This window comes from Microbacterium sp., assembly GCF_044508325.1.
Classification (GTDB): domain Bacteria; phylum Actinomycetota; class Actinomycetes; order Actinomycetales; family Microbacteriaceae; genus Microbacterium.
Map to the genome: position 1 here is coordinate 1 of NZ_JBIQHX010000017.1, position 45,220 is coordinate 45,220.

Sequence of the window (45,220 nt, forward strand, 5' to 3'; positions counted from 1 at the left end):
GTGGTCTGCATCTGGATCTTCATCTGGATCCTCATCGACATCTTCCGCGACCACACGCTGAACGGCTGGGCGAAGACGGGCTGGGTGATCGTGCTCGTGATCCTGCCCCTGCTGGGTGCGCTCATCTACCTGATCACGCGCGGCGGATCGATGGCGGCCCGCCAGACGGAGCGGGTGAAGGAGTCGCAGCAGGCCAGTGCGGAGTACATCCGCGCGGTGGCCGGCTCGGCATCCCCCGCCGAGGAGATCGCGCGGGCGCAGGAGTTGCTCGCCGCGGGCGCCATCACGCAGACCGAGTTCGACGCGATCAAGGCCAAGGCCCTCGCCTGAGCGGAAGGACGCACGATGGATGACCTGGAGTACGGTCCGGTCGAACTCGTCCTCGCGGGCTTCCGAGGCGACAAGCCCAGCGCCGGAGTGCTGGATGCCCTGGCCGAACTCGCCGAGGCAGGCACCATCCGGGTGATCGACCTCGTGCACGTGACCCGCGACGCTGACGGCCGGGTCGCCTTCTTCGAGGTGGACGAGAGCGGCATCGACATCGGCGTGATCGACCTCGTCGCCGGCGGACTGGCCTCGCACGAGGACGTGACCGAGCTCGGCTCGCGCCTTCCGGTCGGTGCGGCGGCGGTGCTGCTGGTCGTCGAGCACCTGTGGGCGAAGCGCCTGGCGTCGCGCCTGGTCGAGGCGGAGGGATTCGTCGTCGATTCCGTCCGCATCCCCGCTCCGGTGGTCAACCTGGTCGCCGCGGCGGCCGCAGAGGCCACGGCACAGGCAGGAGGCAGCTGACATGCTGCGCAGATTCGGCCGCCCGGGCCTTCTCGGGATGGCGGCGCGCACAGCCGTCGTCGCCGGCACCGCCACGGCTGTGAGCGGAAGCGTTCAACGCCACCAGTACGAACGAGCACAAGCCGAGCAGGCGGAACACCAGTACGAGGTGCAGCAGGAGGCTGCGGCCATGGCCGCGGCCGCACCCGCCGCCGCACCACCCCCGCCCGCGCCCGCTGCCTCGACCGACCTCGTCGCTCAGCTGCAGCGGCTCGCCGACCTGAAGTCCCAGGGCGTGCTCAGCGAGGCGGAGTTCGAGACCGCGAAGGCCAAGCTGCTCGGCTGAGCCGGGCACAGCATTGAGGAGATGTCGTGAACGACGCCCGCACCGTCATCGGTACCCCGCTCCCGCCGGCACGGTCTCTGCCGTTCCCGCCGAAGCCGTCCGGCAGCTATGCGGGCCGGACGCTCGCCGAGTCCACCTACTCGCCGCTGCCGCCCGAGCGTCACCTCCACGACGATGCGCCCAATGTGCTCATCATCCTCATCGACGACGCCGGGCCGGCGCTTCCGGTGCCGCTCGGGGGCAAGGTGAACACGCCCACGCTCGACCGCATCCGCAAGGCCGGCATCGGCTACAACCGCTTCCACACCACGGCCATGTGCTCGCCGACGCGGGCGTCGCTGCTCACCGGGCGCAACCACCATCGGGTCGGCGCCGGTCAGATCGCCGAGCTCGCCAACGACTGGGACGGCTACTCCGGCCACATCCCCAAAAGCAGCGCCACCATCGCCGAGGTGCTGCGCAATTACGGTTACTCGACGGCCGCGTGGGGCAAATGGCACAACACTCCCGCCGAGGAGACGACCAAGGCCGGCCCGTACGACAACTGGCCCACCGGGAACGGCTTCGAGTACTTCTACGGGTTCCTCGCCGGCGAGGCGTCGCAGTACGAGCCCAATCTCGTGCGCAACACCACGAGCGTTCTGCCCCCGAAGTCTCCGGAGGAGGGCTATCACCTCAGCGAGGACATCGCCGACGACGCGATCGCGTGGCTGCGCGATCACAAGGCGCTCTCGCCCGACAAGCCCTTCTTCATGTACTGGGCGACGGGAGCGATCCACGGCCCGCACCACGTACACAAGGAGTGGGCCGACAAGTACAAGGGCGTCTTCGACGACGGCTGGGACGCCTACCGCGAGGACGCGCACGCCGGCGCCAAGGCCGCAGGCTGGATCCCCGATGACGCCGTGCTCACGCCCCGGCCCGAGTCGCTGCAGGGCTGGGACGACGTCCCCGACCACCAGAAGCCGTTCCAGGCGCGCTTGATGGAGGTGTGCGCCGGCTTCGGCGAGCACGCCGACGTGCAGGCCGGCCGGGTCATCGACGAGCTCGAGCGGCTCGGGTACACCGACGACACGATCGTCATCTACATCTGGGGCGACAACGGCTCGTCGGGCGAGGGCCAGAACGGCACGATCAGCGAGCTGCTGGCCCAGAACATGATCCCGACGACGATCGACCAGCACATCGCGGCGCTGGAGGAGCTCGGGGGCCTTGATGCGCTGGGCACGCCTGCCACCGACAACCAGTACCACGCAGCCTGGGCGTGGGCCGGATCCTCGCCCTACCAGGGCATGAAGCTCATGGCCTCGCACCTCGGGGGCACACGCAACCCGATGTTCATCCAGTGGCCCGGGCGCATCGCGCATGACCCGGTGCCCCGGACCCAGTTCCACCACGTGATCGATGTGGCGCCCACGATCTACGAGATCCTGGGCATCTCGCACCCCGACACGGTCAACGGAATCCCGCAGGACCCGATCGACGGCACGAGCTTCGCCTACTCGATCGACGACAGCACCGCCGAGGGCCGCCACCGGGTCCAGTACTTCGAGGTGATGGCGAGCAGGGCCGTCTACGAGGACGGCTGGATCGCGTCCACGACGGGTCCGCGCCTGCCCTGGGTGCCGGGCCTTCCGCCGGGCATCCAGACGTGGACCCCGGACGAGGACCGGTGGGAGCTCTACAACCTCGACGAGGACTGGAGCCAATCCCACGACCTCGCCGACCAGCACCCCGGCAAGCTCGCCGCGTTGAAGGAGCTGTTCGCGATCGAGGCGGCCAAGAACAAGGTCCTCCCGATCGGCGGCGGTCTGTGGGTCGCGCCCCTCCACCCCGAACTGCGGATCGCCCCGCCGTACACGGAGTGGGAGTTCACCGGCGACACGTTCCGCGTGCCCGAGTTCTGCGCGCCCGCGCTCGGCAACAAGCCCAATGTGGTCACCATGGACGTCAACGTCGGCGACCGCGCCAACGGCGTCCTGTACAAGCTCGGCGGCGCAGGCGGAGGTCTCACCACGTACGTCGCCGACGGGGTGCTCACGTACGAGTACAACCTCTTCCTCGTGCAGCGCACCACCATCGCCGCCCCCGCGCCGCTGGCCGCCGGCGACCACGCGATCGAGATCGAGACGGCGTACGTCGAGCCCCGGCCCGGCGGCCCGCTGCGCATCACGCTGCGCGTCGACGGCACCGAGGTCGCATCCGGCCAGGTGCCCGTCAGCGCCCCGCTGCTGTTCTCGGCGAACGACTGCCTCGACATCGGGCGCGCCTACGGCGGCGCGGTGTCGCGCGCCTACGCGGACCGAATGCCCTTCGCGTTCGACGGGCGGATCGATCGCGTGCACATCGCCTATGCGACACCGCAGGAGGCCTGAGCGCAGGTCAGCTCCACAGCGCGACGTGGAACTTGTTGCCGCGTCGCGAAAGACCGCGTGATCCGCTCGCCGAGACCATCGCGGTGGTCGCCCGTGCGGTCGTGACGAACCGCTGCAGCAGTCGCGCCGACGCGGGGGCCCGGCCGCCGTCCAGCGTTGTCGCCGACCACAGGCCCGACAGCGGCGTGCCCTCCACGGGCAGCCGCACCAGATCGGCGGAATCGCTGCCCCGCTCCCGCAGCCGGGGCGCGACGATGTGCTCGTAGGCGAGCATGATCCCCTCCCCGCCCGCGACAGCCGAGACGGCATCCGTCTCGCTGGTCAGCTCGATCACCGTCGGCAGCTCGGTGATCCGGCCGAACCACCGCCCCTCCTCGGTGAGGTGCTCGAAACCGCCCGGCCCGCAGAACCAGGGCGTGGAGCGCAGCTGCCGCAGCGTGAGTTCCTCGCCCGACCTCGCGAGCGGGTGATCGGGTGCGGCCACCATGATCCGCCGGTACTTGAAGAACGGCACCACGTCGAACCCGGGGCTTGCCGCAAGCGCGGGCCTCGCGCCGAGGGCGATGTCGTAGGCCCGCTCCCGCAGCAGCGTGGCGATGTCGTCGGCGGCCTCGACGATGACGGCCACCGAGTCGGACGGCACCCACCTGGCGAACGCGTCGAAGAGCCGGCCCGCCGCGCTCTCGGCGAAGGCCGCGGTCGCCAGCACGCGCAGCTCGCGATCGTCCGCGCCGGCGTGCGCGACGTCCCGGCGGATCGCCTGGGTGCGCCCCACGATCTCCTCTGCGTGGTCGGCGAGCACCCGGCCGCCGGGAGTGAGGGTGATCCCCGAGCCGGTGCGGAAGAACAGCTGATCGCCCAGCTCGTCGCGGAGCGCACCGACGACCGCCGACACCGCGGGCACGCTCACGCTCAGGGACCTCGCCGCCGCCGTCACCGACCCGAGACGGGCGATCTGGGCGAAGGTCCGCAGCTGAGTGAGGGTCAACGCCATCGTCTTAACCTTTCACTTAACTCAAGGTTGACACCCCCGTGGCCTCGGGGCAAGGTCACAGGCACAGCCCCCCTCGATGTCGCGGGGTGTGCTCGAACGGTGTGTTCACAGGTGCGTTCTAAGGAGAGCCGCCATGCAGATCCCGGCGCCATTCGACTATGCGAGAGCGACGAGCATCGATGATGCCGTCGCGCTGCTGACGCGGTACGGGGAGGATGCCCGCGTCATCGCGGGCGGACACAGCCTGCTGCCGATGATGAAGCTCCGGCTCGCGAGACCGGAGTGGCTCATCGACATCAACGGCGTCACCGACCTGGCCTACATCAGACGCGAAGGCGATGTCCTGCGCGTCGGCGCACTCACCCGACATCGCGAGCTGCTCGAGTCCGACGAGGTCGCCCAGCTGTTCCCGATCATCGTGGACGCCGAGAAGGTCGTCGCCGACCCCGTGGTGCGCAACCGGGGCACGATCGGCGGGTCGCTGTGCCAGGCCGACCCCGCGGAGGACCTCTCCACGGTGTGCACGGTGCTCGACGCGCAGGCGGTCGTGCGCGGACCGGACGGCGAGCGCGTCATCGGCATGGACGAGTTCCACGTCGGCCCCTACGAGACGGCGCTCGATTTCAACGAGGTCCTCGTCGAGGTGCGCCTGCCGATCCGCGCCCGCACCTCGAACGCGTACGAGAAGGTCGAGCGGCGCATCGGCGACTGGGCCGTGGCCGCCGCAGGGGCGGCCGTGACCCTCGCGCCGGACGGCACCATCGAGGATGTCGCGATCGGGGCGACCGCCGTCGGCCGCTCGGATCGCCTGGCCGAGGCGGAAGGCCTGCTGCGCGGCCAGACCGTGACCGAGGCGCTGCTGGAGCACGTCGCCAAGACCGTCTCGGACGCGGTCGACCCGGTGGGAGACCAGCGCGGCTCCGAGGCGTACAAGCGGCATCTGGCAGGCGAGCTGACACAGCGGGTGGTGCGCCGGGCGATCGCCCGCGTGCAGGGACAGGAGGGATGACATGCACGTCACGATGACGGTCAACGGCGAAGAGGTCGAGCGCGACATCGAACCGCGCGTGCTGCTGGTGCATTTCCTGCGCGACGACCTCGGCCTCACCGGCACCCACTGGGGCTGCGACACGTCCAACTGCGGCGCCTGCGTCGTGCAGATCGACGGCGAGCCGGTGAAGTCGTGCACGACGCTGGCGGTGATGGCGGACGGATGCCACGTGCGCACCGTGGAGGGGCTGGCCGAGAACGGCAGCCTCGACCCGGTGCAGCAGGGCTTCATGGAGGAGCACGGCCTGCAGTGCGGGTTCTGCACCCCGGGCATGATGCTCACCGCCCGGGCCCTGCTGGATGAGAACCCGGACCCGAGCGAGACCGAGATCCGCGAGGCGATCTCGGGGCAGCTCTGCCGATGCACCGGCTACGCGACGATCGTGCGCGCGGTGCGGTGGGCGGCGGAGCACCCGGCCGGCGCCGCCGCCGAGGCGGCACCCGAAGGCGAGAAGGAGGCGGCAGAGCTATGACTCTCGTCGATGATGCCCGCACCGGGCACGAGCGCGGACCGGACCGCGCCCACAACCCCGCGGCGGACGATCCGTCGCGCCCGATCGGCTTCGGCCGCATCCAGCGCAAGGAGGACCCGCGCTTCATCCGCGGCCAGGGCAACTACCTCGATGACATCGTGCTGCCCGGCATGCTGCACGCCGCGATCCTGCGCGCCCCCGTCGCGCATGCGCGACTGGTCTCGATCGACACGAGCGAGGCGCTGGCCCGGCCCGGCGTGCGGGCCGTGCTCACCGGAAAGGACCTCGAGCCGCTCAACCTCGCGTGGATCCCGACCCTGTCGTACGACGTGCAGTCGGTGCTGGTCACCGACAAGGTGCGCTTCCAGGGCCAGGAGGTCGCGTTCGTCATCGCCGACGACCGGTACGCCGCGCGTGACGCGCTCGAGTCGATCAACGTCGAGTACGAGATGCTCCCGCCGGTGATCGACGCCCGGCGCGCGCTCGATCCCGACGCCGCGCTGGTGCGCGACGACATCGAGGGGCGCACCGACAACCACGTCACCGACTGGGAGTGCGGCGACAAAGAGGCCACCGACGCGGTCTTCGCGAAGGCGGACGTCGTCGTCAAGCAGGAGGTCGTCTACCCGCGCGCCCACCCGGCGCCGATGGAGACCTGCGGCGCGATCGCCGACTTCAACCCGGTCTCGGGCGACCTGACGCTGTACGAGACGTCGCAGGCCCCGCACGCGCACCGCACCGTGGTGGCGATGGTCTCAGGCATCCCCGAGCACAAGATCCACGTCATCTCGCCCGACATCGGCGGCGGCTTCGGCAACAAGGTCGGCATCTACCCGGGCTACGTGCTCGCGATCGTGGGCTCGATCGTGACCGGCAAGCCGGTGAAGTGGATGGAGGACCGCTCCGAGAACCTCATGTCGACCTCGTTCGCGCGCGACTACATCATGGAGGGCGAGATCGCCGCGACCCGCGACGGCAAGCTCCTCGGCATCCGGGCGAACGTGCTCTCCGACCTCGGTGCCTTCAACGGCACCGCGCAGCCGACGAAGTACCCGGCCGGGTTCTTCAACCTGTTCCCCGGCAGCTACACGTGGGAGGCGGTGTACGGCAAGGTCACCTCGGTCTACACGAACAAGGCGCCCGGCGGCGTCGCCTACGCCTGCTCGTTCCGCGTCACCGAGGCGGTGTACCTGGTCGAGCGGATGATCGATCGGCTCGCGATCGAGCTGGACATGGATCCGGCCGAGCTGCGGCTGCGCAACTTCATCCCGCCGGAGGCCTTCCCGTACGACAACAAGGCCGGCTTCGAGTACGACTCGGGCCAGTACGAGCTGACGATGCGGCACGCGATGGAGCTCGTCGGGTACGACGAGCTGCGCCGAGAGCAGGCCGAGAAGCGCGCCCGCGGCGAGCTCATGGGCATCGGCATCTCGTTCTTCACGGAGGGCGTGGGGGCGGGTCCGCGCAAGCACATGGACATCCTCGGCCTGGGCATGGCCGACGGTGCCGAGCTCCGCATCCACCCCACCGGAAAGGCCGTGGTGCGCCTGTCCGTGCAGTCGCAGGGCCAGGCGCACGAGACGACCTTCGCGCAGATCGTCTCCGAGGAGATCGGGATCCCGCCCGAGGACATCGAGGTCGTGCACGGCTACACCGACCAGACCCCGTTCGGGCTGGGCACCTACGGCAGCCGGTCGACCCCGGTCAGCGGGGCGGCGGTGGCGATGGTGACCCGCAAGGTGCGCGACAAGGCGCGCCTGATCGCGGCCGCCATGCTCGAGACGCGCCCCGAGGACCTCGAGTGGGAGAAGGGCCGCTGGTTCGTCAAGGGCGACCCGTCGGCGGGCAAGACGATCCAGGAGATCGCGCTGGCCGCCCACGGCACGATGACCCTCCCCGAGGGTGTCGACGGCAACCTCGACGCCGAGGTCACCTACGACCCGCCGAACCTCACCTACCCCTACGGCGCCTACTTCTGCGTCACCGACGTCGACAAGGGCACCGGCAAGGTGACCGTGCGGCGCTTCCTCGCCGTCGACGACTGCGGCACGCGGATCAACCCGATGGTCATCGAGGGGCAGATCCACGGCGGCCTGACCGACGGGGTCGGCATGGCGCTGATGCAGATCATCGAGTTCGACGAGGACGGCAACTGCCTGGGCGGATCGTTCATGGATTACCTGCTGCCCACAGCGATGGAGGTGCCCGACTGGGAGACCGGGCACACGGTCACCGAGTCGCCGCACCACCCGATCGGCGCGAAGGGCATCGGCGAGTCGGCGACGGTGGGCTCGCCGCCGGCGATCGTCAACTCGATCATCGACGCCCTGCGTCCGCTGGGCGTCACCGCGATCGACATGCCGTGCACGCCGTCGCGGGTGTGGGAGGCGATGCAGGGGAACGCGCGACCGCCGATCTGATGCCGCCCGGCGGTGGGATGATGGAGGGAGAGGGCACAGCGATGGTCGACCCGACGGTGGCGAACAGGCAGCGCGAACTCGAAGAGCAGCGGCAGGGGTTCGTGCGCGCCACAGTGGTGCGCACGCAGCGGCCCACCAGCGCGCGCGCGGGCGACGTCGCGGTCGTCGACGCCACCGGAGCCATCACCGGCTTCGTCGGCGGCACGTGTGTGGAGGCATCCGTGCGCGAGATGAGCCTTGCCGCCCTCGAATCCGGCGAGCCGGTGCTGCTGCAGGTGCGCCCCGGCGATGTCGGCCGCGTCGAGCACGAGGGTGCGATCGAGGTGCACAACCCGTGCCTTTCCGGAGGCTCGATCGACGTGTTCCTCGAGCCGGTCGTCCCCGCCGCCCGCGTCGTGGTCGCCGGCGACGCCCCCGTCGCGCAGGCCCTCGCGCGCATCGGCGCCGAGCTCGGCTACGACATGCAGCTGGTCGACGGCGAGGCCTGGCATCCCGACGACTCGGTCGCCGCCCTGATCGCGGCCGGCCACGGTCACGGCGAGGAGCCGGCGCTCGAGCGCGCCCTGGAGGCGGGCGTGCCGTACGTGGGACTCATCGCGAGCGACAAGCGCGGCGCCGCCGTGGTCGCCTCCCTGAACGTGGACGACGAGCTGCGGCAGCGCGTGCACACGCCCGCCGGCATCAAGCTCGGCGGCACGTCGCCCGCCGAGATCGCGCTGGGCGTGCTCGCCGAGCTCGTGCAGGTGCGAGCGGGCGCGCGGGCCGTGCAGGAGGAGAAGGATGCCGCGGCCGGCCGCGATCTGCCCGAGGAGCCGCGCACGGCGATCGACCCGGTCTGCCACATGACGGTCGTGGCGGCCGAGCCGACCCTGCACGTCGAGCACGACGGCCGGACCGTCTGGTTCTGCGCGCCCGGGTGCCGGACCCGGTTCCTGAAGGAGCCCGAGCGCTATGCCGCCTGAGCCGCGTTTCGCGGCCCTCGTGCTGGCCGCCGGAGGGTCGACCCGCTTGGGCCGGCCCAAGCAGCTCCTGCCCTATCGGGACGGCGTGCTCCTGGACGCGGTGCTGGGGCTTGCCCGCGGCTTCCCCTTCCCCCAGCGGATCCTCGCCCTCGGCGGCTCGGCCGACGAGGTCCAGCAGGCCGTCGACACGACCGGGTTCGACGTCGTCGTCAACGACGAGTACACCACCGGCTGCTCGTCCTCGATCGCGGCCGCCCTGCCCACGGTGCGCGCCGACCTGGACGGCTTCGTGCTGCTGCTCGGCGATCAGCCCGAGGTGCGCCCCGAGGCCATCGCGGCGCTCCTGGCCGGCCGCGGCACCGCTCCGATCGCGGTGACGCGCTATGACGACGGCATCGGCCATCCGTTCGCGCTGTCCCGCTCCACGTTCCCGGCGCTGGCGGGCCTGCACGGCGATCGGGGCGTGTGGAAGCTCATCGACCGGCTGGGATCGGCGGTCGCACGGGTGAGCGTGAGCGGGACGGTGCCGCGTGACGTCGACACCGAGGCGGACTATCGCGCGCTCCTGGCCGGAGCGGCGGAGTCGGCGTGAGCGCGGCCGCCGTCGACGCCATCGCCCCCGACGTCGACGCCGTCGCCGCGGGGCTGGACGACCAGGACTACCTGGCCGACGAAGGGCTGCTGACCGCGCTGTTCCTCGCGGTCCGGCTGCGACGGCCGCTGCTCCTGGAGGGCGAGGCGGGCGTCGGCAAGACCGAGGCCGCCAAGGCGCTCGCCGCGTGGCTGGACGTGCCGCTGCACCGGCTGCAGTGCTACGAGGGCATCGACGCCGGCGAGGCCCTCTACGAGTGGAACTACCAGCGGCAGCTGCTCGCGATCCGGCTCGCCGAGGCCGGTGGCAGGGCCATCGGCGACGACGACCTGTTCACCCGCGAGTTCCTGCTCCCCCGGCCGATCCTGCAGGCGATCGACCATCCGGGGCCGCGGCCGGCGGTGCTGCTGCTGGATGAGATCGATCGCGCCGACGCCGAGTTCGAGGCGTTCACCTTCGAAGCCCTCGCCGAGGCATCCGTCACCATTCCCGAGTTGGGCACGATCCGCGCCGCCGAGCGGCCGATCGTGATCCTGACCTCGAACCGCACGCGCGACCTGCATGACGCGCTGACCAGGCGCTGCCTCTATCACTGGATCGACTTCCCGCCTCCGCAGCGGGTGCTCGAGATCGTCCGCAGGAGAGTGCCGGGCACCTCCGAGCCGCTCGTGCTGCACGCCGTCGACGCGGTCGGACGGCTGCGCACGCTCGACCTCGCCAAGCCCCCTGGCGTGGCCGAGCTCATCGACTGGGTCGCCGCGCTCGCGGCCCTGGGAATCGGCCGCATCGACCCGGAGACGGCGGCGCTGACCTGGGGTGCTGTGATCAAGAACCGCGACGATCTGGACGCCGTCGAGGCGCGCGGGGCCGAGTGGCTGGTGGGTGCGGATGCCTGATCCCGTCGCCCGCGCGTTCGCCCTCGATCCCGCGGCCCTCGCCGTGGGGTTCTCGGCGGCGCTGCGGCGCGCCGGCCTCGCCGTCACGCCCGAGCGCACGGCGTGGTTCGCCGAGTCCCTGCACCTGGTCCCGCCGCGCACGCGCACCTCGCTGTACTGGTCGAGCCGGGCGTCGCTGGTCTCGTCACAGCCCCAGCTGGACCGTTTCGATGCGGTCTTCGACGCGGTCTTCGGGGGTGCGGCCGACATCGCCGACCACCGGGGCGACCCGAACGATCCCGACGACACCTCGCTGCGACGGCGCACCTCCCCCGACCTCTCGCAGTCCGGGCGCACCGGCGTCGCCGCGCCGAGCGGTCCGCTGCCGCCGGCGGCGGCGGGCCCCGGCCGGTCGCAGCCCGACGAGGACGCCACCGACGCGCTGCTGCTGGCGGCCAGCCCCGAGGAGCGGCTGCACCGCACCGCGTTCGACGCGCTCACGCCCGACGAGATCGCGCGCATCCGGCGGCTGGTGGCTGCCCTCGTGCTGCGGACGCCGCTGCGGCCGGGGCGCCGTTCGCGGGCGTCGGCGCGGGCGGGCGACCGCCTCGATCTGCGGCGCACCGTGCGGGCCGCCTCCCGCACCGGCGGCCACCCCGCCCGCCTCGTCCACGCCGCGCGCCGCCCCCGACCCAGGCCCATCGTGCTGCTGTGCGACATCTCGGCATCGATGGAGCCGTACACCCGCGTGTTCGTGTCGTTCCTGCAGGCGGCGGTCGCAGGCGGCAACGCCGAGGCGTTCGTCTTCGCCACCCGCCTCACCCGCCTCACCCGGCACCTGACCGGCCGCGACCCCGACCGTGCGCTGGAACAGGCGGCGAGCGCGGCGCAGGACTGGGCCGGCGGCACCCGGCTGGCCGACGGCATCCGCGCGTTCATCGATCAGCACGGGCGGCGCGGGCTCGCCCGCGGGGCCGTCGTCGTGATCCTCTCCGACGGCTGGGCGCAGGACGACCCCGACGAGATCGCCCGCGAGATGTCACGGCTGACGCGCCTTGCTCACCGCATCGTGTGGGTCAATCCGCGGCGGGCCGCTCCCGCCTTCGCTCCCCTTGTCGGCGGCATGGCCGCGGCTCTGCCGTACTGCGACGCGTTCGTGAGCGGCCACAGCTACACCGAGCTCGAGAACCTCGTCCGCACGATCGCGGACGACACCCCACCCCAAAGGAGGACCCCCTGATGGATCTGGAAAGCAGCTTCACCGTCGAGGCGCCGATCGACGAGGTCTGGGCCACGCTCATGGACGTCGAGCGCGTCGCCGGTGCCGTTCCCGGCGCGGAACTGACCGAGAAGGTCTCGGACACGGTCTACCAGGGCGTCGTCAAGGTCAAGGTCGGTCCGCTCTCGATGCAGTACCGCGGCCAGGTCGAGCTCGTCTCCCGCGACGACGCCGCCCACGTCGCGGTGTACCAGGGCAAGGGCCAGGAGAAGGCGGGCCAGGGCACCGCCGAAGGCACCGCCACCCTCACCCTCACCAGCGACGGCACGACGACCACCGGCACGGTGGCGGGCAGCATGGTGCTCTCGGGCAAGGCCGCGGCCATGGGCAAGGGCATCATCCAGAAGGTCGCGCAGCAGATCATGGGCATCTTCGCCAAGAACCTGCAGTCGATGCTGTCCGGCGGCGACGCCGCCGAGGGCGAGTCGGCCGACGGGTCGGTGAAGGGCCTCTCCCTGGTCGCCGGCGCGATCGGGTCGATGTTCCACCGCGAGAAGAAGGATGCGGATGCCGCGGCCTCGTCCGCGGACGAACGCACCGCCGACGGGTAGCCATGCGCGACATCCTCGACACGCTGCTGCGGGAGTGGCGGGCAGGCAGCACGGTGGGTCTGGGCACCGTGGTGCGCACCTTCAAGTCTGCGCCGCAGGATCCCGGTGCGGCGATGCTGGTCACCGCCGCCGGCGAGGCAGCCGGCTCGGTGTCCGGCGGGTGCGTCGAAGGCGCGGTGTACGCGCTCGCCGAGGACTCGATCGCCGGAGCACCGCCGACGCTGGAGCGCTACGGCATCAGCGACGATGACGCGTTCGCGGTGGGACTGACCTGCGGCGGCATCCTCGACGTCTTCGTGGAGGCGGTGTCACAGGAGTCGTTCCCCGACCTCGACGAGGTCGCAGCCGACATCGAGGCGGGGCGGCCGGTCGCCGTCGCGACGGTGATCGAGCATGTCGACCCGGCACGCGTGGGAAGGCGCCTGGTCGTCCGGCCGGACCGGGTCACCGGGTCGCTCGGCGGCGAGCTCGCCGACGAGCGGGTGGGCGACGACGCGCGGGGCCTGCTCGCCGGCGGCCTGACCACCACCCTCGTGCGCGGACCCGACGGCGAGCGCATGGGCGACGGCATGCGGGTGTTCGTGAACAGCTTCGCCCCCGCACCGCGCATGATCGTCTTCGGGGCGATCGACTTCGCCTCGGCCCTCGCGACCCTGGGCCGCTTCCTCGGCTACCGGGTCACCGTCTGCGACGCCCGCGAGGTCTTCGCCACCCGCGCCCGGTTCCCCGATGTCGACGACCTCGTCGTGGAGTGGCCCGACCGCTACCTGAGCGGCCAGATCGAACAGGGCCTGATCGACGAGCGCACGGTGCTGTGCGTGCTCACCCACGATCCGAAGTTCGACGTGCCGGTGCTCACCGCCGCCCTGCGCGGCCCGCGCGTCGCGTACATCGGGGCGATGGGCTCGCGCCGCACGCACCACGACCGGATGCGCCGGCTGCGTGAGGCGGGTGTCACCGACGACGAGCTCGCCCGCGTGCACAGTCCCATCGGCCTCGACCTGGGCGCGCGCACGCCGGAAGAGACCGCGGTGTCGATCGGTGCCCAGCTGATCGCATTGCGCTGGGGCGGCACCGGCGACGACCTCTCCGCACGCGAGGGCCCGATCCATGGCACGGCGCAGCCGCCGCCCGACGCGATCCCCCTGGTCGGCGAGCCCGACCGTTAGCGCCTGCGGAACATGCCCGCGAACACGGCGAACAGCAGCGGCACGCCCGACAGGATCATCATCGCGGTGCCGGGCACCGGGTCGGACGCGCGCAGCATGATCCCGCCGATCAGCATGCCGGCGAAGATCACCGCCGAGATGACACGCCGCGCCAGCAGCTCCAGCCGGGTGAGGCGGCGCTCGAGCTCGGGCGTGGCGACCTCGGCCGTGCCGGCGTTGAACCGCGTGAGGGCCGTGTCGAGGTTCCCCGGCAGCGTGAGCAGCATCCGCCCGTAGGAGAGGGCCTGCGTGGCGAGATCGCGCACCACGTGCCCGCCCTCCTCGCGCATCAGGCGGGCGGCGTAGGGCTCGACGGCGCTCCAGATGTTGAACTGCGGGTCGAGGGCGCTGCACAGGCCCGACATGAGCGAGACGGCGCGGATGACGAGCAGGAAGTTCTCCGGCAGCTGGAACGGCAGCGAGCGCACGACCTCCCCGAACTCGTCGGCGAACTCGCGGAACTCGCGCGGGTCGACCTCGCGCAGCTGCGCGAAGCCCATGCCGCCGAACCGCGCGAACAGCGCCGTGAGAGCGCGTTCGAGCTCGTCGACGTCCGCGGACGGCAGCAGCATCCCCACATCGCGGATCGCCTCGACCAGACCGTGCCCGTCACGCGCGGCGACCGCGATGAGCAGGCGCCGCAGCCCGCGGCGCAGCGTGTCGGGGATCTCGCCCATCATGCCGAAATCGACGAACGTCAGCCGCCACGCCGGGCCGCCGGCAGCCGCCTCCTCCGGGGTCGCCGGCGTGATGAAGAGGTTGCCCGGGTGCGGGTCGGCGTGGAAGAACCCGGCGCCGAACAGCTGGTCGAACATGACCTCCGCGAAGGTCGTCGCCACCTCGGACGGGTCGATTCCGGCGGCACGCAGCGCGGCGACGTCGTTGATCTTGATCGCGGTGACATCGGACAGTGTCAGCACGCGTCGGGTGGTGCGCTCCCACGCGACCTCCGGCACGAGCACCCGCCGGTCGTGGCCGAACTGCTCCGCGAAGCGCTCGGCGCTCATCGCCTCGTGGATGTAGTCGATCTCGGCCCGGCTCGTGTGCGCGAACTCCTCGACCAGTGCGGGGGCGTCGACGTGGTCGGCGACGAAGCGGAACCGGGTGAGCCAGCCGGCCACGCGGCGCAGGGCCGCGAGGTCGACGTCGACGACCGCCTCGATCCCCGGCCGCTGCACCTTCACGATGACGTCGGCGAATCCGGTGTCGGCGGCGAGCTCCGGCTCCAGCCGCGCACGGTGCGCCTGACCGAGGGAGGCCGCGGCCACCGTCGTCCCGCCGAACGCGGCATACGCGCGGTCGAGCGGCATCCCGAGCTCTTCCTCGGCCAGCACCCGGATCTCCGGGAACGGCGCGGCCGGCACCTCGTCCTGCAGTCCGGCCAGCTCTTCGGTGATCTCGGGCGGCAGGACATCCAGGCGCGAGGAGAGGAACTGCCCGACCTTGATCATGAGCCCGCCCAGAGAGACGGCGAGCGCACGGAAGCGCCGCGCGGTGCGGGTGAGCCGCTGCGTGCGGCCGCGGTCGGCCAGGCGCGCCAGTCCGATACGCGGGAGGACGAGCTCGAACCACCACGACTGCGCGATGAGCGCCGCGGCGAACCGCAGAATGCGGCGATAGCGGGCGCGCGTGCCGCCGGGGCGCGAGGCGGACGGCGGCACGGCGCCGGACTGCGACAAGCTCAGCCCTCGGCGAGGATGGCGTAGAGCTTGCGCCGGGCGTCTTCGAGGACGGCGACCGCGTCGGCGATCTGCTCGGGCGTGCCCGAGCGCCCGACCTGCGCCGCCGCCTGGGCGAGCTCGATGCCCGCCTTCGGCAGGGCGGTGTGACTGTGCTCGCGCGGCCTGCTCGCCTCCCACGGGGCGGACCGGTCGGCGGATGCCTCCGCCTCGGCCCGGCCGGCTTCGGTCAGCGAGTACGTCTTGCGGCCACCGGCCTCCTCCGCCTCGATCAGCCCCTCGTCGGCCAGCAGCTGCAGGGTCGGGTACACCGAGCCTGCGCTCGGCTTCCAGGCGCCCCCGCTGCGCTGCTCGATCTCGCTGATGATCTGGTAGCCGTGCATCGGACGCTCGGCCAGCAGCGCCAGCACGGCGGCGCGCACATCGCCGCGCGCCATCCGCGGGGTCATCTTCTGCTCGAATGTCGAGCGCAGCTGATCGAACGCGTCCCAGATGCTCTGGGCGGTGCCGCCCAGGCCGAAGCCGGTCGTTCCGAAACCTCCGGTGAATGAATCGCCCATGATGGCCTCCCGATGTCTGGCTGAACGATATGTCAACGATATATCGTTCAGGCTGGGCCCGATAGGGTCAGCGGCTGGGGATCTCCAGGGGAAGCTCGCGCTCGGCATCCCACTGCTCGGTCCAGCCGAGCCGGTCGAACAGGGCGTCGAGGACCATCGCGGTGAACCCCCACACGAGGTGCTCGCCCGACGCGTGCGCGACGAGGAAGCCGGGGCCGCGGAACTCCTCCCCGTCGCGGCGGATCACCGTCACGCCCCGATTGCCCGGGTCGAGCAGGTCGGCGACGGGGGCACGGAACACATCCGCGGACTCGGCCTCGTCGACGACGCCGACCGGCGACGGGTTCCTCCACCAGGCGAGCACAGGCGTCACCTCGTGCTCGGAGTACGCGAGCGGGATCGGATCGAGCGTGCCGAGCACCTCGACGCCGGCGGGATCGAGCCCGGTCTCCTCCTGGGCCTCGCGGAGGGCCGCGCCGACAGGTCCGTCGTCATCGGGGTCGACGCGCCCGCCCGGAAAGGCGACCTGGCCGGGGTGCGAGCGCAGCGTGTCGGCGCGTGCGAGCAGGAGCACATCGAGGTCGCGCGACACGGCGGATGCCTGTGCCTCACTGGGCAGCGAGTCGAGCACGCCGAACAGGATGAGAACCGCGGCCGGACGCGGGTCGACCGGCACCGGAAGCCGCCGGATGCGCTCGAGCTCACGCTCTCGTCCCGCGCCCGCGGCCAGCGCCGCCAGCTGTGCGCGGGCGCTGAGCGGGCTGGGCTCGGGGGTCGTCGGTCGGGTGCGCATCATCTCAGGCTAGCCCGCAGGGCGGCGTCAGGCTCAGGATGCCGGGTCGTCCCTGGAACTCGCGCCTCACCCGAAGGTGAGCAGCAGCGGCACCGCCAGTCCGACGATCCACAACGTGAGGAAGGCGATGCCGATGCCGAGGTACAGCCACACGCGCCGGCGCGGCGCATCGCCCCACATCGAGTGGCGGGCGTGGGCGCGCTGCGCGCGCGAGACGACGCGGCGGATCTCGGGGTCGTCGATGTCGAGCTCACCCGCCTGCGCGCGACTCACGATGCGCTCCGCCTCCTCCGGCGAGAGCTCGGTGTGATCGTCGTTCGGCATGACCCTCCGGCGACCGTGGCCGCCGGTTCGAGTCTAGATCGCGTCGGGGCGCCGGGATCCGGCATCCCCGGCCCACGCGCGCGCGATCGGCACGGGACTGCCCAGCACGTTCTGGGCCGCCCGGTGGCCTGACAGCATCGCCGCGGGGACGGTCGCGGGGTCGTCGGTCCAGGTCGCCTCACCGGCCAGGTGCAGCACGCCGCCGACCGGCGTCGCGAGGTCGTCGTGGTCGGCGGTCGTCGAGCCGACCGTCATGTACGCGTACGAGCCGCGGGCGAAGGGGTCGACCTGCCAGCGCGTGACCTGCACGGCGACGGGCGCCCCGACCCGGTCGCCGTAGAGCCGGCGCAGCTGCGCGAGCGCCGACGCGGCGATGCGCTCGTCGCTCCAGTTGCGCGTCGCGACGGCAGCAGGCCCCGCGGCGAAGGTCAGCAGCGTCGGCACGCCGTCGACGCCGGTGAGGTCGTACCACGAATGCCACCAGTCCCCCTCGGGCCCCTGCTGGCGGATCGCATAGACATCCTCATCCCAGAATCTCGCCGGAAAGCGCAGGAAGACCTTCTCGAACGCGTTCATGGTCAGGCGGCTGAGGGCTCCCGCCACCGGATCCGGCAGCGGCGGCTCGATGACGAACTCCGCCGACCGGAGCACCCCGACCGGCACCGTCACCACGACGGCGGCGGCAGCGATATCCCCGTGCGCCGTCGACACCTCCACTCCGCCGGAGCCCCACCGCACGCGCGAGACGACGTGCTCGAGACGGACGTCGAGACCCTCCGCGAGGGCGGCCGGCAGCCGGTCGTATCCCTCGGGGAACACCACCTCGTCACCGTCGACCGTGTCGTCGTCGAGCCCGTGCGCGGCGAGATCCTCGATCCACGCGCCGTACTGCTCCTCGGTGCGATGCTGGAGGAACTCGCGCACGCGCTGCCTCCGCTCGGCATCCCAGTCCTGCAGGGCGAGCGCCCGCTCGGTGACGTCGCGGTACGAATCGCGCGGCCCGGATGCGGCGACCACGTCGAGCAGCGTCCGGTCGAGGGTGTGGATGTCGTCGGCGAACCGCCGCGCCGCGGCATCCGTCATCCGCCCACCGGCCGGATCGAAGTACGCGATCGGGCGGCTGTCGGGCTGGTAGCTGCCCACCGTGTGCTCGAGGGTCGGCATGCCGAAGGCGGCAGCGGCGGCGGCGACGGGACTGTCATCGACACCGTGGATCCAGGATGCGCCCAGGTCGGTGACGAACCCGCCGGTGCGGTCGGTCACCACCCGGCCGCCGAGGCGATCGCGCGCCTCGAGGACGACGACACGCTGACCTTCGGAGGCGAGCAGGCGTGCTGCGGTGAGCCCGGCGACACCCGCGCCGACCACGATGGTGTCGTGCTGCATGAGCCCGCACGCTACGGCATGTCGGTGTTGGCGTCCAGCCACGCGACCGTCTTGTCGAGCGCCGTCTGCGCTTCGGGAAGATCGAGGTGGAACTGATACTCGTGCGGCAGCTGCGGCTCGTGCGGAGCGGGCCAGAAAAGGGTCGTGACGTCGACGCCGAGAGACTCCAGCCGCTGCGCCATGGGGATGGACTGCAGCCAGGTGAGCGCATCGCCGTTTCCGCCGCTGATGTACGTGGGCGGGAAGTCGGCGGTCACGAAGTCGATCGTCGACATCGTCGCCCCCGACGCCGTCTCGGACCAGTCCTTCTCGCCGGTGTACGCCCACAGCGCGACCTTGAACCCCCACGCGGCCAGACCCTGCAGCTCGGCCATCGCGCGCAGGTCGTACACGCCGCAGTTGAGGAGGGCACCGGCCAGCTGGTCGGCATCCAGAGCAGGGCGGATGCCCAGGAGGTGGGCGTACTGCGGGTTCGTGATGAGCGTGGCCATCTGGCTGGCGAGCTGCCCGCCGGCCGAGTCCCCGGCGATGACGATCTGCGTCGTGTCGACGCTGAACTCGGCGGCATGGGCGTCGAGGTACGCCAGTGCGTCGTTGAGCTGATGCACGGCCGTGGGGTAGGTCTCCTCGGGACCCAGGCCGTACCCGACGCCGATCGTCGTGTACCCGTGCGCGGCGAGGATGCGCAGGTACGGCTCGACGTCCCCGGTCGAACCGGAGATCCACGCGCCGCCGTGGATCCAGACGACCGTGGGACGCCGCTCCCCCTCCGCCGCCTGCGTGAACACGTCGAGCGTGGTGACGCCGCTGTCGTCGCCGTAGGCCACGTCGCGCACCTCGCGCAGCTGCGGGTCGTCCGGAACATGCGGCTGCATCTCGGCCACCGTCGCGTCACCGCCCTGGGTGAACACGGCGCGGATCAGCATCGCCGACGGCCACGGCGTGATCCACCCGATCGCCGTGACCACCAGGACGACGCCGACCACCGCCGCCGCGGTGACCCAGATCCAACGATGCCTGCGATGGGCGCGCCGCGGCGCCTCCGTCTCCCCCGCCATACCGCCCTCTCCGTCGCCCTCAGTCTGGCAGGTTCGGGAAGAAGGTTCTCCCGCGATGTCGATTCCGCTCGCCGCGGTTCATGCCCGCGCCGGCATGCCCGCTCCCTCGAGGACGCCGCGGACCGCACGGGCGCCGGCGGCCGGCCAGCCGGCCCACGCCTTTTCGAGCAGCGCCTCGGCCAGCGACAGGATTCCGAGCGCGGCCTCTTCTGCAGGCCGGGCGAGGAAGGCATCGAGCGCGGCCGCAGCCTCCGGCTCGACGTGCTCGAAACGCCGCCACACATCGAACGGGTCGGGCCGCGCCCGGCCGGGGTGCCGCACCTGGACGATCAGGTCGATGAGGCTCGCCGCAGCCTCTGACCGGATCACGTTCGCGCCGCTGAGCCGCTCGCCGCGGCGCAGGCGTCCGACGCCCACCACGAGCTGCACGAGCAGCACCGCGGCCGTCGCCGGGGCGTCCGAGACCGACCGCGGCCGGGTCAACGCGCGAGCCTGCCCGACGGCGTCGACGACGCCGCCCGCGTCGTATGCGATGTGCGCCGCAGCGATCGGGAACGCCGCCAGGCCCGCGAGATCGGTGACTGCGTACTCGATCACCCGACCGTCGGAGAACAGCGCCTTGAACCCGTCGTGCCATTCCCTGCCGACGGCGACGAGCGACTGGGCGTCGGGAATCCAGGCGGTCGTGCCGCGCAGTTCTTCGACCGCCTCCGGGTGCGCGATCACGGCGATGTCGTGATCGGACCACGCGTCGATCCGCGCCCGATCGGCGCCCGATCCGAGCAGCAGCACCCCGAGGACGCGGTCGTCGCCGCGCGCCCACGCGATCAGCCGATGCGTGTAGACGTCGAACGCCGCCTGGTGCTTGTCGCTCATCCCCGGAACACTTCCATGAGGTCGCCGGCGGCACCGCCGCGCAGGTACACGGGGATGCGCTCCAGGGGGGCGGGCGCCGCGATCGTCGTGCCTCCGGTGTGCAGGTCGCCGGTCCAGGCATCCGTCCACTCCCCCTCGGGCAGGTGCACGGTCCGCTCGGTCGCGCCCGCCTCGAGCACAGGAGCGACGAGGATGTCGTCGCCCAGCAGCCACTGCGCCGGCGCCGACCATGCCGCCGGGTCGTCCGGCCACTCGAAGAACAGCGGGCGCATGAGCGGGCGGTCTGTCGCGATGGCGATCGCTGCGGAGTGGGCAAGGTACGGCACCAGCCGCTCGCGCAGGTGCGTGAATCGGCGCACGAGCGGGATGACGCGCTCATCCCCCGTGCGCTCGGCGATGTTCCACGGCGTGCGGTCGCGCGACGGCCGGCGGTGGTGGTTGAACTCCGAGTGGTACTGCATGATCGGAACGAAGGTGGATGCCTGGACGGCCCGCATGTAGAGCTCGGAGCCGGGGATCTCCCCCGAAAACCCGGCGATGTCCCAGCCCCAGTAGACGATCCCCGACGCGGCTGCGGTCAGCCCGGCGTTGATCGACCATCGGAACGCGTCCCAGGTGGAGTTCTCGTCGCCCGCCCAGAACGCCCCATGCGCCTGCGAGCCGGTGAACCCGGCACGGCTGAACGTGACCGGGGGTCTTCCCGCCGATTGCAGGAGAGCGCCGTACGCAGCGGCATAGGCCACCGGGAACGTGTTGTTCTTCTCGTCGCCGCGGCGCCCGTCGAGGTAGACGAGCTCCGAGCCCCAAGCGTGTTCGCCGCCGTCGGTCTTGAAGCCGTCGATGCCGAGCTCCTCCACGAGGTATCGGCGTTTGTCGGTCCACCATCGTGCGGCGCGTTCGTCGGTGAGATCGGGCATGAGCGCCAGCGGGAACCACCAGCCTCGGTTGCGATACGGACGCGTGCCCCCGCGCGGATCGGGCTCGCGGATGAGCACACCCTCACGGATCGCCGCCTGTGCGTCGGCGGCCGCCTGGGCGCGCGGATGTGGCCGCATCTTGATGAGCGGGACCTGCCATAGGTGCAGCCGCACACCGCGTCGGTGCAGCTCGTCGACCATGCCCTTCGGATCCGGCCACGCGCCGTCGGGTGGGAAGGTGAAGTCGGCGAGCCGGTGCGGCGCACCGTCGTCGGTGACGAGGTACTGCGCATCGCGGAATGCCGTGAACGTCGACTCGTCGCTCCACGCCTCGATCACCACCGACCCTATGGGGATGTCGTGCTGCGCGTGCAGGTCGACCTGGCGCATGACCTCGGCCTGCGTGTTCCACTCGTTGCCGCTCGCCCAGAGCCGGAAAACCCACGAGGGCAGCTCCGTCGCCCGCCCCGCACGGTCGAGGAACGCGCCGAGGACCTCGGTGGGCGTGCCGTCGAACAGCCGCAGCGCGACGGCCCCGTCCGCGCCGGTCTCCGCCTCGATGACGAGGAGGTCGGCGGCCCCGGCGCCGATGTCGAACCACACCCGTCGCGAGGTGTCGACATGCAGGCCCCAGCCCGTTCCGCCGATCACATGCGCGAAGGGCATCGGCATGTACGTCTTGCGCTCGGCGCCCTGACTCTTGTACTGCTCGAACACGACGGCGTCGAGTTCGGTCCCGCGCTGGTCGAGCGCGTCGAACCGCTCCCCGAAGCCGGTCACGTGCTCCCCCGCGGCCAACGGCAGCGCGAATCGGGTGCGCCACGCCCGGTGGCCGTCGTGCAGGACCTCGATCGAACCGGGGATGACCCTGGCCCGCCCGAACTCGGTGAGCGCGGCGGCATCCGATCGCCACCGCGCCGCGCGGAACCTGAACCAGCGCGTGCGCTCGATGCGCCCCGATTCACGCACCGCGGTGAACCGGTAGCGATACTCGCCGCCGAAGCGCACCGGCGGTGAAGTCGCCTGCCAGCCGCCGGCAACCCGCGCCAGCCGGGCCGCGGCCGAGGCCAGATGCCCGCCATCGGTGACCCTGCCGCGCGAGGTCGCGGCGACCCGTGCGAGCTCGAGCTCGTGCGTCTGGCCGTCGCCCTCGTCGGGATGCCACTGCAGCGTGCACCTGACCGCCGTGACGCCGGCGTCAGCCCGCGCTCCCAGCGTCACCGTCTCGCCGGCGATGGGCACGACAGGGAACCGCTGCTCCGTGTCGACGGAATACGGATGCCCGGAACCGGCGGGTCGGTGGCGGATCATCGGGTGTCCTCCTCGATGCGCGTGGGATCGATGCGGCCGAGAGCGACTCCCAGCCGCAGGAACATGGCGTGGCTCCACAGCAGCGGCGTGGCGGCGGGCCCCCAGCGGTCGATCCACGTCTGCCGCATGCCGGGCGCGATCAGGTGCGCGGGGACCTGTTCGGGCAGGTCGAGGTCGGCCGTCGCTGTCGCCGCAGCCCAGTCGAACAGCTCGCCCGCACGCACCGCATCGCCGGACGCCAGGTGCGCGAGCCCCAGGAAGCAGGTCAGCAGCGGCCACTGCCCACCGCCGAAGAACGTGTCGCCGAGGTAGCGGTGCATGCCGCCCTCGACGGTCAGGTGCGCCTCGAGCACGTCAAGTGTGCGTCGGCCGACATCGGAGCGGGCGTCGATGAACCCCAACGGAGCGATCACGGCGGCGAGGCTCCCGTCGACAGCCGTGCTGCCCAGCCACTTGATCAGGTGGCCGTCGGCGATCCCCCGTCCGCCGACCAGCCGGCGGATCGCGGTGGTCTCGGCGGCGATCCGCTCCGCGAGCGGGTCGGCGACGAGACCGGATCGCACCACCGCCTCGAGCCCGGTCGCAATGCACGCGAGTGTCGACACGTGGATGTGCTGAGCGTGCTCCTCCCACCAGTCGTAGCAGGGGCGCTCCCACGACGCGAGCAGATACTCGGCGGTCAGGCCGACGGCTTCGCGATATGCGGCCCCGTCGAGCCGATGCCGCTCGAGGTGCTCGGCGAGCGCCCACAGCCAGGTGCCGTATCCGTCCAGCTGGAAGTCCCACCATTCGTCCGCACCGTCGTCACCCGCGAAAGTGAAGCGGGCGGGCAGCATGTGCGCGGCGGCAGGCATCCGTCCCTGCGCGGTCTCGGCGACGATCCAGCGGATCTTTTCGGCACGACGGGTGATCACCTCGGCGCACCAGCCGAAGAAGCGCGACGCGGACTCGGCGCGACCGGCGATCGAGGCGGCGTCCGCGATGAACGAGCCGTCGCGCAGCCAGCTGTATCCGACATAGGCCGAGAACGTCGGGCTCGCCGGGTAAGCGCCGGTCGGTGTCTGCAGTCCGGTGATGAGATCGATGCTGCGGGCGGCGAGCCGATCGATCACACGGTCACGGGTGGATTGGGTCACGGTCTTCCTTCGATGTCCGGGCGGAGTGGCGCCGGGCGGGGCACACTGCCCCGCCCGGCGTCGGGCTCACTGCAGAAGTGCGTTCACCTCGGCTGCGAGCGCCGGGATGGCCTCGGCGGTGGTTGCCCGCCCGGCGGCGATCTCGCCGAGCGCGTTCCCGACGGCATCCTGGATCTGCGTGGCGTTCGCGCCCAGATCCGGCGCGATCGCGATGCTCTCGAGTGCATCGAACACGGCCTGCCGGTTCGCTGGCGGCGTCAGCTCGAGATACGGCTCGAGGAGCGCCTCGTCGCTGATCGGCGGCAGCTCCCAGCCGGCGGCGAGACGCACCTCGACCATCTCCTTGGAGCTGCTGAGGAACTCGGCCCACTTCTGCGCCGCCTCCTTGTGCTCGGAGTTGCCCGACACGACGACCGCGTTCGAGAAGACGGCGCTCGCCTTCTGCGTGTCACCGGGCTCGACGGCGATGTCCCACTCGAACGGCAGGTCCCCGACGAGACTGATCATCCAGATGCCCGTGTGCCACATGGCGAGCTTTCCGTCCTTGAACAGGTTCGTGTCGAAGTCGGGTGTGCCCGCCCCGTCCGCCGCGGTCGGCATGACGGTGCCGGACTTGCCCGCCAGCCAGTCGGCCGCCGCCGTGCCGGCATCCGAGTCGAAGCCGGCGGTGCCGTCCGCAGCGAGGAACGATCCTCCTGCCTGCTGCACCGCCTTGTAGTACTCGTAGTAGCTGATCGGCTGGTAGTCGCCCCAGACCCCGGCGCCCTTGTCGGTGAGCTTCTCGGCGGCAGCCATCTCGTCCGCCCAGGTCCAGTCCGCAGTCGGGTACTCGACGCCGGCCTGATCGAACAGGTCCTTGTTGTAGAACAGGACGACGTCCGAGAAGGACGTCGGAAGCCCGTACTGGCTCCCGTCGGCCTTGTACACGTCGAGCACCGAAGTGCGGTACTTCGCGGCATCCACCCCGCTGAGCTCGGCGAGCACGCCGCTGGCCTGGATGTTGGCGAAGCTGCCCGCGTCGACATCGAACACGTCGGCCTCGGTGCCGGCGGCGAGATCGGTCTGAAGCTTCGTGAAGTAGTCGGCGTACGCGGAGGTGCGCACCTCGACCGTGATATCGGGGTTCTGGTCCTCGAAAGCGTCGACGATCTGCTGCAGGTTCTCCTCGTTGCCGCCGTTCGCGATGAAGTTCTCGTACGTGATGGTGACGGGCCCTGCGGTCTGATCACCGCCTCCGCCGTCCCCGGACGAGCAGCCGGTCAGCGCGAGCGCTGCGACAGCGGCGAACGACGCGCCGGCGATGAGCTTCTTGTTCATGCGAGTGTTCTCCTTGGTGTGTTCATGTGTGTTGCGGAATATGCAGTCGGGTCTACTTCAGGCCCGTCCCAGCGACGCCCTGAACGATGTATTTCTGGGCGAAGACGTAGAGCGCGAACATCGGCAGGATGCTGATCACCGATCCGGCCATCAGCACGTCCCACTGCGTCGAGTACTGGCCCTGCAGGCTTGACAGGGCCACCGGCAGCGTCTGCATGAGCGGATCGCGCAGGATGATCAGCGGCCACAGGAAGCTGTTCCAGGTGTTGAGGAAGGCGAACACCGCGAGAGTGGCCAGCGCTGGACGGACCAGCGGCAGCATGATCTGGAAGAAGATGCGGAAGTGCCCGGCGCCATCGATCGTGGCCGCCTGATCGAGCTCATCGGGCACGGTGCTCATCGCCTGGCGAAGCAGGAAGACACCGAAGGCCGAGGCGATGGTCGGCAGGATCGCTCCCGCGTACGTGTTGATGAGACCGAGCGCCTTCATCTCGGCGAACAGCGGGACGATGAGCACCTGGAAGGGGATCATCATCGTCGCCAGGTACAGCACGAACACCGCACCGCGGCCGCGGAACGGCATGCGGGCGAAGACGTACGCTGCCATGCTGCTCGTGACCAGCTGCAGCAGGGTGCTGATCACCGAGATGATCAGCGAGTTCACGATGACACGGCCGAACGGCACGCGCTCGAACAGCTCAAGATAAGGCGAGAGCGACGGATCGTCGGGGATCAGCTGCGGAGTCGTGGTGAGGGTCGCCCCTGGAGTGACGGAGGTCACGACCGTCCAGATGAAGGGGAAGACCATGATCAGCGCCCCCGCAAGGAGCAGGACGAACAGGAGCACGCGCCCCCAGGTGCGCCGGTCAGTCATAGTTCACCCACCGGCGCTGACCGTAGAACTGGATCAGGGTGACGACGAGGATCACGACGAACAGCAGCCACGACAGCGCCGACGCCGTGCCCGCCTGCCCATAGCGGAAGGTCAGGTCGTACACCTGCTGCACGACCACCTGGGTGGAGTTGTTGGGCCCGCCGCCGGTCATCACGTACACCTGGTCGAACACCTGGAATCCGTTGATCAGCGAGAGCACGATGACGAAGAACGTGGATGGCGACAGCAGCGGCAGCGTGATTCCGAACAGGCGGCGCCACCACCCGGCGCCGTCGAGCGACGCGGCCTCGTACAGGTCGGGATTGATGGACTGCAGCCCGGCGAGCAGGATCACCATGACGAACCCGAGGTCCTTCCACGCCGAGGCGAGGATGATCGACGGCATGGCCCACGCAGGGTCGGCCCACCAGCCCGGACCGTCGATCCCGAACCAGGCGAGGACGGTGTTCACGACGCCGTTGCTGGGACTGAGCAGCCATCGCCACACGAGGGCGACCACGACCCAGCTGGTGATGACCGGCAGGAAGTACGCGCCGCGCAGCATGGCGCGTCCGCGCAGCCGAGCGTTGAGCGCGAGCGCAAGCGCCAGCCCGCCGACGTAGACGAGCGGCAGGTAGCCGACGAGGTAGTACACCGTGTGCACGAACGCGGCACCGGTCTGCGGATCCGTGAGCAGGTGCGCGTAGTTGTCGAGTCCGACCCATTCCATCGGCCCGATCAGGTTCCAGGAGTGGAGACTTGTCCACGCGGCCGACACCATCGGACCGATGACGAAGGCGAGCAGCGGGATCAGACTGGGCAGCAGGAACACGGCGATCGTCAGCGCGTAGCGCACCCGCCTGCCCCGTGGCGGACGACGCCGGGCAGGGCCTGGTGGTGCGGTCGCGGTGACCGTGCTCGCCGAAGCCGGGGCGAGGGTGCTCACGGCTTCCCCTCGGCGGTCGCCACGAGACGTTCGCGCACCAGCCGCCCTTGGTCCCCGGCGATCCCCTGTGCGTCGAACGGCGTGGCCAGTACGAGCGCGGCGGCACCCTGCGCCCAGCGGTCGTCGTCCCATCGCTCCACGACGACAGCCGTACCGCGCTTTCCTGGAACCAGCGAGCTGCGCAGCGCGCGGTCGAAGGACCCGGACCAGTGCGCCCACGCCTCCACGCCCTCGCCCGAGAGCACGACGATCTCGGGGTCGAGCAGATTGACCGCCCCGGCCAGCGCTCGCCCCAGCGTGTGACCGGCGTGGGCGAAGATCTCCTGCGCCTCCGCGTTCCCGGCATCGGCGAGCGCCCGCAGCTCGTCGATGCCCTCGTCCTCGCCGACCAGGCGGATCGAACGGGCATCGTTGACGAGGGCGCCCTGGCCGATGATCGCCTCGAGGCATCCACGATTGCCGCACTGGCAGAGCGGGCCGTCCTCGCGGACCGGCACGTGACCGAGGTCCCCGGCTCCCCCGGCGCGACCGCGTACGAGATCGCCGTCGGCGACGAGACCGGCGCCGACGCCGTTGCCGACCGTGACGACGAGGATGTTGCGGTACTCGCGTCCCTGCCCGAACAGCTGCTCGGCGACGCTGAGCGCGTTCACGTTGTTCTCCACCACCACGGGCAGCTCGAGCGCGCGTTGGAGCAGTTCGCCGAGAGGAATGTGATTCCAGCCCAGCTGGGTCGAGTCGACCACGCCGACCCCTCGATTCGCCACGGTGCCCGGCAGCCCGACTCCGACGCCGATGACGCGCGTGGTGTCGCCCTCGGCGATGAACGCGCGGACGAGCCCGATCAGGTCGGAGACCGCAAGCGGGGAGACTGCGTCGAAGGGCTTCATCAGCGACCGGGCGACCACGCCGTCGATGCCGACCTCGACGAACGCGACATGATCCGGGGCGATCTTCACCCCGATGGCTGTGATCCCGCGCGATACGAGACCGAGCATGCGCGCGGGCCGTCCGCCGCTGCTGGTCTCGTTCAGTTCCTCGAGCAGCCCGTCGGCGAGCAGGCCCTTCGTGAGCTGGGTGATGAGCGCGGGCGAGACGCCGAGAGCGCGCGCGAGATCGGCGCGGGACGCGGGTCCCTGCGCACCGAGGTGGGCGAGGATCGCCGTCCGGTTGACGTCGGCCTGGTTCCGGTTCTGGGCCACCGCACTCACCTCCTCGTGACTTTATTCAGGCGTGAATTAACGGTAAAAGTAAGACGGATCGGATGTCAAGACCCGATCTCAGACCGCACGGAGACTTCCTCTCCCGCGATGTCGATTCCGCTCGCCGCCGTTCGACGCGATAGTGAGAGGGGACGAAAGGTCCCCGCCGAAACAGGGAGTATCGAGATGAAGCACATGCTGATCATGCGGGCCACGCAGGAAGCAGTCGACGCGTATAACGAGGTCGACTTCAACGAGATCCTGACCGCGATGGGCAAGTACAACGAGTCGCTGCTGAAGGCGGGCGTCATGGTCGGAGGCGACGGCCTCGCCCCCGAGCCCGGGTACATCGTGGACTTCTCGGGCGAGACGCCCATCGTCAGCGACGGGCCCTACGGTGAGGTGCACGAGCTGTTCAACGGGTTCTGGATCCTGGAGACCGCGACTGCCGAGGAGGCGCTGGAGTGGGCCAAGCGCTGCCCGCTGGGCCCGGGCAACAAGCTCGAGGTGCGTCGCGTCACCGACGAGAGCGACTTCGCCGACTTCGCCGACAACGAGTACGTGCAGAAGACGAAGGAGTGGCGCGCCGAGCGCGGCGACGAGTGAGCGCACCCATGGACGACACCCGGCGCGCGGTCGAGGCCGTCTGGCGCATCGAAGGCGTGCGGATCGTCGCATCCGTCGCCAAGATGACCGGCGACCTCGGCCTCGCCGAGGACGTCGCCCAGGAGGCCGTGCTCGAAGCCCTCGGATCTTGGCCGCAGGCCGGCATCCCCCGCAATCCCGGCGCGTGGCTGACCGCCGTCGCGAAGCGGCGCGCCATCGACGCGTGGCGCCGCCGCGAGAAGCTCGACGACCGCTACGCCGAGATCGCGCACACGCTCGACGAGGCATCCGACGACGAATGGCAGCCGATCGACGACGACGTCCTGCGCCTGATCTTCACGGCCTGCCATCCTGTGCTCTCGCGCGAATCGCAGGTCGCCCTCACTCTGAGGGTCGTCGCCGGCCTGTCGACCGAGGAGATCGCACGCATGCTGCTGACCAGCGTGCCCACGGTGCAGGCCCGGATCACGCGGGCCAAGAAGTCGCTGGCGGCGGCGAAGGTGCCGTACGAGAGCCCCGACCCGAACGAGTGGATGCCGCGGCTGGCCGCCGTGCTCGGGGTGGTGTACCTCGTGTTCACCGAGGGCTACGCCGCCACCGCCGGCGAGCGCTGGGTCCGACCCGACCTCGCCGACGAGGCGCTTCGGCTCGGCCGCATGGTCGCAGGCCTGCTGCCTCGAGAGCCCGAACCGCTCGGGCTCGTCGCGCTCATGGAGTTCCAGCGGTCGCGGTTCGCGGCACGCGAGTCGCACGACGGGCCCGTGCTGCTGGCCGATCAGGACCGCTCGCGCTGGGATCGCGGGCAGATCCTGCGCGGCATCCGCACGCTCGAGAAGGCGGATGCCGCAGCCGCCGCGCGGCGGACCGGCCGAGGCCCCTATGCCCTGCAGGCGGCGATCGCACAGTGCCACGCGGTGGCACCGAGCGTGGACGAGACGGACTGGCCGCGCATCGTCGTGCTCTACGAGGTGCTGGGGCGTGTCGCCCCGAGCCCGGTCGTCGAGCTGAACCGCGCCGTGGCGGTGTCGATGGCGAGCGGGCCGGCAGCGGCGCTGCCCCTCGTCGACGCCCTGGAGGAATCCGGGGCCCTGCGGGGATCGCACCTCGTGCCCAGCGTGCGCGGCGAGCTGCTGGGCCGGCTGGGCCGCCTCGAGGAGGCCCGGTCAGAGCTGCTGACGGCCGCGGCGCTCACCGTCAACGAGGCGCAGCAGCGGGTGCTGCGCGACAAGGCCGCGGCGCTGGGGTGAAAGGGCGCCTGCATCCAAAGACTCGGCGGCGCGCGGATCAGGTGCAGGCGAGAAGGATGCGCTCCAGAGCAGACCGATCTGCCCTATTGATTCCGAGTCTCCATTCGGAGACGACTGCGACGAATTTCTCCGCATACATGCAGCGTGCGGACTCGGCGGGCGGCAGCCACTCACTGGGCCCCGAGTCGCTCTTGGCCTGATTCACTCGGCCGATGGAAGCGAGCAGATTCGCTGGGTCGTTGGCGAATGCCATCCGGTCCTCGAAGGTCCATTTCTCGGCGCCCTGACGCCACGCCCACGCGAGCGGAACAATGTGGTCGATCTGCACTTCTGCAGACGTGCTCGCTCCCGACTGGAAATCCACGGTCTCTCCTGTGTACGGATCCAAGAGTCTGCCCGCCAGCACTTTGCAGCCATTCGTCCCGTCCTTCAGGACCACCTCGCTCAGATCGCGCCGCAGGATGTCGTTTCGCGTGTCGCATCCGTTGCGATCCTGATCGAACCACGCCTGACCGAACTGCTCCCGGTAGTACTGCGCGATCGATTTGCCGGGAGAATCAGGAATCTGGGCCAGCAATGCGAGCGCATCGGCGTTCACACCCGGTGCCTCGTCGCTCGGAGACAGCGTCGGTGAAGCAGAGGGCGACAAACCACTCGAGTCGTCGGTGGGCGAGGGAGTCGCTTCGATGCCGGCGGACGCGTGGCCCGGTGCGGGAATTGCACCCAGGGCAGCTACGAGCGGAACCGCGACGACCGCGCTCAGAGAGAGCGCGATCGCCCCGAACAGCACCCAGATACCGGCCGGCAGCTTGCTCGCTCGTCCGCGCCCGTAGAGGTCACCACCTGCCATGACCCACCATCACAGCGGGTGAGGATGACGAAACGGAGTGTCGATATCGACGTCACCGTCGCGGGACAGCGGATAGCGCTCGATGAACATGCGAAACCCCACCCCATATTCGTCGGTTCGCTGAAGAACGTAGGACTCCTGGCGATCCGCCCCGTCGAACTCCTGGATGTGCAACAAGTACTGCACTTGCGCCCAAGCGGCCATCCCTTCGTAGACTGCGAGACGATGGTGGGCACCGTAACGCTGCTCGATCCGCCCCACATTCCAGTTCAAGTACTGCCAGATGTGCGCCAGTTCGTGCGCCGTGGTGCTGATCGCCGCGAGTCGCGGTGATCCGTTCTCAATGAACAGCGAATATCCCTGGGCGTGCTGCTCGGCGAATCCAAGTGCCCGAGCATCCACTCCCGGCGTGGGCTGGAACGTTTCGCGCGATCTGCGTGCGATCTCCTTGGCGTTGACCATGCGAACCATCAGAGCGGCGTTGATCGAAATCTGGAAGGCGGCTTCGAAGTTCCGCTTCACCTCCGCGAACATCAGCTCGAAGTCCTCCCCCGTGCGAAGGACACTGCGCGTGCATCGCATGCAGCGCTCACGGCCATCCGCAAGCCGGTCGAACTCACCGCCCATCAGCTTCGCGAAGCAGAAATCGCAGTAGTTGGCGTTCAGCGGTTCGAACTCGAAAGCACGGGTGCGGTGGGCGTCGACGGCACCGCGGGCGCGCTCGAGGTAGCCGTTGCCGAACCCGTTCGCCTTCAGGTACTCGATCGAGCCCGCGATGTCGACGGCCGCGGCAGCCGGCGATCCGCCGAACGCGAGATAGTCACGTTTGTTCATCGGCACGTTCCTGTTCAGATGCATCGTCGCCGTCGCTGCCGACCACAACCGGTCCGCCGGCACCGTCGAATTCGACCTCCGTGTCGTCGATCACGATATCGGGCACACCTGGCGGTGTTTCCGCCGCCACCTCCCCGGCGACCTGTGAATAGTCGATGCTCACTCCGGTGGTGACCATGTCCGGGGGCACCGGCGTCGACCGCGGAGGCTCGACGCGATGGGACGGTTCCGCGCCCACGCCGTACGCCCGGCGCGACGACGGCAGGATGGCGGTCAAGCGCCGCCAGACGCGGCGCCACCAGGGCATCCTCGGCGGCGGTCTGACCTCCGGCGATGGCGCCACGTCCTGCTGTGCGATGATGAGCGCTCGCCGCTCGACATCCTCCGGCGAATCGTCCGGAAAGACGGGAACCGCTTCCGAGTTGGTACCGGCAGCAGGCGCGGGAGTGGGGGTCTCATGCCATACGAGATAGTCGGTGATGATCTCCAGGAGGCGCCGCCAGTTACGATGCACCGCGACAAGCAGCCCCAGATCGATCAAGCTGTCCTCGACGATGTAGATCGCATCATCATCACCCTCGTCGTCCATCACCTCGAGGCCCGGAAGGAGGTCGCCGAACGCATCCCCGTCGTCGCTGGTGAGCGCCGTCACGTAGCGATGAGCGTGGGGGAAGATCGTCACGAACAGTTCGTTGAGCAGGACCGCCAGCGTCCGCCGCACAGATGCGGGTACCCCCGGCATGCGAACCCGCAGGAGTTCCTTGTTCGCATACCTGCGCGACGGGATTCCAGCGACTTCGCTGCGTCGTGCTCCCGCGAGATCGGAACGTGATGGCAACTCGAGGTAGCCGACCGTGTCGACCTCGATCGTCGCGTAGCAACGCGTGAAGGAGATGTCGTCCACGATGATCTCGGCACCTGTACGTTCCACCCTCCGAATGTCCCCGACCCGGAAGTTTCGCAGCAGACGATAGACGCGGCGCGCCCGGATGTGCTCCGCCGCTCGACGGAGTACGACGCCCCCGTTCTGCTGCTCGTCGCCCACACTCTGCACTTCGTAGTATCGACCGGCGTAGGTGACGAACTGCCCGGGCAGGTACATCTGATGGACGAGTCCGTAGAGTGCGGAACCGATGTAGTTGCGATCCTCCACCTCGTCCTCGACGAAAAAGTACGCCGCTCGGAGCGACTCCACGATCGGATCGAGTGGTCCACCGTCTTCGAGACGGAAGAAACGCTCGAGCGGTTCGTCATCACCGTCAACCGACTCACCTGGAGCGAGTTCGCACGTGATGACTGCGTCCGCCACGCCCGTGTGACGGGCGATCAGACGGCGCAGGGTGGCGTGCGCGGGCGAGATCTCTTCATCGTCGAGCCGGTCCGGCGCGGGTGGGATGACCGGCGGCAACGGCTGGCCGATGAGCGCGAATTCGCGGGCGAGCGCCGGCTCGCTGACCCCGAAGGTGAGCAGCATGAGGATCAGCCGCAGGATGAGGTTGCGCTCCGTGCGGGCGCGGTCGGCGGCGAACGAGGGAACCGCCTTCGGATCTGCCGCGAATATCGAAGCATTGGCGACCATGTAGTCGCGAAGCAGGTAGTCCTCGCTGATCAGATTGACGAATCCCTGCTTCTCAGCGCGCGTTGCGTAGAGGCGAATGCTCTCGTACACGTTGCAGATCTCGTCCTCGACGATGAGGAAGCGGTTGTCCGCGGGCGCAAGATCCCACGGGTTGGACCTCGCGCGGATCGCGTCGGAGAGTGCGTGCTGGGAGAGATCCAGGTCGGCGAAGGCGTTGACCTGGGCATAGTACTGGCCGGCGATCCACGCCATGTCGTGGACGGGAAACGCGCCGGAGCCGATCCATTCGACTTCCGAGATCTGGTACTTGAGTGCGACAGCCCCGATCTCCGTCCCCATTCCGAGGTAGCGCGAGATGGTCGGCAGCACCGCGGCGTGCATGTCCGGCCCGTCCGCTCGCCACACCACTCGCGTGGTGACGCCACGCGGCACGGCTGCGGCCACGACATCGGTGAGGTCTACCTTGAGCTGGTGTGCCAACGCGTCGACCAGTCCATCGTGATTGCGATCGAATGCGGCGAACACGGGACTCTCGCGGCCGCCCAGTCGACTCTGCAGCAGACCCAGCCCCAGCTGACCGGTCGCGAGGATTCGTGAAGGCTCCCCGAGGATGACGTAGTGGACATCACCGAGGAATTCGTCGTTCGCGCGAAACAGCTCGAGGTTGTGGATGTCAGCGAACCGGAGCACTCCGATGTCGAGATCCGCGCGAGGCTGTTGATCAAGCAGCTCGACGCGCCACAGGTCCGGTACGCCGGTGATGCTTTCCAGCCCGCCCTCGATCCACCGGACGAGGTCGGCTGCGATCTCATCACGCCCACAGACGATGAGGCACTTCCGATAGTGGAGGAGGTGGTAGTAGGCGGGGAACACGAGATATGGGGTGAGGTCGCCGTAGAACGGGTTGTTCACCAGCGTGCTGCGACCGCGCATGATGTCTGCTGCCGCGTCGATGAGATTGGAATCGAGCGTCGTTCCGGACGCCTTGAGCCGGCTGAAGTAGGCGGCGGCGAGCTGGTCGACGTCACTCGCCGACCGCGAGAGGGCGTCGAGACGGTCGAACGTGCGCACCGCGTCGGACGACGAGAAGTCGAGGCCGTCATCGATGACGCGGCCCGCGAACGTGTCCTTCAGCACCTCCCGCAGCGCGGCGTAGTCAACGACCCGTTCCGCGCGATCGCGTTCCCCTAGGACATCGTGGCGGAATTCCTCCTCGGTCACTCCGTCGACGGCGAAGTAGATCTCGCCGACGACGAGCGCCGCCAGCGCCGGGAAGGCGACGGCGGCGAACGCCGGAGCCGCCGGGAACGTGCCGGCCAGCGCTGTCAACACGACGGCAAGCACGATGGAGGACCAGTAGAACACTCGCAGGTACACCCGCAGCATCGCGTTGCGACGATGCACGAACCACATGCCGTAGTCAGCGTCGTAACGGTAGAGGCCGTCGACGAGCGTGCTGCCGAGGAAATTCTGGCCCTCGAATGCGCGGCTGAAGAGGCTTCGGAGCAGCAGCTTGAGCAGGACGAAGATGAGCACCGCGGCGGTGTTCTCGATGGTGTACTGCCACCGCGTGTCGTACACCATGGGAAGAACCTGGAAAAAGGCGCGCAACACGTCCTCGATCCAGGTGTTCAGCAGGTAGAGCACGACGAGCGCACCAACCGCGTAAATCGCAGCGATGATCGGCATCGGGTACTGCTGCACGCGACGCGACCTCGGCATGTTGGCGGCCAGCACGAACAGCAGCGCGATGACCATCGGCACCGCCGAGAGCAGCTGCTGAAGGAATGTGAGGATCATCGGAACGTACCGCCGGCGGCCGGAGTCTCGAAGAGGCGCACGCGCTCGATGTGAAGCCTCCGCACGAAATCGTAGGGAGCCCGCACGAACTCTCCAGACTCATTCACCGCGGCGCGGCGGTCGCCGATCGGCAGCTGGAAGAACGAGTCGACGTCCCTCGGGTCATCGACATCGAGTGAGGCGACGGCTGCGGGCGCGCGACGAACGTTCACGGGCTGACCCAGCGACATGATGATCGCGCGTTCCGCTTCGATCATCCGCTCAGCCCGGTTGCGGATCGCCGTGTAGCGTCGCAGCTGCTCACGGTCACGCTCATTCAGGCGCCCGGACCCGATCAGCACGGATCGTGCGTACATATAGGTCGCCAAGTGCGAGAGATACTCCCCGAAGACGCTGGCGCTGCCATTGACGTCCACGACGAACGCCCGCATGACGGAGTTCGTCTCCCGGAGGAGCCGGATGAGCGTGCGCCGCATGAGCAGGAGCGTGACGGTGCCGACCGCCGCGAGGACGAGGACGACCGCCGCCACCAAGAAGACGCTCCAGAGCAGGGAGTTCGTGCTCTGGCGCGCCGCCTGCATCAGGTACGGCACGAACGTTGCCGACCACACCGCGAGCACCACCAGTGAGGCGAGTCCGATCGTCCCGATCCGCATCCGCTGAGCGATGTATCCCGCCACACGACGCCGTTGATCGCCGAGCAGTGTGGCCAATCGCTCCCGATCGAGGATTCCGGTTGTCGCGGGGAGCGTCAGCGTGCTCACCCGCTTGACGAGCTCCTCCTCGATCTCCTCGCGGTCGATATCGCTGAGGACATGGTCTGTGCCGAGGTAGCCACGGTAGGTCGTACGTGCGTCATAGACGGCGCGCGCGAGGACGCGACGTGGCTTCCGGACGAACTGACTGGCACTCACCTGCAGGTCGTCGAACTCCTCCGACCAGGCAGCCTGCTCCGAACGCGGCAGGTCGGCCGCAAGCCCGTAGCCGCTCGTGCGGACCGAGAGCTCGCCACCGCCCAGCCGGTCGAACCTGACGTGTACGTTCTCCTCCCGCAGCAGATCCTTGACGTCGATCTCCGGAGGGCGTTCAGGACGACGGATGCGTGAGTCGAGGTGTTCACGCAGCGCCGTCAGATTGCTCATGTGCCCGCTGAGCAGGTCACCGAGGCCGACGTTGGAGAATTCGACGCCCAGTCGGTACACCCGGTCAGCCTGGAGTGTGCTCGCCGGCAGCGTGTTGACAGCGATGGTGAGGACCGATATCCAGAACCGCAGTTCGTCCTGCCGGTACCCCGAGTTCTGCGGATTCAGAAGGTCGTACACCAGGAACCGCGTCGCTGCAGGATAGTCGTTGCGCGGGACGAACCGGGAGGTGTTCTGCTCCGACTCCATCCGCCACGCGCGACGCAGTTCGCTCTGCGCGTCAGCGGCCACCGGGGCCCTGGTGGAGATGAAGAGCACCTCCGACGGATGAACCTCCTTCATTCGGTATCGTTCGGACAGTTCGCGGTGTGTCCGCACCGCCTCCTCGTCGTACTCGACCTCCTCATACTGCACGCGTACGTCTGAGTGCACCGTCGTCAACTCACGCAGCTTCGACGCCACCGCGCGGGCCGCGGCATCCTCCTCCCGCTCTCCCGGCGCCAGCTCGAGCGCTGACCAGTCCGGCGCCCACGTCTGTTCAGCCCGTCCCGACTCCAGAAGCTGACTGGCGGACACGCGATATCGGATCACTGGTCGAAACGCCTGCGCGGTGAGTGATGGATATCCCAGCAGCTGATGCGCGATGCGGACCAGGGAGAAAGGCGAGTCCGTCAGCGACAGCGCGATGTCGTCGTTTCCACGGAAGTCGAACGGATTCTCAGGGTCGCGCATGGCGTCGACCTCACCGGCGGCATGGTCGACGACGATCGCACGCCACGCCGGCTTGCCCTGGATGACCCGCCGCAGGTCCGGGAGCGCCTTGTCCACCGTCACCGCCTTCGGCGATTCATTCCACTCACAGAATGCGATCTCACCCGAATCCACGAACGGCTCGAAGAAGGTCTTGCACTTCTCGAAGATCGACTTGGCCGCTCGGCTCAGGATGATGACGGTGAACACGCCGTTGCCGCCCTCACGCGTTCTTGATGAGGTCTTCGATCAACGGTCGCACCTCGGCCGCGGCCTCGCGCAGATGCAGTTCGTCGAAAAGGTCGGCGAGCGGCCGGATAACCGGTCGGATCTTACGAGCGACCTGCTTGTCGTCACGCTCCCGCAGCGCCGGAACGTGCAGGGAGAAGGTCCGGAACTGATCGAGCAGAACTCGCTCGATCACGGGGAGAACGTCGCCTTCATCCTCGAAGGCCTCGACCTCCTCCCGCACTCTGGCGAGGAAGTCTGCGGTCATGTCGTACACCTGCAGTTCCGAATAGAGGTCCTTCGGAACCGTCAAGGCGTAGAAGGCGACGATGTCGAACAGCGTCAACCGCTGTCCCTTCATCGCAGGGACGACGAGTTCCAGTTCTGCCAGCTCGATGCCTCGGGTCAAGGACTTGGCCAGTTCGGACTGCTCGAACGATGCCGCCCGGACTTCCTCCATGACCGTCCGCGTGTGACGGTCGACCGCTTCGGTGATCTCCGAGACGGCAACCGGATTGATCGTCAGCGCATCGAGCACCTCCCAGAAGTGATCGCACGGGGTGCCGTTCGAGACGACGAAGTCCTGGTCGACCTTGCTGTCCGAGTTGTACTGGTAGACGCGGTGGTCGGAGTAGACCGTGGTCCAGAAGATCCTCTTGTACGCCAGACCCAGTAGCAGCGCGTCATGGATCCCGCGCAGCTGTACGGCCTGATATCCCTCATCGAGGTCGGGCAGCTGCGAGATCCAGTGCCAGCGGCGGTCGATATGGGGAGTGATGACCTTCGTCTCATCCACAGAAGGCTTGATGCCCGAGACGAGCTCGTAGTACGCCGCGAAGTACTGGCCGGCGGGGCGCCGCTCAGTCGGGTGGTTCCGCGCCGATGAGTACTTCGACAGATCGCGAGCACGGATCCCGTACATCGCGTTGTAGAAGAGGATCTCCTGGCGGCTGATCTCCTCGTCCTTCTCGCCGCCGTAGTTGCCAAGCTGTTCGGCGATGAGACTCTTCCGCTTGGGATCGGCGTCGCCCTCGAGATGGGGATTATACGCGCAGGATTCAATCGGATGCCGCTCTTCCCCGAGAGGCTGCTCGAGGAAGGGGGCGGCGAGCTTCTTCGCCTTATCTATCTCGCCACGCACGTAGTGCGCCACTCTGTCCGCCTCGTAGTTCTTCTCCCGGATCGTGTACTCACGCTCAAGCGCTTCGATGACGTCGATGTCGATCTGGGCGCCGTAGCGCTCCACCACCTGCTTCTTGAAGTACCCCAGGATCGTGTTGTTGTAGAGATCTTGGAAGTAGTTCCCGTCCTTGCCCTCCGCGAGCATGTAGTACTCGCGGACCTTGGTATAGATGGACTCGGCAAGGTCGGAGTCGACGGTCATCACTCCGCCGGTGTAGGGCATCGATTCGTAGAGGCTGTCCAGACATGTCGAGTCGGCGAGCACATACCGCGTCGTCGAGCCGGTGAGATCGTCGAACTTCGTGCGAAGCATCTCGATGTCGGTTTGGAGCCGCTTCAGATTTCCGCTGAGCCTCTCGAAGAAGGTCTCGAATGCTGAGTTCAGCCCGCTCACGTAGAGGATCGCCTCCTCGAGCACCTTGGCGTACACCGTCTGATAGCGCAGGTCAGCGACCTTCTTGATGTACTGCTGGTACTGCTCGGCAAGCTGCTGCAGCTCCGGTCCGGGCTTGTTGCGCATCTTCTCGCTGAGTCGCTTCCTGCGCTGCAGCAGGTCTGCTGGTGTCTCGACATCCTCTGTGCCCGGATCGTCGAACGCGCTCTCCTCGAACTTCGCGAAGTACTGCGTCGTACTCGCCAACTGGGTCTCGACAAGCTGCTTCTGCTGCTGCAGGCCCTTCAGGGTGTTGTAGAGGAAATACCGCGCCGAGACGGGATGAACGAATCGCTGCGAGACCTTCTCGCGAAGATAGGTCTCCAGTTGATGCTGGTCGCGCTGCTTGGTGTTTCCGCTGGACTCCGATTGGAACATCGTGTAGCCCATCAGGCCGGCGACTTCTTCCGTGTCGCGCTCGATGATGTCGTGGTAGCGTTTCAGCTCCCAGTAGGTCGCGACGTACTCGTCGGCGTCCGCCGTCTCCTGCAGGGTCGAGACCTTGGCCAGGGCGGAGCGCGACATCGAGTCGTGGTTCGGCTGTGCCGCATTCGCCTGCACATATCTCTGCAGCGCGTCGAGGTACTCACCCCAGCGGTTGCCGACCACCGAGATGCCCTCCTCGTCATAGGCGAGACACTGACTCTGGATCGCCTTGGCGAACGGAGCCCGGATGTCGGCGTTGGCGTTGACCGCGCCGATGAACTCCGCGGGCATATCAAGGTCCTTGACGGCGTAGCCCTGCTCGCGCTGCTTCGCGAGTGCTTCTTGACGATCCTTGAACTGGTCGTCGAACTGCAGCCACTGCCGCGAGAGCGCGAGTTGGGCCCACCGCAGCCCGACAACGTCGCGCACGTGCATCCACGGGTACACGAGGCGCGAGGAGCCCGCGCCGGCGTACCGGTTGCGTCCGTCATTCTTGATGACTTCACGAAGGACGTTGTCTTCGCGGGAGTTCGACTTCTTCGCCATCGGGCCGATGGACAACGTGTAGATGCATGTCGCGGCGTGGTCCAGGTACGTGGCGAACGAATCGAGGCTTCCTCCGGAGGAGTTCTTCGCATCGAAGAGGAAGCAGAAATCGTATGGCATGGCCTCGATGGATTCGACGCCGTCGGAGCCGACCCGCGGGAATTCGAACTTGAGATTGCGGTATTGAGGGGGCAGGGTGTCGTCGCCCTTCATCAGGAAGGCATCCAACTCACGGATGGCCGCATACGCGTTCACCTGGAGGTTCTGCTGTTCTTCGGTCGCCTTGATCACCGAGTAGAAGACGTCCGGCTGGATGAAGAATCCTCGGGTTATCGCCTTAGCCTTCGGGTACTTGGTGCGCAGGTAGTTGGCGAGATACATCGCAACCGAGAGGATGAGCCCGGACCCGGTGCCCCCGGCGAGAGAGCTGGTGATGATGACCCGCAGCGCCTGCTCCTCCTGATCCTTGTCGATCCGGAACAGCTGCTCGATGGCTTGATGCAGCCCGTCCAGGTTTCCCCCCTTCAGCGTCGTGTCGAAGGCGAGTCGGGAGATGGCCCGCACCTGCGCCGCGCCTTCCGTGAGCGTCTTGCGGTTGAGCATCTGATTCACGGGGAACCAATTGTCACGGGCGTTGGTGTTCACGTTGAGGTACTCACCGACAGTGTTCCGCGTCGAGGTCTGGACCGTGAATATCTCCGGACTCTGTTGCCGGATGCGCCCGAGGTCGTTGATATCGGTGTCGAACACGACGAACGCAATTCGCTCGGATTGTGAACTGCCGCTCTCGCGCACCTTTGCGGAGACGTTCTCGACGATCTTGGACCCGGTGCCACCGAGGCCAAGGATCAAAGTGGGTGCGATGGGCATCTCTTGCGTCCTCTCAGAAGGGGTCTGCCGCTACACATTGAGGTAGCTCTCGTATCGGATCTGCTGCGCGACGGTTGCAGTGACATTGCTCGACGGGCCGAGGACCGGCATCCGGCTGGTCTCTTCGTTCAAGTCGGTGCTGTTGACCGCGACGTTCCTACGCTCCGCGACCTGTTTCCAGTTGGTCAGCTGCATTCTTCCGCCGCGCTGGGCCTTCAGCCTCATCGCTCGAAAGCCGGCGACCCCGGCGGGGACGTAGATGTATGTCGCTTTGTCAGCGACGAAAGGCATCCACTTGCGAAGCGGCTGGACCGCGAACTTCCCGCGACCCTCTTCGGCCCGGGCGCTCACGGACATCGGCACGCCGGTGACAGTGGGCCGGCGTTTGATACGAGGCGAGAAGCGCGGCTTCACGACGTAACCGACGATGAGGATCGCGAGCAGGATGAGAAGCAGCATCCACCAGCCCGTCCGCGCGAACCAACGCGCAAGTCGCTCCCAGAACGGCAGGTCATCGACGATCACTGTGCTTCCTTCGGCGGCCGACTCGTAAAGCTGTTCGTCGTAGACATGCGATGCGGTCAGCGTGAACGTGACCTCGCCGGTGCTCGCCTCGAAGATGTCCCCTCCCGGTGCCTGCGGGACCAGATAGAGGAGTCCGGGCTCGTCGGCGAGCACCACCTCGAAGTCAAGGTCGGCGTCGGTTGTCACCGTGAAACTGTCAGTGTCGATATGGGCCCATTCGTCGGCATTGAACTGCTCCGCACCCCCCGGCGAGGCGAGCGCGTAGTCCACTCGGATCGCGCCGTCCGGCGCCGTGTACTCGTTGAGCTCGCTGGCGTTGAAGGTGGTGCTCTCGACCGTGAGGGTCGTGGGCCGTGCCGCTTGCAGCACGGTCAGATCGATGGTGGACTCCGCGGTGCTCTCCCCCAGGTACCGAGCGCTCACGTCCAACTGCACCGCACCGCGGGCCAGATCGATCTCGTCTCCCGATGCGAACGCGTCGGCGATCACCTCCCCGTCACGGACCACCTTCGCCGAGTACTCCACGTCGCCGAGGAGCGCGGAGTGGATCAGCTCGCAGTTGTCGTCCATGAAGCCGTACTGGACGGTGTAGGTGCCGGCGATGATCTTCGAGGCATCCACGCGCCGATCATCGATGTCTCTGAGCACCACCCCGAAATTCACGTCGGGCTTGTAGTACACCTCGATCGTCTCGGCACCGGCGATGTCGAAGACGCCGGTGCCCGCCGGGACATCGTCAAAGGTGGCGAGCACGCCCTCGAGATCCTTGTTCGGCTCTGCCTTGATCGCTCCACTGTCCCAGCGCACGTCGGCGTTCTCGGCCCAGGAGACGGCGACTGTTGACCGCGGCTCCAGAGACCTGCCGTCGATCGACAGCTCGCCGATGGTCACGTCCTTCCCCTGCGCGAAGACCATGACCTGGCTCAGATCCAGGTCCGCGGTCATCCTTCCGTCAGATGTCTCAGGGAGCACATCTCGATCGAAGATCAGGTTGGAGAATTGGGTCATCTTGCCGAGCAGATCCGATGATGCCGACGCCTTCTCAAAGAACACGCCACGGTCCGGCTCGCTGCGCAGGGTCGGGGCGCTGTCTCCGATGGCAAGGAACGCGACACGCAGCGTCGTCTCGCCCGATGAGCCATCCTCCGCGAAGCGACGGAGATCGTTCTGCACGGCTCCATCGTCTTGTCCCTCAAACGATCCGTCGCTGAGCACCACCAACCACTTGTCCGGCGCACTCGAAGCCACAAGATCCCGATATGCCTGGGTGACCGGCGCATATGGCGTTCCGCCTCCCTGCATCTGCATGGCATGAATCCGTGCCACCCGCGAACTTGTCGGTTCAGATCCTGAAAGAGTTTCGGCGGGGCCACTGGTCGCGCCGGTAGCGAAGTCGCTCATGCGGTATACGTTCAGCGTGTCGGCTGTGTCCAACATCGCCGCGAAGACCTCAAGCGAGTACTTGGCTTGCGACCAGCGGTCCAGCGGCGGGCCGTTCGCGGAGCCGGCGAACATCGACCCGGAGTCGTCGAGCACGAGGTTTATCTCGCGCGGCGCGGGCGGCGCAGGCGTCACCGTGGATCCGCAAACAGGATCGGCTGATGCCTCCGTCACCTCGGTTCCCATGGCGGCGCTGGGCGAGGCCACGGCCGCCGCGCCGGCGACCAGGATGGTGCTCAAGAACAGGCTGACGATCCGGGCGGCCGAGTGAGCCGCTGAGCGCGCAACTGCACTCATGCAAACATCACTGCGCTCATGCACTCATCCCGTTCAACGCATCCCCCAGCGAGCACGTGGCGCCGGTCGATCGGGACTTCGCGTACCACAGTGAACGCATCATCAACATAGGACACACGGGCAACATTGACAACGTGCCTCCCGATCAATGGCCAACGATCACGGGACGATGCGGGCCCCGTTGCCGACATCACGACAGACTGGGCTCATGTGGATCGGGTGGATCGCGTTCGACCTGCTGCTGGGCGATGTGCACTCGCTCAAGGAGAAGCGCCGCATCCTGCGTCCGCTGATCGCCGATCTGAGCCGCCGCACCGAGGCTGCCGCCGCCGAGGTGGGGGCCCACGACCTGCACCGGCGCGCCGAGATCGGGGTCGCGGTCGTGGCGGGCGAGGCGTCACGCGTGCGCGATCTGCTCGACCGCGCCGAACGGGCCGTGGCCGACGATCACCCCGAGATCACGCTGCTGTCGACCCGGCGCGGGCTCCATTCGAGCGCGGACTGACCCCTCGACAGGCCCGGGGGACTCACTGACCCGTCGAACGCTCGACCGACATCACGAGGATGACGCGGTCGGCCTTGTCGCGTGGCGGCGTCGTGCTGGGGTTGCCGTAGCGGTTCTGCAGCCGCACGTAGAACGCGCCCTCCGGGTCGGGGACGATCTCGACCAGGCGGCCGGCCACCTCGAGATAGCTGCTCGGGTTGTCGGGATCGACGATCGACAGCGCCATCGAGGGGTTCTGCTGCAGGTTCCGGTACTTCTGCCGGTAGGTGGTGTGCGTGAAGCGCACGTGCTCGCCATCGAACTCGAACCACATCGGGTTCACCTGCACGGTGCCGTTCGGCCGGATCGTGCCCAGGTGCCCGTAGAGGGGAAGCTCGAGCAGTCGGCGCAGCCTCGGCGGGATGATGTCGTCTGCGGTGCGGAGCTGAGTCATGGCTCCAGACTGCCAGGTTGTCCACAGTGGTTTCCACAAGTGGATATTGGGTAAACTCCCCCCGTGAAGGAGCGCACACGACGGCGCAGTCAGGTGCTGCGACTGCTGAAGGACGCCGACGAGCCGCTGTCGGTCGCGATGATCGCCGCGCAGCTGGGCATCCATCCGAACACGGCGCGCTTCCACCTCGACGCCCTCGAACGGCTGGGCCAGATCGAGCAGGTGGCCTCGCCCCGACGCACGCCGGGCCGCCCGCCGCAGCTGTTCCGGCCCGTGCCGCGGATGGACCCGACGGGGCCGCGCAACTACCGGGCGCTGGCGGAGGTGCTCGCCGACGCGCTCAGCGCCGAAGCGGACAGCACCGCCCGCGCGATCGAGACGGGGCGCACGTGGGGCCACCGTGCGGCCGCGCAGCAGCCCGGGAACCCCGACGACATCGACCGGCTCGTCGGACTGCTCGACGAGTTCGGCTTCGAGCCCGAGCGCATCGACGGCGCCGCGACGACGACGATCGGGCTGCACAACTGCCCGTTCCTCGAGGTCGCCGAGCACCGGCGCGACATCGTGTGCGGCGTCCATCTCGGTCTCATGCGCGGTGCTCTGGAGCAATGGGGTTCGCAGGCCGACGTGCGTCGCCTCACGCCGTTCGCGCAGCCGCAGCTGTGCGTGGCGGAGGTGGCTGGACCCCCGGCTCAGTAGACGGCCGCGAACGCCCCGATCACGACCAGCGCGACGCTCAGCACACCGAGCACCGCCCGCCGGACCGCCGCCCGGACGGCGCCTGTGCGCACCTGCGCCGCGATCGGACCGTCGGGTTCGCTCAGCGCCCGCATGCGCAGCACGGTCATCCGCCGCGCCTGGGCGATCGCGATCGCGAGCACGACCACGAGCGCCGCGCCGACCGCGACGGCGGCCCAGGCCAGGGCATCCCACCCGCGCCCGGCGAGCAGCACCGCCCCGACGATGAGCCCGACTGCGAGCGCCGGCACGTCGACGCGCAGATACGAGCGCCCGAGGGAGCGGAAGAACGCGATGCGGTCGGATGCCTGCAGGGTCGCCGCCGTGGTCCGGGCGCTGACCGCGGCGGCGACGTATCCGCCGAGCCACACCGAACCCGCAAGCACGAGCACGGCGATCAGCAGCGCCTGCAGCACCGGCGGCACGGCAGGCTACGCGGCGGGCTCGAGCGCGGCATCCACCGTGATCCGGGCGCCCGCGAACAGGCGTGACACCGGGCAGAGCTCGGCGGCCTCAT

General features: G+C 68.9%; 39 protein-coding genes. 17 read left to right on the plus strand and 22 right to left on the minus strand.

Annotated features, from left to right (window positions below; translation table 11 throughout):
• The 4 genes from ACIWQI_RS12720 to ACIWQI_RS12735 form a co-directional block, all read left to right on the plus strand.
• Positions 1–330, plus strand: a 330-nt coding sequence (locus ACIWQI_RS12720) for an SHOCT domain-containing protein (protein ID WP_396657922.1), incomplete at its 5' end; no start/stop codon positions are given.
• Positions 331–345: 15 nt separating this feature from the next.
• A complete protein-coding gene (locus ACIWQI_RS12725) occupies positions 346–789 on the plus strand; it encodes a DUF6325 family protein (RefSeq protein ID WP_396657923.1) in 444 nt (147 codons plus the stop codon).
• 1 nt (position 790) lies between these two features.
• Positions 791–1,114, plus strand: coding sequence for an SHOCT domain-containing protein (locus ACIWQI_RS12730; RefSeq protein WP_396657924.1), 324 nt, complete (start codon positions 791–793; stop codon positions 1,112–1,114).
• Between the two features lie 26 nt (positions 1,115–1,140).
• Positions 1,141–3,489, plus strand: a complete 2,349-nt coding sequence (locus ACIWQI_RS12735) for an arylsulfatase (RefSeq protein ID WP_396657925.1) — start codon at positions 1,141–1,143, stop codon at positions 3,487–3,489.
• Between the two features lie 7 nt (positions 3,490–3,496).
• On the opposite strand, the gene ACIWQI_RS12740 is transcribed toward ACIWQI_RS12735, so the two are convergent.
• Positions 3,497–4,483, minus strand: a complete 987-nt coding sequence (locus ACIWQI_RS12740; protein WP_396657926.1) for a LysR family transcriptional regulator — start codon at positions 4,481–4,483, stop codon at positions 3,497–3,499.
• A gap of 133 nt (positions 4,484–4,616) precedes the next feature.
• Here ACIWQI_RS12740 and ACIWQI_RS12745 point away from each other — a divergent pair, with 133 nt between their 5' ends.
• Genes ACIWQI_RS12745 through ACIWQI_RS12785 form a run of 9 tightly spaced genes read left to right on the plus strand, consistent with a single transcriptional unit; the run spans position 4,617 to position 13,854 of the window.
• Positions 4,617–5,492: an FAD binding domain-containing protein gene (locus ACIWQI_RS12745; RefSeq protein ID WP_396657927.1), complete on the plus strand. Its 876-nt coding sequence runs from the start codon at positions 4,617–4,619 to the stop codon at positions 5,490–5,492.
• A 1-nt stretch (position 5,493) separates the two neighbouring features.
• Positions 5,494–6,006 (plus strand): (2Fe-2S)-binding protein, encoded by a 513-nt coding sequence (locus ACIWQI_RS12750; protein ID WP_396657928.1) that lies wholly within the window; start codon positions 5,494–5,496, stop codon positions 6,004–6,006.
• On the plus strand, positions 6,003–8,426 hold the full coding sequence (locus ACIWQI_RS12755; RefSeq protein WP_396657930.1) for an aerobic carbon-monoxide dehydrogenase large subunit: 2,424 nt from the start codon (positions 6,003–6,005) through the stop codon (positions 8,424–8,426). The genes ACIWQI_RS12750 and ACIWQI_RS12755 overlap by 4 nt, the downstream gene beginning before the upstream one ends.
• Before the next feature lie 41 nt (positions 8,427–8,467).
• Positions 8,468–9,388: an XdhC family protein gene (locus ACIWQI_RS12760; RefSeq protein WP_396657931.1), complete on the plus strand. Its 921-nt coding sequence runs from the start codon at positions 8,468–8,470 to the stop codon at positions 9,386–9,388.
• Complete coding sequence (locus ACIWQI_RS12765) at positions 9,378–9,980, plus strand: NTP transferase domain-containing protein (protein WP_396657933.1); 603 nt, start codon at positions 9,378–9,380, stop codon at positions 9,978–9,980. Before ACIWQI_RS12760 ends, ACIWQI_RS12765 begins: the two co-directional genes overlap by 11 nt.
• Positions 9,977–10,876, plus strand: a complete 900-nt coding sequence (locus tag ACIWQI_RS12770; protein WP_396657934.1) for an AAA family ATPase — start codon at positions 9,977–9,979, stop codon at positions 10,874–10,876. Before ACIWQI_RS12765 ends, ACIWQI_RS12770 begins: the two co-directional genes overlap by 4 nt.
• Entirely contained in the window at positions 10,869–12,095 is a 1,227-nt protein-coding gene (locus tag ACIWQI_RS12775) for a VWA domain-containing protein (RefSeq protein WP_396657935.1), read from the plus strand. Before ACIWQI_RS12770 ends, ACIWQI_RS12775 begins: the two co-directional genes overlap by 8 nt.
• Positions 12,095–12,685: an SRPBCC family protein gene (locus ACIWQI_RS12780; RefSeq protein ID WP_396657936.1), complete on the plus strand. Its 591-nt coding sequence runs from the start codon at positions 12,095–12,097 to the stop codon at positions 12,683–12,685. Before ACIWQI_RS12775 ends, ACIWQI_RS12780 begins: the two co-directional genes overlap by 1 nt.
• Positions 12,686–12,687: 2 nt before the next feature.
• Entirely contained in the window at positions 12,688–13,854 is a 1,167-nt protein-coding gene (locus tag ACIWQI_RS12785) for an XdhC family protein (RefSeq protein WP_396657937.1), read from the plus strand.
• On the opposite strand, the gene ACIWQI_RS12790 is transcribed toward ACIWQI_RS12785, so the two are convergent.
• From ACIWQI_RS12790 to ACIWQI_RS12850, 13 genes are all read right to left on the minus strand, one after another.
• On the minus strand, positions 13,851–15,578 hold the full coding sequence (locus ACIWQI_RS12790; RefSeq protein ID WP_396657992.1) for an ABC1 kinase family protein: 1,728 nt from the start codon (positions 15,576–15,578) through the stop codon (positions 13,851–13,853). The genes ACIWQI_RS12785 and ACIWQI_RS12790 overlap by 4 nt on opposite strands.
• Positions 15,575–16,132, minus strand: coding sequence for a PadR family transcriptional regulator (locus tag ACIWQI_RS12795; RefSeq protein WP_396657938.1), 558 nt, complete (start codon positions 16,130–16,132; stop codon positions 15,575–15,577). The genes ACIWQI_RS12790 and ACIWQI_RS12795 overlap by 4 nt, the downstream gene beginning before the upstream one ends.
• Before the next feature lie 67 nt (positions 16,133–16,199).
• Positions 16,200–16,925: an NUDIX hydrolase gene (locus tag ACIWQI_RS12800; protein WP_396657939.1), complete on the minus strand. Its 726-nt coding sequence runs from the start codon at positions 16,923–16,925 to the stop codon at positions 16,200–16,202.
• A 66-nt stretch (positions 16,926–16,991) separates the two neighbouring features.
• Positions 16,992–17,249, minus strand: coding sequence for a hypothetical protein (locus ACIWQI_RS12805; RefSeq protein ID WP_396657941.1), 258 nt, complete (start codon positions 17,247–17,249; stop codon positions 16,992–16,994).
• A 33-nt stretch (positions 17,250–17,282) separates the two neighbouring features.
• The gene (locus tag ACIWQI_RS12810) at positions 17,283–18,635 is read right to left on the minus strand and encodes a flavin monoamine oxidase family protein (protein ID WP_396657942.1); all 1,353 of its coding nucleotides are present in this window, start codon (positions 18,633–18,635) and stop codon (positions 17,283–17,285) included.
• Positions 18,636–18,646: 11 nt separating this feature from the next.
• Positions 18,647–19,693 carry an alpha/beta hydrolase gene (locus tag ACIWQI_RS12815; protein WP_396657944.1) on the minus strand — a complete coding sequence of 349 codons (1,047 nt, stop codon included), beginning with the start codon at positions 19,691–19,693 and terminating at the stop codon, positions 18,647–18,649.
• 78 nt (positions 19,694–19,771) lie between these two features.
• Positions 19,772–20,569, minus strand: a complete 798-nt coding sequence (locus tag ACIWQI_RS12820) for a hypothetical protein (protein WP_396657946.1) — start codon at positions 20,567–20,569, stop codon at positions 19,772–19,774.
• Positions 20,566–22,797 carry a TIM-barrel domain-containing protein gene (locus tag ACIWQI_RS12825; protein WP_396657948.1) on the minus strand — a complete coding sequence of 744 codons (2,232 nt, stop codon included), beginning with the start codon at positions 22,795–22,797 and terminating at the stop codon, positions 20,566–20,568. The genes ACIWQI_RS12820 and ACIWQI_RS12825 overlap by 4 nt, the downstream gene beginning before the upstream one ends.
• Positions 22,794–23,933, minus strand: a complete 1,140-nt coding sequence (locus ACIWQI_RS12830; protein ID WP_396657950.1) for a glycoside hydrolase family 15 protein — start codon at positions 23,931–23,933, stop codon at positions 22,794–22,796. The genes ACIWQI_RS12825 and ACIWQI_RS12830 overlap by 4 nt, the downstream gene beginning before the upstream one ends.
• A gap of 66 nt (positions 23,934–23,999) precedes the next feature.
• On the minus strand, positions 24,000–25,250 hold the full coding sequence (locus ACIWQI_RS12835) for an ABC transporter substrate-binding protein (protein WP_396657952.1): 1,251 nt from the start codon (positions 25,248–25,250) through the stop codon (positions 24,000–24,002).
• A 52-nt stretch (positions 25,251–25,302) separates the two neighbouring features.
• Positions 25,303–26,124: a carbohydrate ABC transporter permease gene (locus tag ACIWQI_RS12840; protein ID WP_396657954.1), complete on the minus strand. Its 822-nt coding sequence runs from the start codon at positions 26,122–26,124 to the stop codon at positions 25,303–25,305.
• Positions 26,117–27,070, minus strand: a complete 954-nt coding sequence (locus tag ACIWQI_RS12845; RefSeq protein WP_396657956.1) for a carbohydrate ABC transporter permease — start codon at positions 27,068–27,070, stop codon at positions 26,117–26,119. Before ACIWQI_RS12845 ends, ACIWQI_RS12840 begins: the two co-directional genes overlap by 8 nt.
• A complete protein-coding gene (locus tag ACIWQI_RS12850) occupies positions 27,067–28,272 on the minus strand; it encodes an ROK family protein (RefSeq protein ID WP_396657958.1) in 1,206 nt (401 codons plus the stop codon). Before ACIWQI_RS12850 ends, ACIWQI_RS12845 begins: the two co-directional genes overlap by 4 nt.
• Before the next feature lie 186 nt (positions 28,273–28,458).
• Here ACIWQI_RS12850 and ACIWQI_RS12855 point away from each other — a divergent pair, with 186 nt between their 5' ends.
• Positions 28,459–28,878, plus strand: a complete 420-nt coding sequence (locus tag ACIWQI_RS12855) for a YciI family protein (protein ID WP_396657959.1) — start codon at positions 28,459–28,461, stop codon at positions 28,876–28,878.
• Between the two features lie 8 nt (positions 28,879–28,886).
• On the plus strand, positions 28,887–30,125 hold the full coding sequence (locus ACIWQI_RS12860; RefSeq protein WP_396657961.1) for an RNA polymerase sigma factor: 1,239 nt from the start codon (positions 28,887–28,889) through the stop codon (positions 30,123–30,125).
• Positions 30,126–30,162: 37 nt separating this feature from the next.
• Here the strand turns inward: ACIWQI_RS12860 and ACIWQI_RS12865 are convergent, their stop codons facing one another.
• Genes ACIWQI_RS12865 through ACIWQI_RS12890 form a run of 6 tightly spaced genes read right to left on the minus strand, consistent with a single transcriptional unit; the run spans position 30,163 to position 43,027 of the window.
• Positions 30,163–30,975 carry an HNH endonuclease family protein gene (locus ACIWQI_RS12865; RefSeq protein ID WP_396657963.1) on the minus strand — a complete coding sequence of 271 codons (813 nt, stop codon included), beginning with the start codon at positions 30,973–30,975 and terminating at the stop codon, positions 30,163–30,165.
• A 9-nt stretch (positions 30,976–30,984) separates the two neighbouring features.
• A complete protein-coding gene (locus ACIWQI_RS12870; protein WP_396657964.1) occupies positions 30,985–31,809 on the minus strand; it encodes a hypothetical protein in 825 nt (274 codons plus the stop codon).
• Positions 31,796–35,188 carry a hypothetical protein gene (locus ACIWQI_RS12875; RefSeq protein ID WP_396657966.1) on the minus strand — a complete coding sequence of 1,131 codons (3,393 nt, stop codon included), beginning with the start codon at positions 35,186–35,188 and terminating at the stop codon, positions 31,796–31,798. Before ACIWQI_RS12875 ends, ACIWQI_RS12870 begins: the two co-directional genes overlap by 14 nt.
• The gene (locus ACIWQI_RS12880) at positions 35,185–37,290 is read right to left on the minus strand and encodes a hypothetical protein (protein ID WP_396657967.1); all 2,106 of its coding nucleotides are present in this window, start codon (positions 37,288–37,290) and stop codon (positions 35,185–35,187) included. The genes ACIWQI_RS12875 and ACIWQI_RS12880 overlap by 4 nt, the downstream gene beginning before the upstream one ends.
• A gap of 13 nt (positions 37,291–37,303) precedes the next feature.
• Positions 37,304–40,765: a tubulin-like doman-containing protein gene (locus tag ACIWQI_RS12885; protein WP_396657968.1), complete on the minus strand. Its 3,462-nt coding sequence runs from the start codon at positions 40,763–40,765 to the stop codon at positions 37,304–37,306.
• A gap of 30 nt (positions 40,766–40,795) precedes the next feature.
• On the minus strand, positions 40,796–43,027 hold the full coding sequence (locus tag ACIWQI_RS12890; protein WP_396657969.1) for a hypothetical protein: 2,232 nt from the start codon (positions 43,025–43,027) through the stop codon (positions 40,796–40,798).
• Positions 43,028–43,235: 208 nt separating this feature from the next.
• Between ACIWQI_RS12890 and ACIWQI_RS12895 the strand changes: the two genes are divergently transcribed.
• Positions 43,236–43,532, plus strand: a complete 297-nt coding sequence (locus tag ACIWQI_RS12895; RefSeq protein ID WP_396657970.1) for a DUF503 domain-containing protein — start codon at positions 43,236–43,238, stop codon at positions 43,530–43,532.
• Between the two features lie 22 nt (positions 43,533–43,554).
• Here ACIWQI_RS12895 and ACIWQI_RS12900 read toward each other — a convergent pair whose 3' ends face one another.
• Positions 43,555–43,965: a PPOX class F420-dependent oxidoreductase gene (locus ACIWQI_RS12900; protein ID WP_396657972.1), complete on the minus strand. Its 411-nt coding sequence runs from the start codon at positions 43,963–43,965 to the stop codon at positions 43,555–43,557.
• A gap of 63 nt (positions 43,966–44,028) precedes the next feature.
• Here ACIWQI_RS12900 and ACIWQI_RS12905 point away from each other — a divergent pair, with 63 nt between their 5' ends.
• Positions 44,029–44,664, plus strand: a complete 636-nt coding sequence (locus tag ACIWQI_RS12905) for a helix-turn-helix transcriptional regulator (RefSeq protein WP_396657974.1) — start codon at positions 44,029–44,031, stop codon at positions 44,662–44,664.
• On the opposite strand, the gene ACIWQI_RS12910 is transcribed toward ACIWQI_RS12905, so the two are convergent.
• Positions 44,658–45,128 carry a hypothetical protein gene (locus ACIWQI_RS12910; RefSeq protein ID WP_396657975.1) on the minus strand — a complete coding sequence of 157 codons (471 nt, stop codon included), beginning with the start codon at positions 45,126–45,128 and terminating at the stop codon, positions 44,658–44,660. The two genes, ACIWQI_RS12905 and ACIWQI_RS12910, sit on opposite strands and share 7 nt — an antisense overlap.
• Positions 45,129–45,220: the final 92 nt, after the last annotated feature.

Excerpts from the sequence above, each read along its gene's own strand:
- ACIWQI_RS12725 (WP_396657923.1), top strand. The coding sequence starts at position 346 with ATGGATGACCTGGAGTACGGTCCGGTCGAACTCGTCCTCGCGGGCTTC.
- ACIWQI_RS12730 (WP_396657924.1), top strand. The coding sequence starts at position 791 with ATGCTGCGCAGATTCGGCCGCCCGGGCCTTCTCGGGATGGCGGCGCGC.
- ACIWQI_RS12740 (WP_396657926.1), bottom strand. The coding sequence starts at position 4,483 with ATGGCGTTGACCCTCACTCAGCTGCGGACCTTCGCCCAGATCGCCCGT.
- ACIWQI_RS12745 (WP_396657927.1), top strand. The coding sequence starts at position 4,617 with ATGCAGATCCCGGCGCCATTCGACTATGCGAGAGCGACGAGCATCGAT.
- ACIWQI_RS12750 (WP_396657928.1), top strand. The coding sequence starts at position 5,494 with ATGCACGTCACGATGACGGTCAACGGCGAAGAGGTCGAGCGCGACATC.
- ACIWQI_RS12755 (WP_396657930.1), top strand. The coding sequence starts at position 6,003 with ATGACTCTCGTCGATGATGCCCGCACCGGGCACGAGCGCGGACCGGAC.
- ACIWQI_RS12760 (WP_396657931.1), top strand. The coding sequence starts at position 8,468 with ATGGTCGACCCGACGGTGGCGAACAGGCAGCGCGAACTCGAAGAGCAG.
- ACIWQI_RS12765 (WP_396657933.1), top strand. The coding sequence starts at position 9,378 with ATGCCGCCTGAGCCGCGTTTCGCGGCCCTCGTGCTGGCCGCCGGAGGG.
- ACIWQI_RS12775 (WP_396657935.1), top strand. The coding sequence starts at position 10,869 with ATGCCTGATCCCGTCGCCCGCGCGTTCGCCCTCGATCCCGCGGCCCTC.
- ACIWQI_RS12780 (WP_396657936.1), top strand. The coding sequence starts at position 12,095 with ATGGATCTGGAAAGCAGCTTCACCGTCGAGGCGCCGATCGACGAGGTC.
- ACIWQI_RS12785 (WP_396657937.1), top strand. The coding sequence starts at position 12,688 with ATGCGCGACATCCTCGACACGCTGCTGCGGGAGTGGCGGGCAGGCAGC.
- ACIWQI_RS12795 (WP_396657938.1), bottom strand. The coding sequence starts at position 16,132 with ATGGGCGATTCATTCACCGGAGGTTTCGGAACGACCGGCTTCGGCCTG.
- ACIWQI_RS12800 (WP_396657939.1), bottom strand. The coding sequence starts at position 16,925 with ATGCGCACCCGACCGACGACCCCCGAGCCCAGCCCGCTCAGCGCCCGC.
- ACIWQI_RS12805 (WP_396657941.1), bottom strand. The coding sequence starts at position 17,249 with ATGCCGAACGACGATCACACCGAGCTCTCGCCGGAGGAGGCGGAGCGC.
- ACIWQI_RS12810 (WP_396657942.1), bottom strand. The coding sequence starts at position 18,635 with ATGCAGCACGACACCATCGTGGTCGGCGCGGGTGTCGCCGGGCTCACC.
- ACIWQI_RS12815 (WP_396657944.1), bottom strand. The coding sequence starts at position 19,693 with ATGGCGGGGGAGACGGAGGCGCCGCGGCGCGCCCATCGCAGGCATCGT.
- ACIWQI_RS12820 (WP_396657946.1), bottom strand. The coding sequence starts at position 20,569 with ATGAGCGACAAGCACCAGGCGGCGTTCGACGTCTACACGCATCGGCTG.
- ACIWQI_RS12825 (WP_396657948.1), bottom strand. The coding sequence starts at position 22,797 with ATGATCCGCCACCGACCCGCCGGTTCCGGGCATCCGTATTCCGTCGAC.
- ACIWQI_RS12835 (WP_396657952.1), bottom strand. The coding sequence starts at position 25,250 with ATGAACAAGAAGCTCATCGCCGGCGCGTCGTTCGCCGCTGTCGCAGCG.
- ACIWQI_RS12840 (WP_396657954.1), bottom strand. The coding sequence starts at position 26,124 with ATGACTGACCGGCGCACCTGGGGGCGCGTGCTCCTGTTCGTCCTGCTC.
- ACIWQI_RS12855 (WP_396657959.1), top strand. The coding sequence starts at position 28,459 with ATGAAGCACATGCTGATCATGCGGGCCACGCAGGAAGCAGTCGACGCG.
- ACIWQI_RS12860 (WP_396657961.1), top strand. The coding sequence starts at position 28,887 with ATGGACGACACCCGGCGCGCGGTCGAGGCCGTCTGGCGCATCGAAGGC.
- ACIWQI_RS12865 (WP_396657963.1), bottom strand. The coding sequence starts at position 30,975 with ATGGCAGGTGGTGACCTCTACGGGCGCGGACGAGCGAGCAAGCTGCCG.
- ACIWQI_RS12870 (WP_396657964.1), bottom strand. The coding sequence starts at position 31,809 with ATGAACAAACGTGACTATCTCGCGTTCGGCGGATCGCCGGCTGCCGCG.
- ACIWQI_RS12875 (WP_396657966.1), bottom strand. The coding sequence starts at position 35,188 with ATGATCCTCACATTCCTTCAGCAGCTGCTCTCGGCGGTGCCGATGGTC.
- ACIWQI_RS12885 (WP_396657968.1), bottom strand. The coding sequence starts at position 40,765 with ATGCCCATCGCACCCACTTTGATCCTTGGCCTCGGTGGCACCGGGTCC.
- ACIWQI_RS12890 (WP_396657969.1), bottom strand. The coding sequence starts at position 43,027 with ATGAGTGCAGTTGCGCGCTCAGCGGCTCACTCGGCCGCCCGGATCGTC.
- ACIWQI_RS12895 (WP_396657970.1), top strand. The coding sequence starts at position 43,236 with ATGTGGATCGGGTGGATCGCGTTCGACCTGCTGCTGGGCGATGTGCAC.
- ACIWQI_RS12900 (WP_396657972.1), bottom strand. The coding sequence starts at position 43,965 with ATGACTCAGCTCCGCACCGCAGACGACATCATCCCGCCGAGGCTGCGC.